This is a genomic window from Cohaesibacter gelatinilyticus, from assembly GCF_900215605.1.
Lineage (GTDB): Bacteria > Pseudomonadota > Alphaproteobacteria > Rhizobiales > Cohaesibacteraceae > Cohaesibacter > Cohaesibacter gelatinilyticus.
Genome location: NZ_OBEL01000004.1, coordinates 1 through 57,671 on the forward strand (window position 1 = coordinate 1; position 57,671 = coordinate 57,671).

General features: G+C 47.3%; 49 protein-coding genes and 2 pseudogenes (1 of these 51 running past the window's edge). 47 read left to right on the forward strand and 4 right to left on the reverse strand.

The window, feature by feature from the left end; translation table 11 throughout:
* From CRO57_RS24805 to CRO57_RS16225, 45 genes and pseudogenes are all read left to right on the forward strand, one after another.
* A pseudogene (locus CRO57_RS24805) lies at nt 1–264 on the forward strand (calcium-binding protein); the annotation flags it as partial.
* A 34-nt stretch (nt 265–298) separates the two neighbouring features.
* Nucleotides 299–1,999 carry a type I secretion system permease/ATPase gene (locus tag CRO57_RS16000; RefSeq protein WP_210200901.1) on the forward strand — a complete coding sequence of 567 codons (1,701 nt, stop codon included), beginning with the start codon at nt 299–301 and terminating at the stop codon, nt 1,997–1,999.
* Nucleotides 1,999–3,321 (forward strand): HlyD family type I secretion periplasmic adaptor subunit, encoded by a 1,323-nt coding sequence (locus CRO57_RS16005; protein WP_097154506.1) that lies wholly within the window; start codon nt 1,999–2,001, stop codon nt 3,319–3,321. Before CRO57_RS16000 ends, CRO57_RS16005 begins: the two co-directional genes overlap by 1 nt.
* 443 nt (nt 3,322–3,764) lie before the next feature.
* Nucleotides 3,765–4,876 (forward strand): annotated as a pseudogene (locus CRO57_RS16010) (IS3 family transposase).
* A 538-nt stretch (nt 4,877–5,414) separates the two neighbouring features.
* A complete protein-coding gene (locus CRO57_RS16020; protein WP_097154507.1) occupies nt 5,415–6,413 on the forward strand; it encodes an NAD-dependent 4,6-dehydratase LegB in 999 nt (332 codons plus the stop codon).
* A 13-nt stretch (nt 6,414–6,426) separates the two neighbouring features.
* On the forward strand, nt 6,427–7,611 hold the full coding sequence (locus CRO57_RS16025) for a LegC family aminotransferase (protein ID WP_097154817.1): 1,185 nt from the start codon (nt 6,427–6,429) through the stop codon (nt 7,609–7,611).
* Complete coding sequence (locus CRO57_RS16030) at nt 7,608–8,258, forward strand: acetyltransferase (RefSeq protein ID WP_210200902.1); 651 nt, start codon at nt 7,608–7,610, stop codon at nt 8,256–8,258. Before CRO57_RS16025 ends, CRO57_RS16030 begins: the two co-directional genes overlap by 4 nt.
* Nucleotides 8,258–9,259, forward strand: coding sequence for an N-acetylneuraminate synthase (gene neuB / locus CRO57_RS16035; RefSeq protein WP_097154508.1), 1,002 nt, complete (start codon nt 8,258–8,260; stop codon nt 9,257–9,259). The genes CRO57_RS16030 and neuB overlap by 1 nt, the downstream gene beginning before the upstream one ends.
* Nucleotides 9,256–10,449 carry a UDP-N-acetylglucosamine 2-epimerase gene (gene neuC, locus CRO57_RS16040; protein ID WP_097154509.1) on the forward strand — a complete coding sequence of 398 codons (1,194 nt, stop codon included), beginning with the start codon at nt 9,256–9,258 and terminating at the stop codon, nt 10,447–10,449. The genes neuB and neuC overlap by 4 nt, the downstream gene beginning before the upstream one ends.
* Nucleotides 10,440–11,330, forward strand: a complete 891-nt coding sequence (locus CRO57_RS16045; protein ID WP_097154510.1) for a formyltransferase family protein — start codon at nt 10,440–10,442, stop codon at nt 11,328–11,330. Before neuC ends, CRO57_RS16045 begins: the two co-directional genes overlap by 10 nt.
* Entirely contained in the window at nt 11,327–12,013 is a 687-nt protein-coding gene (locus CRO57_RS16050; protein WP_210200903.1) for a PIG-L deacetylase family protein, read from the forward strand. The genes CRO57_RS16045 and CRO57_RS16050 overlap by 4 nt, the downstream gene beginning before the upstream one ends.
* Before the next feature lie 31 nt (nt 12,014–12,044).
* Nucleotides 12,045–13,100, forward strand: coding sequence for a nucleotidyltransferase family protein (locus CRO57_RS16055; protein WP_097154511.1), 1,056 nt, complete (start codon nt 12,045–12,047; stop codon nt 13,098–13,100).
* Nucleotides 13,101–13,120: 20 nt separating this feature from the next.
* Nucleotides 13,121–14,236, forward strand: coding sequence for an N-acetyl sugar amidotransferase (locus CRO57_RS16060; protein ID WP_097154512.1), 1,116 nt, complete (start codon nt 13,121–13,123; stop codon nt 14,234–14,236).
* Nucleotides 14,236–14,862 (forward strand): imidazole glycerol phosphate synthase subunit HisH, encoded by a 627-nt coding sequence (hisH, locus tag CRO57_RS16065; protein ID WP_097154513.1) that lies wholly within the window; start codon nt 14,236–14,238, stop codon nt 14,860–14,862. Before CRO57_RS16060 ends, hisH begins: the two co-directional genes overlap by 1 nt.
* A 4-nt stretch (nt 14,863–14,866) precedes the next feature.
* The gene (locus tag CRO57_RS16070) at nt 14,867–15,685 is read left to right on the forward strand and encodes a HisA/HisF-related TIM barrel protein (RefSeq protein ID WP_097154514.1); all 819 of its coding nucleotides are present in this window, start codon (nt 14,867–14,869) and stop codon (nt 15,683–15,685) included.
* A gap of 15 nt (nt 15,686–15,700) precedes the next feature.
* Complete coding sequence (locus CRO57_RS16075; protein ID WP_097154515.1) at nt 15,701–16,723, forward strand: Gfo/Idh/MocA family protein; 1,023 nt, start codon at nt 15,701–15,703, stop codon at nt 16,721–16,723.
* A complete protein-coding gene (locus CRO57_RS16080; RefSeq protein ID WP_097154516.1) occupies nt 16,720–17,412 on the forward strand; it encodes an acylneuraminate cytidylyltransferase family protein in 693 nt (230 codons plus the stop codon). The genes CRO57_RS16075 and CRO57_RS16080 overlap by 4 nt, the downstream gene beginning before the upstream one ends.
* A gap of 91 nt (nt 17,413–17,503) precedes the next feature.
* Entirely contained in the window at nt 17,504–19,300 is a 1,797-nt protein-coding gene (locus CRO57_RS16085; protein ID WP_097154517.1) for a carbamoyltransferase C-terminal domain-containing protein, read from the forward strand.
* 29 nt (nt 19,301–19,329) lie between these two features.
* On the forward strand, nt 19,330–20,277 hold the full coding sequence (locus tag CRO57_RS16090; protein WP_097154518.1) for a methyltransferase domain-containing protein: 948 nt from the start codon (nt 19,330–19,332) through the stop codon (nt 20,275–20,277).
* A 402-nt stretch (nt 20,278–20,679) separates the two neighbouring features.
* Nucleotides 20,680–21,456, forward strand: a complete 777-nt coding sequence (locus tag CRO57_RS16095) for an oxidoreductase (RefSeq protein ID WP_097154519.1) — start codon at nt 20,680–20,682, stop codon at nt 21,454–21,456.
* On the forward strand, nt 21,437–23,233 hold the full coding sequence (locus CRO57_RS16100) for an ABC transporter ATP-binding protein (RefSeq protein WP_210200904.1): 1,797 nt from the start codon (nt 21,437–21,439) through the stop codon (nt 23,231–23,233). The genes CRO57_RS16095 and CRO57_RS16100 overlap by 20 nt, the downstream gene beginning before the upstream one ends.
* Before the next feature lie 73 nt (nt 23,234–23,306).
* Nucleotides 23,307–24,341: an N-acetylneuraminate synthase family protein gene (locus CRO57_RS16105; protein WP_097154520.1), complete on the forward strand. Its 1,035-nt coding sequence runs from the start codon at nt 23,307–23,309 to the stop codon at nt 24,339–24,341.
* A 43-nt stretch (nt 24,342–24,384) separates the two neighbouring features.
* Nucleotides 24,385–25,197: an SDR family oxidoreductase gene (locus tag CRO57_RS16110; RefSeq protein WP_097154521.1), complete on the forward strand. Its 813-nt coding sequence runs from the start codon at nt 24,385–24,387 to the stop codon at nt 25,195–25,197.
* Nucleotides 25,198–25,208: 11 nt separating this feature from the next.
* On the forward strand, nt 25,209–26,672 hold the full coding sequence (locus CRO57_RS16115) for an aldehyde dehydrogenase family protein (RefSeq protein WP_097154522.1): 1,464 nt from the start codon (nt 25,209–25,211) through the stop codon (nt 26,670–26,672).
* Between the two features lie 27 nt (nt 26,673–26,699).
* Entirely contained in the window at nt 26,700–27,446 is a 747-nt protein-coding gene (locus CRO57_RS16120) for an acylneuraminate cytidylyltransferase family protein (protein ID WP_097154523.1), read from the forward strand.
* 76 nt (nt 27,447–27,522) lie between these two features.
* The gene (locus CRO57_RS16125; RefSeq protein WP_097154524.1) at nt 27,523–29,460 is read left to right on the forward strand and encodes a transketolase C-terminal domain-containing protein; all 1,938 of its coding nucleotides are present in this window, start codon (nt 27,523–27,525) and stop codon (nt 29,458–29,460) included.
* Nucleotides 29,461–29,494: 34 nt separating this feature from the next.
* Nucleotides 29,495–30,868, forward strand: coding sequence for a CDP-glycerol glycerophosphotransferase family protein (locus tag CRO57_RS16130; RefSeq protein ID WP_097154525.1), 1,374 nt, complete (start codon nt 29,495–29,497; stop codon nt 30,866–30,868).
* A gap of 112 nt (nt 30,869–30,980) precedes the next feature.
* Nucleotides 30,981–32,177, forward strand: a complete 1,197-nt coding sequence (locus CRO57_RS16135; protein WP_097154526.1) for a radical SAM/SPASM domain-containing protein — start codon at nt 30,981–30,983, stop codon at nt 32,175–32,177.
* 26 nt (nt 32,178–32,203) lie between these two features.
* Nucleotides 32,204–33,196 carry a Gfo/Idh/MocA family protein gene (locus CRO57_RS16140; RefSeq protein ID WP_097154527.1) on the forward strand — a complete coding sequence of 331 codons (993 nt, stop codon included), beginning with the start codon at nt 32,204–32,206 and terminating at the stop codon, nt 33,194–33,196.
* A gap of 46 nt (nt 33,197–33,242) precedes the next feature.
* A complete protein-coding gene (locus CRO57_RS16145) occupies nt 33,243–35,126 on the forward strand; it encodes a hypothetical protein (RefSeq protein ID WP_097154528.1) in 1,884 nt (627 codons plus the stop codon).
* A 69-nt stretch (nt 35,127–35,195) separates the two neighbouring features.
* Nucleotides 35,196–36,002, forward strand: a complete 807-nt coding sequence (locus tag CRO57_RS16150) for a class I SAM-dependent methyltransferase (RefSeq protein WP_097154529.1) — start codon at nt 35,196–35,198, stop codon at nt 36,000–36,002.
* A 66-nt stretch (nt 36,003–36,068) separates the two neighbouring features.
* Nucleotides 36,069–36,677 (forward strand): CatB-related O-acetyltransferase, encoded by a 609-nt coding sequence (locus CRO57_RS25260; protein ID WP_170956142.1) that lies wholly within the window; start codon nt 36,069–36,071, stop codon nt 36,675–36,677.
* A 5-nt stretch (nt 36,678–36,682) separates the two neighbouring features.
* Complete coding sequence (locus tag CRO57_RS25265) at nt 36,683–37,288, forward strand: acyltransferase (protein ID WP_097154531.1); 606 nt, start codon at nt 36,683–36,685, stop codon at nt 37,286–37,288.
* A 19-nt stretch (nt 37,289–37,307) separates the two neighbouring features.
* Entirely contained in the window at nt 37,308–37,547 is a 240-nt protein-coding gene (locus CRO57_RS25010) for a hypothetical protein (protein ID WP_097154532.1), read from the forward strand.
* Between the two features lie 179 nt (nt 37,548–37,726).
* Nucleotides 37,727–38,881 carry an NAD-dependent epimerase/dehydratase family protein gene (locus tag CRO57_RS16175; RefSeq protein WP_097154534.1) on the forward strand — a complete coding sequence of 385 codons (1,155 nt, stop codon included), beginning with the start codon at nt 37,727–37,729 and terminating at the stop codon, nt 38,879–38,881.
* Complete coding sequence (locus CRO57_RS16180; RefSeq protein ID WP_097154535.1) at nt 38,878–39,906, forward strand: glycosyltransferase; 1,029 nt, start codon at nt 38,878–38,880, stop codon at nt 39,904–39,906. The genes CRO57_RS16175 and CRO57_RS16180 overlap by 4 nt, the downstream gene beginning before the upstream one ends.
* Nucleotides 39,903–40,841 (forward strand): UDP-glucuronic acid decarboxylase family protein, encoded by a 939-nt coding sequence (locus CRO57_RS16185; RefSeq protein WP_097154536.1) that lies wholly within the window; start codon nt 39,903–39,905, stop codon nt 40,839–40,841. The genes CRO57_RS16180 and CRO57_RS16185 overlap by 4 nt, the downstream gene beginning before the upstream one ends.
* Nucleotides 40,842–41,768, forward strand: coding sequence for a glycosyltransferase family 2 protein (locus CRO57_RS16190; protein WP_097154537.1), 927 nt, complete (start codon nt 40,842–40,844; stop codon nt 41,766–41,768).
* Nucleotides 41,702–42,700, forward strand: coding sequence for a glycosyltransferase family 2 protein (locus CRO57_RS16195; protein WP_097154538.1), 999 nt, complete (start codon nt 41,702–41,704; stop codon nt 42,698–42,700). The genes CRO57_RS16190 and CRO57_RS16195 overlap by 67 nt, the downstream gene beginning before the upstream one ends.
* 2 nt (nt 42,701–42,702) lie before the next feature.
* Nucleotides 42,703–43,839 (forward strand): glycosyltransferase family 4 protein, encoded by a 1,137-nt coding sequence (locus CRO57_RS16200; protein ID WP_097154539.1) that lies wholly within the window; start codon nt 42,703–42,705, stop codon nt 43,837–43,839.
* Between the two features lie 30 nt (nt 43,840–43,869).
* Nucleotides 43,870–44,934, forward strand: a complete 1,065-nt coding sequence (gene rfbB, locus CRO57_RS16205; RefSeq protein ID WP_097154540.1) for a dTDP-glucose 4,6-dehydratase — start codon at nt 43,870–43,872, stop codon at nt 44,932–44,934.
* Nucleotides 44,931–45,818: a dTDP-4-dehydrorhamnose reductase gene (gene rfbD, locus CRO57_RS16210; protein WP_097154541.1), complete on the forward strand. Its 888-nt coding sequence runs from the start codon at nt 44,931–44,933 to the stop codon at nt 45,816–45,818. Before rfbB ends, rfbD begins: the two co-directional genes overlap by 4 nt.
* A gap of 13 nt (nt 45,819–45,831) precedes the next feature.
* The gene (gene rfbA, locus CRO57_RS16215; RefSeq protein WP_097154542.1) at nt 45,832–46,698 is read left to right on the forward strand and encodes a glucose-1-phosphate thymidylyltransferase RfbA; all 867 of its coding nucleotides are present in this window, start codon (nt 45,832–45,834) and stop codon (nt 46,696–46,698) included.
* A gap of 7 nt (nt 46,699–46,705) precedes the next feature.
* On the forward strand, nt 46,706–47,263 hold the full coding sequence (rfbC, locus tag CRO57_RS16220) for a dTDP-4-dehydrorhamnose 3,5-epimerase (protein WP_097154543.1): 558 nt from the start codon (nt 46,706–46,708) through the stop codon (nt 47,261–47,263).
* Nucleotides 47,214–50,174 carry a lipid II flippase MurJ gene (locus CRO57_RS16225; RefSeq protein WP_097154544.1) on the forward strand — a complete coding sequence of 987 codons (2,961 nt, stop codon included), beginning with the start codon at nt 47,214–47,216 and terminating at the stop codon, nt 50,172–50,174. Before rfbC ends, CRO57_RS16225 begins: the two co-directional genes overlap by 50 nt.
* Before the next feature lie 105 nt (nt 50,175–50,279).
* On the opposite strand, the gene CRO57_RS25190 is transcribed toward CRO57_RS16225, so the two are convergent.
* Both CRO57_RS25190 and CRO57_RS16235 read right to left on the reverse strand, forming a co-directional pair.
* Nucleotides 50,280–51,431: a sugar transferase gene (locus tag CRO57_RS25190; RefSeq protein ID WP_244580127.1), complete on the reverse strand. Its 1,152-nt coding sequence runs from the start codon at nt 51,429–51,431 to the stop codon at nt 50,280–50,282.
* A gap of 11 nt (nt 51,432–51,442) precedes the next feature.
* Nucleotides 51,443–53,389, reverse strand: coding sequence for a polysaccharide biosynthesis protein (locus tag CRO57_RS16235; protein ID WP_210200906.1), 1,947 nt, complete (start codon nt 53,387–53,389; stop codon nt 51,443–51,445).
* Between the two features lie 482 nt (nt 53,390–53,871).
* Here CRO57_RS16235 and CRO57_RS16240 point away from each other — a divergent pair, with 482 nt between their 5' ends.
* Nucleotides 53,872–55,092 (forward strand): O-antigen ligase family protein, encoded by a 1,221-nt coding sequence (locus CRO57_RS16240; RefSeq protein ID WP_097154546.1) that lies wholly within the window; start codon nt 53,872–53,874, stop codon nt 55,090–55,092.
* A gap of 22 nt (nt 55,093–55,114) precedes the next feature.
* On the opposite strand, the gene CRO57_RS16245 is transcribed toward CRO57_RS16240, so the two are convergent.
* On the reverse strand, nt 55,115–55,816 hold the full coding sequence (locus CRO57_RS16245; RefSeq protein ID WP_097154547.1) for a histidine utilization transcriptional repressor HutC: 702 nt from the start codon (nt 55,814–55,816) through the stop codon (nt 55,115–55,117).
* Nucleotides 55,817–55,942: 126 nt separating this feature from the next.
* On the opposite strand from CRO57_RS16245, the gene CRO57_RS16250 reads away from it, so the two are divergent.
* Entirely contained in the window at nt 55,943–56,536 is a 594-nt protein-coding gene (locus tag CRO57_RS16250; protein ID WP_097154548.1) for a HutD/Ves family protein, read from the forward strand.
* Here CRO57_RS16250 and CRO57_RS16255 read toward each other — a convergent pair.
* Nucleotides 56,533–57,671 carry the 3' portion of a formimidoylglutamate deiminase gene (locus tag CRO57_RS16255; protein WP_097154549.1) on the reverse strand. Its footprint extends 220 nt past the window's final position, so 1,139 of the gene's 1,359 nt are visible here — the last part of the coding sequence; its start codon lies beyond the right edge, outside the window; the stop codon is at nt 56,533–56,535. The two genes, CRO57_RS16250 and CRO57_RS16255, sit on opposite strands and share 4 nt — an antisense overlap.

Consider the following 57,671-nt stretch of genomic DNA (forward strand, 5'->3'; position numbering starts at 1 on the left):
CTTCTCGGTGAAGCTGGCGACGATATCTTCATCTTCGCTACTGGCGATGGCGATGACACTGTTATGGATTTTGTAGCTGGTGCAGGCAGTGATGACGTGATTGAGCTTTCGGGTATTGCTGGTTTTAGTTCATTTGCCGAAGTGCTGGCTGTTGCCTCAGACCAGGGTTCGGATACCTTGATCACGCTGGATGCTGATAACAGTATCTTGCTGAAAGATGTGTCAGTCTCTGATCTTCATCAGGACGATTTCCGTTTCGCGTAAGGCATTTGGGGATTGATCTTCGATGAATAACAACATGAACCGACGGTCTGCGACCGTCGGCTTATTCTCTGGTTTGGGCAAGGTCTGGCTTGGCATTGGATTGATCAGCATGCTGATCAATATTCTGATGTTGACCGGCCCTGTCTTCATGCTTCAGGTTTATGACCGGGTTCTGGCCAGCGGCTCTGTCCCCACGCTTGTTGTTCTGGGTGGGTTGGCGCTCGGTCTTTATGCCTTTTATGGTCTGCTGGATGGCCTGCGCAGTCGCATTCTGGTGCGTGTCGGGCAATATGTTGATGCGCACTATTCCGGTTTGGCCTATCAGGTCTCAACCATGGCACCGGTGCTGATTGGTAACAAAGCCCAGCAGCTACGCCCGGTGCAGGATCTGGATGCCGTTCGGCAGTTTCTGTCCGGGCAGGGGCCTGCTGCAATCTTCGACAGCCCCTGGATGCCTTTCTATCTGATTATCGTCTACGTTTTTCATCCAATACTGGGCTTGGTCGGCTTGGTCGGCGCAATCATCATCTGTCTTTTGATCGGGTTGAATGAATGGCTGACACGCAAACCGACACAGGAAGCCAATAGAGAAACCGGTCTGCGCGGCCAGTTGGTGGAAACAGGCCGACAGAATGCGGAAGCCATTCATGCCATGGGGATGATTGGAGCCTTGCGAGGGCGTTGGGAGGGATTGAACCAGACTTATCTGCAAAGCCAAAGAGTATCGTCAGATCGCGGACTTCTCTTTTCAACGCTTACCAAAACATTCCGCTTCATCCTGCAATCCAGCATTCTCGGCTTTGGTGCCTGGTTGGCCATCCAACAGGAAATCACGCCTGGTATCATGATCGCTGCTTCCATCATGATTTCCCGTGCCTTGTCGCCAATTGAGGTGGCTGTCGGGCAATGGAGAGCTTTTGTCGGAGCTCGCCAAGCATATGCACGTTTGAAGTCTATCTTCGGTCAGATGTCAGAGGAACAGGAAGATGGTATGGAGCTACCTCTTCCTCAAAAAGCTTTGACGGTGGATGCTCTGAGCTCCGGTCCGGTTGGTCTCAAGAAGCCTGTTCTTCAGGGCGTAAGCTTCTCGCTGAATGCAGGGCAAGGGTTGGGCATCATTGGGCCGTCAGGGTCTGGCAAATCCACCCTGGCTCGTAGTCTTGTAGGGTTGCTTCCAGCTCTTTCTGGCTCTGTAAGATTGGATGGAGCGGAGTTGACACAATGGGCTCAGGATCGGAGGGGTGAGTTCATTGGCTATCTCCCGCAAGATGTTCAGATTTTTGACGGCACCATATCCGAGAATATCTCTAGATTTGCGCCTGATGCATCATCCGACAGCATTTTGGAAGCTGCACGTCTTGCCGATCTGCATGAGATGATTACCGCATTACCCGATGGCTATGAAACCAGAATTGGCTCTTCTGGCTTTGCGCTTTCAGGTGGTCAGCGTCAGAGAGTTGCCTTGGCAAGGGCCATCTATGGCAATCCCTTCCTTATTGTGCTCGATGAACCCAACTCCAATCTGGATAGTCAAGGCGAAGCAGCACTGGCAGGCGCTATTAGTGCGATGAAGGAAAGGGGCTCCGTCATAGTGATCATAGCTCATCGTCCCAGCGCACTGGCGAGCGTCGATCATGTTCTTTGTTTGAAAGAAGGCAAGATGCAAGCTTGTGGTCCCAAGGATGAAGTCTTGCCCAAGGTTCTCTCTCCTGTCCCAAATCAGGGAGCAGCCTGATGTCACCAATTGATACGTCTTCTCCTCAAAATGAGTTACAGCAAAGCTTGTCCCGTCATATGAAATGGGCGCTCCTTATCGTTTGCTTGTTGATCGGTGGTGTTGGCCTGTGGCTGGGCTTGTTGCAAATCTCCAGCGCTGTGGTAGCAACGGGTTCGATTGTTGTTGAAGGCAATATAAAACGTGTCCAACATCAGGAAGGCGGGATCGTCAAAGAGATCCACGCCAAGGATGGTGATGGCGTTCAATCAGGGGATCTGCTGATCCGTTTGGACGACACTGTGCCAAGAGCTAATCTCTTTATCGCTGACAAGCAGTTGGTGGATCTGCGTCTTCAACTTGCTCGATTGATTGCCGAGCAACAGGACAAGGAAGATATCACCTTCCCAAAGTTGAGCTCATCTGCCTTCTCACATGATGAGGTCGCCGAGTTGCGAATTGGCCAACAAAAACTGTTTGAAGCGCGTCGTAAATCTTACCATGGCCGTAAGCAGCAGCTTAAAAAGCAGATAGGCCAGCTTTCTCAGCAAGTAGATGGGTTGATTGCTCAGCAGCGGGCAAAACAGGAAGAAATTGACCTGCTGAAAAGCGAACTGGAAGCTAATGGCAAGCTCTGGGAGCGCAAGCTTGTCACACTAACCAAGTTCAATTCGCTAAAGCGAGAAAAAGCAAAAAAGAAGGGTGAGCACGGAGAGGTGACGGCCAATATTGCTCAGGCACGCAACGCGATCAGTGAGAAAGAGCTGCAAATCCTTCAGATCGAAGAAGATACCCAGACAGAAATTCTGCAACAGATACAGGATATCAAAGCCAAGGTTGCACAATTGGAAGAGCAGGAAATCGCTGCTCTGGATCAGCTCAAGCGTATTGATATCCTGGCTCCTCAAGCTGGGATTGTGCATCAGTCCAACGCCCACACCGTGGGAGGTGTTATACCGGCCGCAGAAGTGTTGATGCTGATCGTGCCGCAGGAAGATCGCCTGATCATCGAAGCACAAGTCGATCCGACACAGATTGATCGTCTGTCTCCCAATCAGATTGCCCGAGTGCGCTTCCCTGCCTTTGACCAGCGCACTACGCCAGAGATTCAGGCCAAGCTCGATACGATCTCAGCCGATCTCATTCAGGATCAGGCGACAGGTCTCTCATTCTACAAGGTCCGGTTGATCATCGAGGAAGCAGAATTGCAAAAACTCAATGGCAAGAAGCTCGTCCCGGGAATGCCGTCCGAGGTCTATCTTCAAACAGGATATAGAACCATCGCCTCATACCTCACCAAACCCATTACAGATCAAATCCAGCATGCAATGAAAGAGCGGTAAGAGAAGAGGTAAAAAAGGTAATTTTCTATCAACTTCTAAAGTAATTGCTCAAGGTCGAGTTTAAGCCACCTCTTTTGCGAGGCGTAAAATTCTAACTCCCGTCGGTCCAAACAAGGGGCTCACTGCAACGAATTCTCCCGAAAACTGGTAGAGAATTGGGGCGCAGGTCACTGGTACTTCACGCTGAAATCTACGGATCGATGTCTGAATGATCAAACGGCTTCAAACTGACGACCCTTGAAATCGTCCTTGGATTGCAATTCCAGCTTTTTGGCAAGCCCCGATCTATTCCAAACAGGCTCTTGTGGTTGTCCAAAGTAATTTGCGGTGATTTTCCCTAAGCGGTTTCAACAGTTTTTTGCAAACGCTGTTGAAGTCATGACGTGCTCCCCTGAAATGTCCCCGTTTTATGGTTAGTCTGTTTCCCAATAAGGAGATAGACGATGAAGAGAAGCCGTTTCAGCGAAGAACAGATTATCGGCATATTGAAAGAGCATCAGGCGGGCATGAGTGCAGCGGAGCTGAGCCGCAAGCATGGTGTCAGTGACGGAACCTTTTACAAATGGCGTTCGAAGTATAGCGGCATGGAAGTGTCTGAGGCCAAGCGGCTGAAAGTTCTTGAAGAAGAGAACAAGAAACTCAAGAAGCTATTGGCTGAACAGATGCTGGATGTGTCTACTCTGAAAGAGATGCTCGGAAAAAACTTCTGAAGCCCGGTTCCCGACGACGCGCGGTGGACTGGGCGATGGCACAGAAGGACTATTCTCAACGCAAGGCGTGCGAGCTGGTGGGTATTGCTCCACGGGTTTATCGCTATTAATCCAGACGTGATGCTGATGCAGGTCTTCGTAAGAGGCTTGTTGAGTTGTCATCGGAGCGTCGGCGCTTTGGCTACCGGCGGCTGCATATTCTTCTCAAGCGAGAGGGCTGGCGTGTGAACTGGAAGAAGCTGTATCGGCTCTATAAAGAGGAAAAGCTGACAGTGCGCAAGCGTGGCGGCCGGAAACGGGCTCTGGGTACCAGGGCACCAATGGCCATTCCGCAAGATGCCAATCAGAGATGGAGCCTCGATTTTGTCTCTGATAGCCTTGTCGAAGGTCGACGGTTCCGCATTCTCTGTGTCATTGATGACTTCAGTAGGGAATGCCTGGCAACCGTGGTTGATACGTCCCTCTCCGGTGCTCGGGTAGCCCGAGAGCTAGACATCATAGCGGAACGGCGTGGCTATCCCTGTATGATCGTCAGCGACAATGGAACCGAGCTAACCAGTAACGCCATCCTCAAATGGCAGGAGGATCGAAAGGTTGAGTGGCACTACATCGCTCCCGGCAAACCAATGCAAAACGGCTTTGTCGAGAGCTTCAATGGTCGCCTCAGAGATGAGTGCCTCAATGAGCATCTCTTCTCGAGCCTACCTGCTGCCAGAGAACTGATTGAAGAATGGAGAATTGACTACAACACCAAAAGACCCCATACCGCCCACAACGGGCTAACCCCAATCGAATTTGTTACCCAATCCAGACAAGATCAAAACTGGAACAGAACTAACTTATAAACGGGCACATTCAGGGGAGCACGTCATCGGCGACAAGGAATATTCGAGCAAGGCAAATTGACAATATGCACGACAATGCGGAGCTGTTCCTGTCATTCCGCGCAAGTCCAATGAGAGACACCAGCCCAAGCATTTTGCCAGAAAACTCTATAAAGCAAGAGCCTGTATCGAACAGGCTTTCGGCAAACTACAGCGCTTTAAACGGGTCGCACGCAGGTGCGAGAAGACACAACAGAATTACCGATCGGTCATCTCACTTGCCGCTGTATTCATATTGATCAAATCTCTCCACACTGCCTAACGAGAATAGTGCTTGTGTTGAATACTTGAATGCGTTACTGGGATTTTGTGCCGTGGGTTGTAGAATAGCCTGCTGCGCAGTAATCAGCTTGCGCTGCTTTTCCTATTGGTAGCCAATAAGAATTGCGTGTACTGGCTACCTCAGTTATGTTCGTACTACAGGCTTGAAAGCGGACAACACGGTGTCTGATGCATGATTGAATTCCAAAGACACATCAAAATCCCATAGGCAGATAAAGTGAAAAAAATACTGGTTACCGGCGCAGACGGTTTCATTGGCTCTCACCTGACGGAACATCTAGTGCTGCAAGGCTATGATGTGCGGGCTTTTGTTTTGTATAATTCCTTCAGTAGCTGGGGCTGGCTTGACCAGTGCGCGCCGGATACCAAAGATAATTTTGATGTCTTTGCCGGGGATATTCGAGATCCCAACGGTGTGCGCAAAGCCACGGAAGGCTGTGATATAGTACTGCATTTGGCGTCCTTGATTGCCATTCCCTATTCCTACCATTCGCCGGATACGTATGTGGACACTAACGTCAGGGGCACACTGAACGTGGTACAGGCGGCTAAAGATCTTGGTGTGGAAAAAGTGGTACACACCTCGACCAGTGAGGTCTATGGTACTGCTTGCTATGTGCCGATTGACGAGGCACACCCGCTACAAGGCCAGTCGCCCTACTCGGCCACCAAGATCGGTGCCGATCAGATCGCCATTTCGTTCTACAACGCGTTTGATACGCCGGTCAGCATCATACGACCATTCAACACTTATGGCCCGCGTCAATCGGCCCGTGCGGTGATCCCGACCATCATCACCCAAATTGCCAACGGCGCGTGCAAGTTGAAGCTGGGCGCTTTGCATCCAACCCGTGACTTTAACTTTGTCAAAGATACGGTGCGTGGTTTCGAAGCCATCATGAAGGCGGAAAAATCTATTGGCGAAGTGATCAACATCGGCAGCAATTTCGAAGTGTCCATTGGCGATACAGTGCAGTTGATCGCTGATGCTATGGGGACCGAGGTTGAAATCGAAACGGACGAAGTGCGTCTGCGTCCGGAAAAAAGTGAGGTAGATCGCTTGTGGGCCTGTAATGCTAAAGCCAAGGAATTGACAGGTTGGGAGCCGGAATATGGAGGTGACGAAGGCATGAAGCGTGGTCTGGCGGAAACCGCCGAATGGTTCACCAATCCTGAGAATCTCAGTATGTACAAAGCTGATCGATACAATATCTAAGATGTTGAATTCTATGTCACACTCTGTGGATACAGCGGCCGTTGTTGCGGCCATTACCGAGACTCTTGGTCGTCCACAAGCCTTCATTCCCCTGCATGAACCGCAGTTTGTCGGTAACGAGTGGAACTATGTGAAGGACTGTTTGGATACGGGCTGGGTGTCGTCGGTCGGTAAATATGTGGATCGGTTTGAAGCTGATGTTGCGGAGTTTTGCGGGGTCAAACATGCGGTGGCGGTGGTTAATGGTACTGCAGCTTTACATGTTTCCTTGTTGCTGTGTGATGTCCAGCCGGGTGACGAGGTTCTCGCGCCAGCTCTGACCTTTATCGCCACAGCCAACGCCATTCAGTACTGTCACGCTGTGCCGCATCTGGTGGATGTGGAAGAAACCACACTGGGTTTATCTCCGTCGGCGCTGGATGCCTATTTGGCAGAGATTGTTGAGGTTAAGGATGGGTCCTGTTGGAATCGGCAAACCGGACGCCGGATTGCAGCAGTGATTCCCATGCATACCTTTGGCTGTCCGGTGGACATGGATGCTATGTTGGCGGTGGCGGAAAAATATTGTTTCGCAGTGGTGGAAGACGCTGCGGAATCTCTGGGCTCTTATTACAAGGGAACACATACAGGGAATTTCGGTCGGGTCGCGGCTATGAGTTTTAACGGCAACAAAATCATGACCACAGGTGGTGGCGGTATGGTGTTGACCAACGATTCCGCCTTGGCCAAACGGGCCAAACATATGACCACCACGGCCAAAGTACCGCACCGTTGGGAGTTTGCCCATGACATGGTGGGCTTTAATTATCGTATGCCCAATATCAATGCAGCATTGGGCTGTGCGCAGTTGGAGCGTGTGTCCCAATCGGTGACAGAAAAGCGTGCTTTGTTTGCGGTGTATCAGGTCGCTTTTGCCAAGATTGACGGTGTATCCTTGTTTGCTGAACCGGAAAATTGCAAGAGCAATTACTGGCTCAATGCCTTGCTGTTGGATGCACCGGATCTGACGGTGCGGGATGCCATTTTGGCGGCGACCAATGATGCGGGGCTGATGACTCGCCCGGCGTGGAGTTTGATGCACCACATGGCACCGTATCAGGATTGCCCGCGTATGGACTTGTCTGTTTCAGAAAACTTGCTGCAACGTCTGATCAATATTCCCAGCAGTCCGCAGTTGCTAGACGGGAGTCATGCATGATGGTTGAGCAAAAGTGTCCAACCATTGTTCTTTTGGGTGCTGGTGGCCACGCCCGTGTTTGCATTGATGTGATCGAGCAGCATGGTGGTTACGAGATCCTTGGTCTAGTGGATTTGCCGTCCGAGGTGGGAAAAACCCTACTTGGTTATCCCATTTTAGGTAGTGATGACGATTTGCCGGCTATTTTGGCCAAGGTTGATTTCGGTGTTGTCACGATCGGACAAATCAAAAACGCTGAGCCGCGTCAACGTTTGTACGCACAATTGTGCGCCTATGGTACGGCGGCACCGGCCATTGTTTCACCAAAGGCTTTTGTTTCTCCACATGCCTCTATTGGCATGGGAACAATGGTTGTGCATGGAGCTGTCGTCAATGCGGGGGCGACTGTCGGGGAAAACTGTATCGTGAATACTCTGTCCTTGGTTGAACATGATGTATCTGTCGGCAACAATTGCCATGTTTCCACCGGTTGCCGGATCAACAGCGGGGTTTTAGTTGGGGACGGCACATTTGTCGGCAGCGGCAGTGTGGTACGTCAAGGGCTGAGCATTGGCAAAAACTGTGTCATCGGTATGGCCACAGCTGTGCTCAAGGATTGTCCAGATGGAACAGTCTCGCCACATAAGGCGAAAAAGGAAAACTTGTGATGCACACGCTGATCATTGCCGAAGCCGGGGTCAACCATAATGGTGATATGAATATGGCTCGCCAGTTGATCGAAGCTGCGGCGGATGCCGGGGCCGATATGGTTAAATTTCAGACCTTTAAGGCGGATCGTTTGGTTACGCCAGATGCGCAAAAGGCCGACTATCAAAAAGTCACGACAGCGGGGGAAGGCACTCAGTATCAGATGCTGAGAAAGCTGGAGCTGAGCGACACTATGCATGCGGATCTGATAGCACACTGTCAAAAAGTTGGGATCGAATTTTGTTCCACCGGCTTTGATATTCAAAGCCTGCACGATCTGGTGGCCATGGGTGTGAATGTCATGAAAATTCCATCCGGTGAGATTACCAATTTGCCGTATTTGCGGGCCGTGGCTGGCTTTGGTCTGCCGGTGATTTTGTCTACCGGGATGGCAACCTTAGGTGATGTGGAACTCGCCCTAGATGTGCTGGAACAGGCCGGAACTGCGCGGGAACAAATCACCGTGCTGCACTGCACTACCGAATATCCAGCCCCTATGCAAGATGTGAATTTGCATGCCATGCAGTCGATGGGATTGGCATTGGGTGTGGACGTGGGTTATTCAGATCATACCGTGGGAATCGAAGTGCCGACGGCCGCGATTGCTTTAGGCGCGACGGTAATTGAAAAGCACTTTACGCTGGATAAAACATTGCCGGGGCCTGATCATCAGGCCAGCTTGGCGCCGGATGAATTGAAAGCCATGGTGAGCGCCATTCGGAATATCGAGCATGCACTGGGCGATGGTATTAAACGCCCGACGGAGATAGAACGCAAGAATATGCAGGTTGCACGAAAATCTGTAGTGGCGGCGCGGGATATTGCAGCCGGAGAAGTGTTTACTGAGGAAAACCTGACGGTTAAACGACCGGGTACTGGTATCTCGCCCATGTTCTGGGATGAGGTTATCGGCCAAATGGCCAAACGTGATTTTGCCCAAAATGAATTGGTAGAGCTATGAGTCGGAAAATCTGCGTCATAACAGGAACCCGTGCCGAATACGGTTTACTGCGTTGGGTAATGGATGGCATCCACCAAGATCCGGATTTGACTTTGCAAATCATTGCCACGGGCATGCACCTGTCTCCGGAATTTGGTCTGTCGTATCAGGAAATTGAACAGGATGGCTATACCATTGACCGCAAGGTTGAGATGCTGGTGAGCTCCGATACCTCGGTTGGTATTGCCAAGGCAATGGGGCTTGGCATGATTGGAATGGCTGACGCTCTGAATGATTTGCAACCGGATATCATTGTTGTTCTGGGTGATCGCTTCGAGATTTTTTCTGCAATTTCTGCGGCCATGGTTGCACGCATTCCTGTTGCACATTTGCACGGTGGCGAGGCAACGGAGGGTTTGATCGATGAAGCTATTCGACATTCCATTACCAAAATGTCGCATTTGCATTTTGTTGCAGCCGAAGAGTACAAAAACCGGGTGATCCAGCTTGGGGAACAACCGAATCGGGTGCATTTGGTTGGTGGCATGGGGATTGATGGTATCAAGCGCTTGGCGCTGATGGACCGCGCTGCACTTGAAGAATCCATGGATTTCAGATTTGGTCCGAAAAACCTGATCGTAACGTTCCATCCTGTGACGCTGGAAACGGCAACAGCCGCAGAGCAGATGCAGGCCATGTTTGATGCTCTGGATACGCTAGAAGATATACACGTGATTTTTACAATGCCGAATGCAGATACGGATGGTCGTATTGTGATGCAAATGGTTGATGACTATGTGTCTTGCCGCCCGCACACCAAATCATTCACGTCATTGGGGCAGCTTCGGTATTTGTCGTGTTTGGCTCAGGTGGACGGTATGGTTGGCAATTCCTCCAGCGGTTTGATTGAAATGCCGAGCTTCTGCAAGGGTACGGTGAATATTGGCGATAGGCAAAAAGGCCGGATTATGGCCGATAGCGTTATCGGGTGTATGCCAGAAAGCAAAAGCATTCAGTCCGCACTACAACGTCTCTACAGCACAGATTTTCAGAATATGTTGAATGATGTGCAAAATCCCTATGGGGACGGCGGAGCTAGCGAACGGGTCGTTGCAGTCTTAAAATCGGCCAATCTGGATGGTTTGCTGAAAAAACAGTTCTTTGATGTTCCGACTTCAATTTTGCCATCAGGGGATAGTTCATGCGCATAGTTTTGATTGGAGCAGTTGAATTTTCCAAACGTGCTTTGGATACGGTGCTGGCTTTGGAGACTTGTGACGCCACTGTGAGCGGTGTTTGTACACTGGCAGCATCGACATTCAATGCGGACCATGTGGATTTAAAGCCAACTTGTGATGTTCATGGTGTTCCGTGTCTGTATGTGGACGACATCAATTCTGAAGAGTCTTTGGCTTGGATCCGGGACAAGAAACCGGATGTGATATTCTGTTTTGGCTGGCCCCGTTTGCTAAAGGATGACTTGCTACGATTGGCACCCATGGGGGTCGTTGGTTATCATCCGACGGCACTGCCGGCAAACCGAGGACGTCACCCGCTGATCTGGGCCTTGGTTTTGGGGCTCAAAGAAACAGCATCTACTTTTTTCTTTATGGATGCTGGAGCAGACAGTGGAGATATTTTATCCCAGCAGCCGATTGTCATTACTGAAACTGATGCTGCCAGATCTTTGTATGACAAAGCCATGGATACAGCGATGCAGCAAATTGTGGGTTTTGTACCGCAATTGGTCTGCGGAAACTATCAACGTTTGCCGCAAGATCATACAAAAGCAAACACATGGCGCAAGCGCGGGGTCGCAGATAGTAAAATTGATTGGCGCATGTCTGCTCAGTCTGTTTATAACTTGGTCCGAGGCCTTAGCCATCCGTACGTAGGTGCAGAATTTATATTGAATGACCAACCTATTAAAGTTTGGAAAGCGCGAATTGTACAAGATGTTCCAGACAATATAGAGCCGGGTCAGGTTGTTGCCATGCAGACTGATGGGCCTGTAGTGAAATGTGGAATTGGCGCAATTTGTCTGCTGGATATCAATCCACAGGTATCCTTGGCGGAGGGAACCTATCTATGATCCTGACTACTGATTTGAAAAAAACTATCATTGTTGCTCCGCATCCGGATGATGAGGTTTTGGGTGCTGGTGGGACTTTGTTGCGGCGCAAGCGTGACCAAGGTGCACAAATTGCGTGGCTGATTATCACGGGAATTTCTGAGACTGCAGGATGGCCCGCCGAACGAGTTGCCGAGCGGAATGCGGAAATTGAACAGGTTGCCCAGTTTTTTGATTTTGATGCTGTGTATCGCCTTGATTTGCCGCCAGCCCAGTTGGAAACTCTGCCGATGTCAGAAATTGTCGGTGGTGTTTCCAAAGCTTTTCAGGAATTTCAGCCAGAAGAAGTCTTGGTCCCACATCCCGCAGATGTGCATACGGATCATCGTATTGTTTTTGATGCTGTAGCCAGCTGTTCCAAGTGGTTCCGCTATCCGTCAGTCAAGCAGGTGATGGCTTATGAAACACTGTCAGAGACAGACTTTGGTTTGATTGGGCTTGAGCCATTTCGCCCAAACGTCTTTGTTGATATTAGCCAATATTTGGACGAAAAGATGAAGGCAATGGAGATATACACTTCAGAAGTTGGTGACTTTCCATTCCCACGCAGCTATGAAGCTATGCGGGCATTGGCAATGATGCGTGGTGCCGCTTCTGGATATTTGGCAGCAGAGGCTTTCCAGCTTTTGCGGTCACGTGATTAATGTCGGAAGATAATGTTGTAAAGAATGCGAAATGACACCCTTAACGACGAATAAGGACTGGCAAAAAGCGTTGTTGCCCATGAACGCAACTTTACAGCAGGCAATTCATTGTCTGAACGACTCTGCGTTTCAGATCGCCATTGTCATACATGCTGACGGCAAACTGCGTGGCACATTGACAGATGGTGACATTCGGCGTGGTTTGCTGCGTGGTATGACTCTAGAGAGTTCTATTGAGTCTTTGGTGAAACTGGATCCCTTTGTTGTGCCAACCAGTTTCGGGCGAGATGCTGTTCTGATGCTAATGCAGTCCAACGGTGTTCAGCAGTTACCTATCGTTGACGAAAATCGCATGGTTGTCGGTTTGCATGCTCTGGATGAGCTATTGACGCCTCAAACCCGTGAAAACCTGATGGTCGTTATGGCCGGTGGTCAAGGGAGGCGTTTGCGACCACACACTGAGAATTGTCCTAAGCCTTTAATCCCGGTTGCTGGTAAGCCCATGCTGGAGCATATAATCGAGCGTGCTCGTAGCGAAGGTTTTGGTAAGTTTATTCTGGCAATTCACTATCTTGGCCATATGATCGAAGAGTATTTCGGTAACGGCGCAAAATGGGGTGTGGAGATATCCTATTTGCGGGAAGATCGTCCATTGGGGACGGCAGGTGCTATAGGGCTGATGGCAGATTTGCCAGAACAGCCGTTTGTTGTTTCCAATGGTGATGTATTGACAGATATTCGCTACGGAGAACTCTTGGATTTCCACAATCGTCATGGCGCCATGGCGACGATGGCAGTTCGTTTACATGAATGGCAGCACCCATTTGGCGTAGTCCGCACCAAAGGTGTTGATATTGTCGGCTTTGAAGAAAAGCCTATTTCACGCAGCCATATCAACGCTGGCGTCTACGTCCTTGATCCACTTTCTTTACAGCACATGCAAAAAGGAGAACATAGTGACATGCCGTCTCTATTTGCTCGTTTGCAGGGTGCATCTCAACGAACAATTGTATACCCGATGCATGAACCTTGGCTTGATGTTGGTCGCCCGGATGATTTGCAGACGGCAAATAGTCAAAAATCCTAATACGGAGTCTGAGCACTATCATGACTGGTACATCTCCAACTTGGTGTTCGAACTGTTTGGCAATGTCGACACGGCCTCGGATTTCTTTTGATGAGCGTGGCTGGTGTAATGCTTGTCGTTGGACAGAAACCAAAAAAATATTGGACTGGGCAAGTCGCGAACAAGAATTACTGAAGCTTTTGGACAAGCACCGTGGTCAAGGAGATTTTGACTGTTTGGTTCCCGTAAGCGGTGGCAAAGATGGTTCTTACGTAGCATATAATTTAAAACACAAATACGGTATGAACCCACTGTGTGTTACGATTACACCAGCTTTGCCGACGGCACTGGGTGAAAAGAATCTGCGGAATTTTGTTGAAAGTGGTTACAACCATATCACAGTAAATCCGTCTCATGTTGCGTTGCACCGGCTGAACAAAACAGGCTTTGTTGAAATGGGCCTTCCTTACTATGGCTGGTTGGTTTCCATTATGTCTGCAGTAATCCGCGTTGCCGTACAGTTCAATGTGGGTCTGATTTTTTACGGAGAAGATGGTGAAGTTGAATATGGTGGGACTACAGAGACTCACTGTGATCCTATCTTTGATGTTCCATATCAAAAGCGTGTTTACTTAGAGGGCGGCTATAACAAGGTTCTGGAAGCCTCAGGCCTGTCGAAAGAAGACCTGTACTTCTTCCAGTTCCCCAACGATGAACAGCTCGCAAAAAGCAATATTGCGCTGACACACTGGTCCTATTTTGAGAATTGGGACCCCTATCGCAATTACTTGGTGGCTAAAGAGCACTGTGGTTTGCAGGAAGCTGAAGATGCGAACTCTGGCACCTTTACCAACTTTGCTCAGAATGATCAGTCTTTATATGCGCTGCATACCTATCTTATGTATCTGAAATTTGGTTTTGGTCGCGCTAATCAAGATGCCAGTATTGAGGTTCGCCGAGGCGCCATGGATCGCCAGCAGGCTGTCAACCTGGTGCGCTTGTATGACGGTCAATATCCAGAGGAACTGATTCCGCTGTATCTGGATTATTACAAAATGACCAAAGATGAATTCGATGCTGTTCTGGACCGTTATGCGAACAACGATCTGTTTGTCAAAGAAGACGGTATTTGGACACCTACTTATGAGATCGTTTAATGACATCACGTCATCTCACCATCGTTGACTATGGCATGGGAAATCTGTGGTCTGTTCGCAACGCCTTGATGTTCTTAGGGTGTGAAGTGGAAATTTGCAGTAATCCCAATCGGATAGAAGAAGCATCATGTCTCATTTTGCCCGGTGTAGGCTCATTTCGCAGAGCGATGGAACGGTTGCGGGCAGCAGATCTGGATCAGGCCATTTTGAATTCTGTGCGGACTCGGTCCAGCAAAATTCTGGGGATTTGTTTGGGCATGCACTTGCTGGGGACAACAGGCAGTGAAGATGGATCCACAAAAGGTCTGGGCCTGATTGATGCGACTGTGGACGGGTTTGTTCTCCCCGAAAATAGGCAACATAAAATTCCGCATACAGGATTTAACGTTGTGCATAGCACTGAGTCGTCCAGATTATTTTCTGCTTTGCCGCGACAGGCAGATTTCTATTTTGTGCATTCCTATCGCATGTTGGCGGATGGGCTTCCTGGTGAGGCTGGTATCTGTCATCACGGCGAAAGCTTTATGGCAACTTACGAAGAAGGCAATGTCTTTGCAGCTCAGTTCCACCCGGAAAAAAGCCAAACCAATGGTTTGTTGCTTTTGAAAAGTTTTTTGGAAAGTTAAGAGCATGGTGAAACAGCGTCTAATTTTTACGTTGCTCTATAACAATGGTAACTTTGTTCTGAGCCGGAATTTCCGACTGCAAAGGGTTGGGAATCTGCGCTGGCTGCAAAAGAACTATGATTTTTCCAAAATTTCCTTCTCCATTGACGAGCTTGTGGTTCTGGATGTTACACGTAGCGAGCGCAATATCGAGGCATTTTGTCAAGCTCTGCAAAAACTGACGGAAGGATGCTTTGTCCCGATTGCAGCTGGTGGTGGCATTACCACAATGGAGCACGCACAGGCACTGTTCCGCTCTGGCGCAGATAAGATTGTTGTCAATACACACGTACATGAAGACAGCGGGCTAATTTCTGAAATTGCCAAGGATTATGGTCAGCAGTCACTGATTGCATCCATGGACGTCAAAAAGGCATCGGATGGCCAATACGCCGTTCACGTGGAGTCCGGTGAGCGTCCTTTGGACGGGGCGGTTACAACTTGGATTGACAAGGCGTTGCAGGCTCCAGTGGGGGAATTGTATCTGAACTCTATGGTGCAGGATGGTACCGGGCAGGGATACGACTTGGCTATGCTGGATCATTTGCCGGAAAAAGTTGAAAAACCGATTATTCTGGCCGGAGGGGCAGGAAACTCTTCTCATCTTGCTGAAGGATTGGCAGACCCACGTGTGGATGCAGTGGCAACAGCCCACTTGTTCAATTTTGTAGGGGATGGCCTGAAAAAAGCCCGACTTTCTTTGATTGATGGTGGTGTAGATATCCCCACTTGGGATGTTGGCCTGTTGGAAAATCGTGCAACCATTTCTGTGGCAGACGCCTAAGGGGATTCATCTGGTATGCGTGTGTTGATTGTCGGACAAGGCAGTATTGGAAAGCGCCATTTGGCGGTTGCTCGCGATTTGCTGCCGGATGCAGAGATTCGGATCCTGCGTCATCAGCCGACAGATGATGTTCCAGATTTGGCAGATGGATGTCTCAGTGCAATGGCAGATGCAGTGGCTTATGCGCCGGATCTGTCAGTGATTGCTTGGCCAGCAACGCACCACATCGCGGTGGCTCAATGTTTGGCAGAAGCTGGGTCGCACTTACTGATGGAAAAGCCTTTGTCCTCAAATCTTGAAGGTACGACAAAGTTGATGGCAACCTGCCGAGCTCAAGATCGTGTTTGTATGGTGGGCTATAATCTACGTTATGTGGACTCTCTGCAGACCTACCGTCAGATGATTTCAAATGGGCAGGTTGGTCGCATTTTGTCTGTGCGGTCTGAAATTGGCCAGTATTTGCCCGACTGGCGTCCAGATAGCGACTACCGTACAGGGGTTTCTGCCCGACAGGAGCTTGGCGGCGGCGCCTTGTTAGAGTTAAGCCACGAAATTGACTACCTGCGCTGGATTTTTGGCGATGTAAACTGGGTTCAGGCAGTTATGTGTCGTCACAGTGATCTAGAGATCAATGTTGAGGATACGGTTTATTTGATGCTTGGCCTTGAGCCTACATCTGTTGCTGCTCAACCTGTGGCGAATGTGGCGTTGGATTTTGTGCGCCGTGATCCTGTTCGGACCTGCACAGCAATTGGATCAGAAGGTACGTTGCGGTGGACAGCATCTGAAGGTTTGGTTGAATTCTATGACCCGGAAAAATCTGTGTGGCAGGTTGTGTTCAGAGGCGGCACAGTACGTGACAGCTATTATGCCGAGTGGCATAACCTCTTGAAATGTATTGAAGGCACAGCCACACCATTGGTTTCTGTCGAAGATGGGATCCGGGTTCTGGATATTATATCGGCTGCACGAGCAGCAGCGGATACGGGTACACGGGTCAATGTTCAAAACACTCTGGAAGATAAGGCAGGTGCATGACCTATGAAGCAATGATCTTTGCGCGTGGTGGGTCCAAGGGACTTCCACGGAAGAACATCAGGCCGCTGATGGGGAAACCTTTGCTAGTTTGGTCTATTGAACATGCTTTGGCAGTTCCGGGTATTGACCGAGTTCTGGTATCCACGGATTGTGAAGATATTGCAGCCGTTGCCCGTGAATGTGGTGCGTGGGTCCCGTTTTTGCGTCCTGCAGAATTGGCCGCAGATGAGAGTCCAGAGTGGCTAGCATGGCGTCATGCGCTGCAGTTTCTGTTAGAAACAGAGGGAGTTATGCCACATGCCATGCTCAGCGTTCCTGCAACGGCCCCTTTGAGGCTGCCGAAAGATCTACAGTCGTGTCTGATGGAATATGAGAAAGGCGATTGCGATGTTGTGCTGACTATGACCGATGCGCACCGCAGCCCGTACTTTAATATGGTGAAGTCCAATGATGATGGTACGGTAAGCCGCGTTATTGAACCTGATGGCAATATTGCACGCAGACAAGATACGCCGGTGGTTTATGACCTCGCGACTGTTGGCTATGTTCTGAATACAGAATTTGTCATGAACAACAATGCGATTTTCGATGGCCGGGTTCATTCTGTCTATATTCCGATTGAGCGGTCTGTGGATATTGATACCTTGCTTGATTTCCAAATTGCGGAGCTTTTGCTCCAGTCACGATAAACAAACAGCGGTTTTAAACGACGCGCGCAACATTCCTGATCGGCCTTCATCTATGATGTCTTGATAGTCGATACCTCCGAGGAAAAAGTCTATGAACTCTCCGGTTTACTACCTTGGTCTAAGTATTTCACACAACTCTTCAGCGGCAATTATGCGTGACGGTGAAGTAGTTGCAGCAGCCTGTGAAGAACGCTTCTTTCGGAAGAAGAATTATGTGGGCTTCCCACGGGAATCCATTAAATATTGTTTGAAAAAAGCTGGGATTTCCGGGTCTGATATTGTGCGCGCTGCCTATACAACGGTCGAGAATTCCGGTTTGATGATGAAAGTCAAAAACAACACTGAATTTTCCTTGCTGGATTATTGGGACTACTATGGCGAAAAATATTATGCCCGAGCTGCCCGTGGTGAAGACACGTCTGATTATCTGAAGTGGTTGCGCGATGATCCGCAGTTTAATCGCCAAGAAGAATACTTTGATTTTTCTTGGCTAACTGATGATGTACTGGATAACACCAAACTTGATGCGGAACTGTTCCGTAAGGAATGCGTACGTATTTTGAGTGCGGAATTTGATGTTGCGACGGATAAGATCGACTTTATCGATCATCACGAATGTCACGCATACTATGCCTATTTTGGGTCTCCGTTCCGTCAGGATGATTGTATTGCATTGACCTTGGACGGTTGGGGCGATGGTCGCAACCAAACGGTTTGGAAAGTCAGTGATGATAAATTTGAATTCCTAGCTGAGTCCGCGCAGAACGATTTGGGGCGCGTCTACAAAATGGCGACGCTGCTGTTGGGAATGCGCCCTGATGAACACGAATTCAAGGTCATGGGCTTGGCTCCATATGCCAAAGAATCTTACGTGCGTAAGGCCATGGAGCCGTTGATGAATCTCAGCCGTGTGGAAAATATGCGTCTGGTTTCTCATGATCGTCCGGCAGATTTATTCAGCTATTTGCAGGAAGTTTGGCGGGATCATCGTTTTGATAATATTGCCGGTGCCGTACAGCTTTATACGGAAATCATGGCGTGTGCATTGTTCAAAGACATTGTTGAAAAAACGGGCATCAAACGTTTTGTGGTCAGCGGCGGCATCGCCATGAACATCAAAATGAACAAAATCATTGCTGAAATGCCGGAAGTCGAAAAAATGTTCGTTTGTGGCTCCGGAGGCGATGAAAGCCTCTCCATAGGTGGCTGCTATGTTATGAACAAGGATGCAAGCACCAATGCGCCGCTCAACCATCTCTATCTGGGTTATGACGTTACCGAAGAAATGGATGATTTTGATCCTTCCATTTATGCGGACAAGTTCACTGTCACCGAAGATATTGGTCTGGATCAGGTTGCCAAGTTGATTGCAGATGGCGATATCGTCGCCGTTATTCGCGGCGGTGCGGAATTTGGTGCGCGGGCGTTGGGTAATCGTAGTATTTTGGCTAATCCGGGTGTACGGGAATCTGTCAAACAAATCAATGAAGCCATTAAGAACCGTGATTTTTGGATGCCTTTTGCCCTTTCTATTTTGGAAGAAAAGCACAAAGATTATTTGCATAACCCCAAAGACCTAAGCTCCCCATTCATGGCGATCGGTCTGGATACCAAGGATGAGACATACCAACGGATTATTGCCGGAACACATCCGTATGATCGCAGTGTTCGCCCACAGTTTGTCTCCAAAGATCATGCGCCACAGTATCATGCTTTGATTTCCGAGTTTGAAAAACTGACGGGCACACCGGCCATGCTCAATACAAGTTTCAACTTGCATGGCGAACCCATTGTTAACACTATCGCTGATGCTGTGCGGACATTTGAATTGTCTGGCTTGGACCATTTGCTGATTAACGATCAAGTACTTCTTAGCAAAAAACAATAATATCCAAGCTTGGATCTAGGAGAAATCTCATGACCTTGAGAAAAGAATATCTAAAAGAATTCCTGAATTGGTTTTGGTTGCGGCCAGAAAACGCAATTTTGCTTGCGATCAGAGCAGAAAAATATGCATCAACATTTAATTTCTTTGATGAGGCATCACTAGATGTATCGTGCGGCGATGGTGCATTCAGTTTTATTGCGGCAGGTGGCAAGTTTGGGATCGACACAGATATGTTTCAGGCAATTGATATCAGTCAGAAGCGTGTCGGAAATCATGATGCATTTGATGCATATGATAACACCTATCATGTTGATATCGTTAAAAAACCAGATGTGTTCTACAGCCATGGTTCGGATTGGAAGCAAAACCTTCTGAACAAATCGAACGCTCTAGGCTGCTATCAAAATCTTGTTTTGCATGACAACAACAAGAAGTTTGCTTTTGATGACGAAAGCTTCGGTTACATCTATTCCAATAGCACATATTGGGTAGATTCATTTGAAGATCATATCAATGATTTATGCCGTGTTCTGAAGCCTGGAGGGCGGCTTGTCCTAGAAATCAAGTCAAAGGATATTCTGCGGTTCTCATTAGACCAGTATGCCCTAAAGCTGTTTGGTAAAAAGAGCTGTGCGTTAATTGATGCCGGACGTCGCTCCACCTGGATGGGGTTAAAGGAAGTTGATGAGTATAAAAATATCTTCAGTAAACTGCCAAATATGAAAGTAGTAAGAGAAGAGCCTGTCTACGGTGATCTAATGTCACAAATATGGGATATTGGCCTGCGCCCTGTTTTTAATCCGTTGGCAAAACTTGCAAATGGCGTGAACCGTGAAACACGGCGAGAAGTGAAAACAGAATGGTGCGAAACATTCTATGATCTTATGGAACACTTCATAGTCAATTATGAATCTGAAAAAGAAACAGCTATTGAGTGGCTTTTTGTCCTAGAGAAAGAAAAATATGTTAATCCTTGATGATCAGGCATGCCATGCTTTTTGAAAGAGATGGGACAGAGCACTCATGGCATATTCTCTGCTAAGAGCTCGAATGACAGTACGGAATATTCCTGACGTCCTGATGCCACTTTTAGAATTAGGCTGAAGTTTGGCGATATCGTGTATTGCGTCACCAGTCTTTCTCTTTGCACATTGTTTATTGACGATAGAAGTGTCTCATAAGATCTGGAACAATATTCAAGATCTGATTTCTATAACCGTCATATTGTTTCCGGTGTTCTTATACTGTCTACCAAATTAGAATTTCTGTATTTCAATTTCTAGGAATACATCATGAAGGCGAAGTTGTAACTGATAATGGAAACCAAAGGGATTGATTATGCTTCACATGAGTCGGCTCTTAATTGTTGAATATCACCTATGATAGATAAATCTGATGTTGAGACTAATGTCGTCGTGATCACTGGGGCTGCGGGCCTGATTGGTAAAGCTTTTGTCCGGGCTGTGGCTCAAACCGGGGCAATCGTGATTGCTGCAGACATTGATCTGTCTGCAGCCGAGGTCGTTGCGAATGATTTACAGGATCTAGGCAAGGTAGAGACTGCGTATCTGGATATCACGTGCCCAAAATCGGTTGATATTCTGATTGCTGATTTGATGGACAAACATGGGCGGATTGATGCTGTTGTGAACAATGCTTATCCGCGGAATGCTAATTATGGTCGTAAACTGGAAGAGGTGACCTATGCAGATTTTAGTGAAAATATGAATCTACATTTGGGGGGGTGTTTTCTCATTGCGCAAAAATTTTGTGCAGCGTTTAAGGCGCAAGGCTTTGGCAATGTGGTGAATATGTCCTCGATTTATGGTGTTATTGCACCACGTTTCGAAGTTTATGATGGAACGGCAATGACGATGCCTGTGGAATATGCAGCGATTAAGTCTGCAGTTTTACATTTAACAAAATATTTTGCACAATATTTCAAAGGAACAGGTATTCGGGTGAATGCGATTAGTCCAGGTGGTATCTTTGCTGATCAACCCAAATCTTTCTTGGATGCATATGGCTCAAGATGCGCAGGTAAGGGTATGCTGGATCCGCAAGATATTGCAAACACATTAGTTTTTCTGTTGTCTGACCAGTCTCGATACATTACTGGGCAAAATCTGATAGTTGATGACGGATATGCCCTCTAAGAAACCTGTTTATAAAAAGTTATGGGCAATGCTGTCTGGCTCTCAACGCTGGGCTGCTGTGATTCTGGGTGTTCTGATGCTGTTAGGAATGGCATTTGAGACCTTGGGCATTGGTCTGGTCATTCCTGCCTTGGCGCTGATGACAGATCCGGAAATCATGAGCCCAGATTCCAAATTTGCACCTTACATTGCGCAATTAGGCACGCCATCACGTGAAACATTGGTGAAGTATGGCATGTTGGTGCTCTTGGGCGTCTATGCGGTTAAGACGATTTTTTTAATATTCCTTGCTTGGTGCCAGTCGAAATTTGTCTATGCCTTAGAGGCAAGTGTTTCCACGCGCTTATTTGATGGTTATCTACGGCAACCATATCTATATCACGTTGCTCGGAACTCGGCGCATCTACTGCGGAACCCAACGGCTTTGGTGGCAGAGTTTGTACAAGTCGTACAACAAGGCCTTTTGCTGATTGCCGAGTTTTTTGTGTTGCTGGGTGTTTCCGTCTTGCTTGTCACGGTTGAACCATTTGGTGCAATTATTGTTGTTGGTATTTTGGGTATTTCAGGCTGGCTGATCAATAAAAGTATTCGGAACCGAGTTCTTGTTTGGGGGGAGCGTCGCCAGCACCATGAAAACTACCGCATGCAGCATTTACAGCAGGGGCTGAATGGTATCAAGGATGTGAAGCTATCAGGTCTTGAGCGACACTTCCTGAATGAATTTGCTCAGCATTCTATAGAAAGTGCATCAGCTTCACAATTGCGCACAGCCTTTAAGGCCATACCAAGACTGGTTCTAGAATTACTGGCCGTTGTGGGGTTAGTTGTGCTGGTGATTGTTATGCTGGATACCGGGAAAACGGTTGCATTGCTTTTACCGACATTAGGTCTGTTTGCTGCAGCAGCTTTTCGTTTGATGCCGTCAGTTAACCGGATTATTGCGGGTTTCCAGGCTTTGCGATTTGCGGAACCTGTGATCAATACGCTGCATACAGAAATTGAAGATATCGAAAACTGCGCAGACATTAATGATCAGCCTGCCATGGCATTTGATAAGACCATTGTTTGTCGGGATGTGATGTTCCAATATCCTGAAAGCCAAAGCCATTCTTTGCAGGGGGTCTCTTTTGAAATCCACAAAGGGGAGTCTGTTGGCCTTGTTGGCGGCAGTGGTGCAGGCAAAAGCACTTTGGTGGACTTGCTAACAGGATTATTGCAGCCCGAGGCAGGGTTCGTCTGTGTAGATGGTAATGATATCACGCAGAATATCCGAGGTTGGCAAAAGCAGATTGGTTATGTTCCACAGTTTATCTATCTGACTGATGATTCTTTACGCAGGAACGTGGCTTTCGGTGTACCTGACCATTTGATTGATGATGATGCAGTGCATAGGGCTTTGCGTGCTGCACAACTGGAAGACTACGTCAGCAGTCTCTCAGATGGTTTTGATAGTCAGGTCGGTGATCGTGGTGTTCGCTTGTCTGGAGGGCAGCGCCAGCGTATTGGTATAGCGCGCGCCTTGTATAATGATCCGCCTGTTCTGGTGCTGGATGAAGCAACTAGTGCTTTGGACAGTGCAACGGAGAAGGGCATCATTGAGGCTGTTGTTGCGCTACATGGGGAAAAAACCATTATTATTGTAGCGCATCGTTTGACGACCATTCAACACTGTGATCGTGTACTACGTCTTGAAAAGGGTAAGTTGGTTCAAGAGGGTGACGTTGCAACTGTTTTGACAGCAATGGCAACACATCACGATGGCATTCAGAAATCTTAATAAATCTTTAGGGATTCAAGCACAGCGGCGTTTGCAAGAGTAATGCAAAGATATATGGATTAGGGACATCAAAATGCTCAAAAAGGACGAACTTGAACACAGCAGCTTTGTGATTGCCGAAGTGGGAAACAACCATCAGGGCAAACTCGAAACGGCCCGTGAATATATTCGCGTCTTCGCAACGTTGGGTGCAGATGCTATCAAGTTTCAGACCCGCAATAATAAGTATCTATTCTCAGAGTCTGGATACGCAGCACCATATAATGGTGATAACTCCTTTGCTAGTACCTACGGCGAGCACCGCGAGCTTCTGGAACTAAAACCGGAATGGTTGCCAATTCTGAAAGAAGACTGTGAGAAATTTGGTGCGAAATTTATGTCCACACCGTTTGATGAACCTAGTTTAGATCTGGTAAATAAAGCTGGTGTGGATCTGATCAAGATTGCATCGTTTGATCTGGGTAACCTTCCATTCCTGAAGAAAATTGCAGCAACTGGTTTGCCGATTGTGATGAGTTGCGGCGGTGGGAAAGCTGAGCACATTCGTGCTAGTTTCGAGCAACTACGTGCAGGCACAGATCAGATTGCAATTCTGCATTGTGTTTCTGAGTATCCTTGTGATCATAACCGTTTGGGTCTGAATAATCTTGATATCCTGAAAGCGGCTTTCCCTGAGTGTGTTATTGGTTTGTCTGATCACTTTACGGGTATCTTGTCTGGTCCTGTCGCTTATATGAAGGGCGCCCGCGTTTTTGAGAAGCACGTGACCCTGAACCGGGCCTGGAAAGGAACGGATCATGGTTTCTCTTTGGAACCTGAAGGCTTTCGTAAATTTATTCGCGATATCAAACGCGTGCCGGAAATGATGCCGCCCAAGCCCGAAGAGGAACTGGGAGATGAATTTGTCTTCAAAAAGCTGGGCAAATCTCTGGTGGCTTTGCGTGATATTAAAGAAGGTGAAAAAATCACTGTTGATGATCTGACTGGTCGTATTTACAGCAATGAGGGTATTCCGGTTCGTCAGTCTCTGAATATTATTGGTCGTATTGCAACGCGTCACATTGTTGCTGGCGAACTTATCGCTTACGAAGCAGTGGAAGATCGGTAGAGCTACGCCCAAAAAAATTTTATAGGAACTGGGGAACTAAAGTATGCAGATAGATCCGCTTTTTGATATATCTCAACAAACGGTGATTGTGACCGGTGTTGCTGGGCAGTTGGGTGAGCAGTATGCGCAGGTGTTCTTATCCCGTGGGGCGCGGGTCAGCGGGGTTGATCTGAAGGCTTCTGCTGTTACAGAAAAACTGCAAAAGGATTTTCCTGAGACTTTTGCCCTGTATGAAGCAGACATTGCGCAGAAGCAGAAACTGGAAACCGTGCAGCAGCAAATGTTGGCAGATGGCCGCATTCCGACGGTATTGATCAATAATGCAGCGCTGGATTCTCCGCCGTCTGCACTACCCGAAGAAAATGGCCCGTTCGAGACCTACCCGGAGACCTCCTGGGACAAGGTTTTGGATGTAAACCTTAAGGGCACCTACTTGTGCTGTCAGGTTTTTGGTGGCTGGATGGCGCAGGAAGAATGCGGCTCCATCGTCAATGTTGCCTCCATCTATGGTGTGGTGTCCCCGGATCAGAATATTTATCAATATCGCCGGGATCGGGGTGAGGATTTCTATAAACCCGTAGCTTATTCCGTATCCAAGTCCGGGCTGTTGAATCTGACACGCTATTTGGCTACCTATTGGGCGCGTCAGAATGTTCGGGTCAATACGTTGACCATTGCCGGGGTGTTTAACCATCAGGATGATGATTTCCTCAGCAATTATTGTGGACGTATTCCGATCGGGCGCATGGCAGACCCGGATGAATACAATGGTGCAATGATTTTCTTGGCCAGTGAAGCATCCAAATATATGACCGGATCCAACCTTGTGGTTGATGGCGGTTGGACAGCAATTTAGGTGTTTGAAACATGCAAGACGTGACAAAAATCCCCAACTGGATCCAAGGTCAGGAAGTAGCCGCACATACAGGTAACTGGGTTGCTAAAGTCAATCCGCACAACGGACAGGTGATAAGCCGATTTGCGGACTCCGATGCTGCAGATGTGGATGCAGCTGTTTCTGCGGCAAAGGCTGCAGCTCGGGCATGGGCTGATCTGACTCCGGTACGCCGTGGGCAAATTTTGGCTGCAATTGTCGCAGAAATGAAAATCCGCGCGCAGGATCTGGCTGACTGTATTGCTGAGGAGACAGGCAAGCCGCCGCAAGATGCTGCTGGTGAAACCAGTGGTGCCATCATGCAAGGCGAGTTTTTTGCCGGTGAAGGTATGCGTTTGTATGCACACTCCCTGACCTCAGGCACGCCGGGCAAATACAGTCATTTGGTCCGCATGCCCTTGGGCGTTGCCGGTTTGATCGTGCCGGCCAACACACCCATTGCCAATATCGCATGGAAAGCTTTCCCGGCGTTGATCTGTGGTAATACGGTGGTGATGAAGGCTTCTGATGACTCCCCGCGCGTCGCATTGCAGTTTGCTGAAATCACCAAAGCTGCCGGATTGCCGGACGGTGTATTGAACGTGATTCAGGGTACAGGCCTGTCGGCGGGTGTGCCTTTGGTCAATGATGCCCGGATTGATGTGATCAGCTTTACCGGTTCTACAGCCGTAGGGCGTCAGATTGCCGCAGAGGCAGGCCGTCGATTGGCCCGGGTATCTTTGGAATTGGGCGGTAAAAATCCGTTTGTGGTCTGTGCCGACGCAGATCTGGAGCGAGCTGTACATTGGGCATCTTTGTCAGCTTTTAGTAATGCTGGTCAACGTTGTGCGGCTGCCAGCCGTTTTCTGGTTGCCGAAGAGGTTTATGATGCCTTCCGTGACGCCTTGGTTGCCAAGGCAAAAAGCCTGACTCTGGGGGTCAGCACCGGCTGTGATTTGGGCCCTGTGACTACCCAGCATCAACACAGCACTATTCTGGCGGCATTAAAAGATGCGCAGGAGCAAGGCGGGAAGATTGTGTGCGGTGGTAAAGCACCGACAACTTCTGAGCTGGCGAACGGTTTTTATATCGAGCCGACTGTGGTGGAGGCCCTGTCCCCGTCTGCAGACTTGTCGCAAAAAGAACTGTTTGGCCCAGTGGCTTGTTTGCATAAAGTTAAAGATCTGCAGGAGGCTCTGGATGTGGCCAATGGTACGGACTACGGTTTGACCGCTGCGATTCATACCCGGAATGTGGATCAGGCCCATTGGTTTGCCCAACGGGTGCGTGCTGGTGTGGTGAATATCAACATCGGCAGCTATGGCAGTGAACCACATATGCCGTTTGGTGGTTTTGGCGCTTCTGGTAATGGTACACGGGAGCCGGGGGTCGAGGCATTGGATGTGTATTCGGAGCTGAAAAACATCTCGGTTCTGGTTCGCACCGGCCTGATCTAATCACCAAAGCATATAGGGGTTATAATAATGCGCAGTGTTGCTTTTATTCCGGCACGATCTGGCTCGAAACGCGTACCACACAAAAACATTATGGAAGTCGCAGGCCATCCGATGATGGCCTATTCCATCCGTGCGGCTTTAGACAGTGGTGTTTTTGATACGGTGATTTGTGCGACGGATAGTCAGGAATATGCGGATATCGCAGTTCACTACGGGGCAGAGGTGCCTTTCCTGCGCTCGGCGGAAATATCTGGTGACAAATCGCCGGATATTCAGTGGGTCAAATGGATGTTACAGCAACTGGCAGAAACGGGGCGTGACTTTGATGCCTTCAGCATCTTGCGTCCGACGAGCCCGTTCCGTTTGTCGCAAACAATCCAACGGGCGTGGGCGGTATTTAGTAACGCGCCCCACGCAGATTCTCTTCGCGCCGTAGAAAAATGCAAACAGCACCCTGGCAAAATGTGGATGGTTCAGGGAGACCGCATGTTACCGCTTCTGCCCTACAGCAATAGTGATACGCCATGGCACAGCAGCCAGTATGCAGCTCTGCCGGAAATATATGTACAGAACGCTAGTCTGGAAATAGCATGGACCCGCGTGCCTAGGGAGGGCAGCAGCATTGCCGGGCAGGCCATTTTGCCATTCATCAGCCAAGGGATGGAGGGATTTGATATCAACGATCCTGAAGATATCTATCTGGCGGAGCGGATGATTGCTGAAGGACAGGGGAATTTGCCTGAAATTACGATTCCGGCCTATCAAAAATCTTAAATCAGCTTTAGACAGTTTGTCATCGGGACAGACGTAAGACTGTACAATCTGTACGGCATAGGAACGGAGAGTTATCGTGGGTGATCAAATCGGACAGGCCGTAGACGGTAAACTGGTCTATATTCCCTTTGCAGAATTTGAAAAAGTGCGGAAGGCTCCTTGGTCTCGTGAACAACGGGTTGCTGTGTTTGCGGATATGTGCCGTCTGAATGCCCTTTACATGATCGCCCGTGCTGGTTCCGGCCATATTGGTAGTAGCTTTAGCTCCATGGAAATTTTCAGCTGGATGATGCTGGAAGAATTGGAGTTGGGCACGATACCGACCGAAGGCAATGACTTGTTCTTCAGTTCCAAAGGCCACGATGCGCCGGGCTATTATGCCGTTCTTATGGGTATGGGGCGCCTTGAATTTGATCTGGTGCACAAGCTGCGCAAAATTGATGGCCTGCCAGGCCATCCGGATGTGCATACGCCGAATATCATTACCAATACTGGCTCCTTGGGAATGGGCATCTCCAAGGCCAAAGGTATGATTCACGCCAACCGTTTGGCGGAACGTGATGCTCGTGTTGTGGTACTGACCGGCGATGGCGAGTTGCAGGAAGGTCAATTCTGGGAGTCTTTGGTTTCTGCAACCAATCATAAGCTGCATGAACTGATCGTGGTGATCGATCACAACAAACTGCAGTCTGATACCTTCGTAAAGAATGTTTCTGATCTGGGGGACCTGGATGCGAAACTGGCAGCATTTGGTTGGCGTGTGGAACGCTGTGATGGTAATGATGTTGCTGTTCTCGCGCAGACATTGGCCGACATGAAAGATGATCCGTATCCGAAGGTCATCATTGCTGACACAGTCAAAGGTAAGGGCGTTTCTTTCATGGAGCATACCTCGCTGGATTCCGATGTGGATATGTATCGTTTCCACAGTGGTGCACCGGATGCCAATTCCTATCAGAAAGCGGTCGGTGAAATCACCGACCGTATCTCTGCTGCGATTGCTGACCTAGGTGGTGATGACATTGCTTATGACTTTATTGTGCGCGAACCCGCCCCAGCCTTGCCGGAAACGGCGCAAAAGCTGATCCCGGCTTATACAGAAGCCTTGTTGCAGCAGGCCGGAAAACACCCCAATCTGGTGGCGTTGGATGCTGACCTGATTCTCGATACCGGTTTGATTCCGTTCCGTGAGACTTTCCCTGAACGCTTTATTGAATGTGGTATTGCCGAGCAAGACATGGTGTCCATGGCTGGTGGTTTGGCTTTGGGTGGCGCTCTGCCAATTGCCCATTCATTCTCTTGCTTCCTGACTTCCCGCCCGAACGAACAGATCTATAACAACGCAACGGAAAAAACCAAGGTTATTTATGTAGGCTCTTTGGCAGGTGTTGTACCGGGTGGTCCGGGGCACTCACACCAAGCGGTGCGTGATATTGCATCCTTGAGCGGCATCCCGGACATGGTTATGGTCGAGCCGTGCTGTGCGGCTGAAGTTGCCCCGTTGTTGGATTGGTGTGTTAATGAAGCCAAGGGAAGCAGCTATATACGACTGACCTCCATTCCGTGCGACATACCATTTGCTCTGCCAGAAGATTACGAGGCAGTTCAAGGTCAAGGTACCGTACTGGTTGATGGCGATACTGTGGCAATTGTTACCCATGGCCCGATACTGACTGGCAATGCGGTACGTGCAGCCGAGCAATTGACTGAGGCAGGAATTTCCACCAAAGTCATCAACATGCCGTGGCTCAATACGGTGGATGGCTCATGGCTTGCTCAGGCTTTGGCCGGTTGTACCGCTCTGTTGACTCTGGATAACCACTATATGGACGGCGGTCTATCAGATGCTGTTGGTCGGGCGCTGGAATGCGACCCAGTTGTTGGATTGAAAGTTTCCCGTTTAGGTGTATCGGATGTGCCGCCGTCTGGCACAAACTCGGAAGTTCTGGACGCTGTTGGCCTGTCCGTCGAACATATCGCAGCGCGTGCGACGGCTCTAGCAGAAGTCAGATAATCGTTAAGGAGTACTTGTCGTTTGGAGATGCATTGTGGGTAAGAAGCTGTCGATACTGGTTCTGATTTCCAATGAGCAATATTTGCGGAACTGGATTAAAGCAGGAGCTTTTTCTCAGCTAGAACAGGACCATAACGTTCATTATTTGGTTGCCAGAGATTACTGGGATCCTGCAAAAATGAGGGACGTTAATGTTGAGAAATATACGGTTCTGGATCAACCATCGTATCGGAAGTTTTTTTTCCGCAGATTGTTAACGGTGACCATGTACAAGTACATCAAACGGTCTCGTGCTTTTGAAATCAAATTGCGTGGTGTTCGTCCAGCGTTGCGAAATTTATATAAATTCTTGGCTTGTCCGGGGATTTTCCAAGCTTTCTTGTCAGCAATGAATGTGGTTTTGCCCAAATGGGGTGCCTTGGCGGATGTCATCAAAGATCGGAAGCCAGATATTTTACTGGCTCCGTCAATTGCAGCCGATAGCTTCACAATTGATATGACGTACACAGCGAAATGTTTGGATGTGAAGTCGATTTTGCTAATTAACAGCTGGGATAACCTTGTGAGTAAAGGCGTACTGCCAATCCTTCCAAACAAAGTTGTGGTCTGGGGTGAACAGGGTGCAAAGCAGGCTGAAGTGGTACAAGATACGCCACGCGAAAAGATTGAGATTTTAGGATTACCGCGTTTTGAGTCCTATTTTAATCAGCAAAATCTTGATGATAAATTGTCTGCATTCCGGAAACTTAATGAAATCCCTGAAGGCAAGAAAATTATTTTTTATGCGACAACTTCGTTGCCTTATGACGATGTGACTGCCCTTGAGTTTTTAGACAAGCAAATTTCAGAGAATTCAAAGTTTAGGGATTATATCGTGTTGTTCCGCCCACATCCTGAGATGATGCAAAGGGCTGGTGAGAAAAATGTTTTTGAATGCGATTTCAAAAATGTTGTTTTGGATAGGCAGGTATCCGACTTTTATGCTTCTCGTTTTAAGGCAGAGGACCATGACTATCCGTCATTTATCAATGACACGGAATTAGAATATTATCCGGTTCTGATGAATGCAGTTTCTCTTATGGTCTGTCCGCCGACGACAATGGCACTTGAAGCAGCTCTTAATGGTATTCCTGCGTTGGTTTTGTGTTACCCAGATGGGAAAAACCAAGGGTTAACGGCTGACAAGACCGCCCACTATGGATACTTTGATGAATTGTTTGAAGCGCCGGGAATTCTACCTTGTTGGGAGCAAAAAGATTATCCGGAGCTGTTTGAAAAGCTTATTGCTCTGGGCGCAGATAAAGAAATAGCTGAGGCACTACGATATGCTAGCGAATACATTGTGTATAAGGATGAACAACCTTATTCACAACGTTTGTCAAAAATTGTTGAGGAAACTTGCGCATAAGCTGTGTGGGCTCTAAAGACGTCAAATTTGTGCTGTAGGCGTAAGCGGAAATATGTATCAGGAGGCTGTAAGCTAACCTTGGTACGGGAAGCCGCTATCGAGGAAGAAAAGAATGAGCGATACCACTGCGAACGTTTCAAAGGTTAAGCCTGATACACGTCGAAAAGGCTATCGGCAATTCAGCTCTCAGGCCAAGTCACAACTGAACCCGAAAGAATTTGTTGAGCGGCTTGCCGCACTCCGTGGTGCGGATTCATTTGTACAACTCAGCGTACGCAATAAAGAACTATTTGGCAAAATCCAAGCGTCCTATCAAAAAATCGTTGATGGGCAGGAGCTCTGCAAAGAAGACTATTTACTGAGCGGGCATGAACTGGATGAAGTGCGTAGCATTCCAGATGATAAAATCCCGCGCTATGTTGCGTATCGCTACAAGTACAATAAGTATCCTGAGTTGAAGATTGCGAACGAATATCCGCCATGTGTTCAGATTGAACCCGCTTCCATCTGCAATTACCGTTGTGTCATGTGTTACCAAATTGATAAGAGCTTTTCTTCGAAATCAAAAGGTCACATGGGGTTGATGGAGCTGGAAGTTTTCAAGCATGCGGTTGATGAGCTACAAGGCAATGTGGAAGCCGTGACGCTGGCGTCACGGGGCGAGCCGTTTTTGAATTCCAAGCTGCTGGAAATGTTAGAATACGCGAAGGGCAAGTTTCTCGCGCTGAAACTGAATACCAATGCTTCATTGTTGACAGAGAAGGCTGTTCATGCACTTTTAAGCTCTGATATTCAGACTTTAGTTTTTTCTGTCGATTCAGCTGATCCGGAAACCTATGAACGTATTCGGGTGAACGGTAATTATGACCGTGTGCGGAAAAATATTGAGATGTTTCAGAAAATCCGTACTCAAGATTATGCACAATCTAAGATCATAACCAAAATCAGCGGTGTAAAACTGAACGATGATCAAGACATCGATACCTTGGTGGATTCTTGGCAGGAGCTTGTAGATCAGGTTGCCTTTGTCCACTACAACCCGTGGGAATCAGCTTACGAGAACCCAGAGAACACGATTCAGGAACCCTGCTCTGAACTTTGGCGTCGTATGTTCTTGTGGTGGGATGGGCGTGTCAATCCTTGCGATTTTGATTACAAAAGTACATTGACAGAAAATACGGATATCCATTTCCCGGAAAAAACACTTCAGGAAATCTGGATGTCTGATCTTTACCTGAATATGCGACAAAAACATCTGGCCGCGCAGAGAGACCAGCTGTTCCCTTGTAATCGCTGTGTTTCTGTTTAGACTTCATTTGGTAAGGTGTATCTTCAGTGTTTAGTGCCGCTGTCATCGGATATAAAAATCATGCCAAGAGAGTGATTGATTGCCTTGTCAATCAACTAGGCATTCAGCAGGTAACGGTATATCATCCGAATAATGATAAAGTTAGCCAATTGCAAAATCAGGTCACTGAGGCAATTAGATATTCTTCGAATTGGGATGATGTTCTTGACTGTGATGCGATTTTTATTTGTTCCCCTTCCGGCACACATGTTTCCTATATTCAGAAGATACTAAAAACCTCGCAAGGTGGTGGAGAGTTACCTTACATCTATTGTGAAAAGCCACCTGGTGTAACAAAGACAGAACTGTTTTGGTTGGAAGATAGTAAACCTGTTCTGTGTGATCGACTGTATTTTGGGTTCAATTACAGATTCTCTCCATTATTGCAGCAATTGAAGAAAATCGTTCAGTCCGGTGAGCTTGGTTCGCCAATTTGTGCGAACTTCAATATCTCTCATGGACTGGCGTTTAAGCCCGGAATGGGAAGCAATTGGCGTTTCTGTGATCCGTCCGTCTTTTCTAAGGTTTCCGGCAATTTAGGTATCCACTATGTAGACATGTGTCTGGAGTGTTTTGGACCACTGGAAAAACATACGCTGTATGAACGGAATATTGCTGGTAATACACAGGCAGATACAGCTGTTATACAGCTTGTGTTCAAAAGCGGTATGGTCTGTAATATCATGCTGACATATGCCAGTGTCTTTACCAAAGATGTGGATGTGTTTTTTTCTGACGGGATTTTCCAGGCTGAGAATTCTGAAATTTCCATTTACTCCCCGCGCGATACATTTAACAGTCGAAATGAATTCTGTAAGCCAAAAGCACACACAGTTAACATGCATTCCGGCGGACTTTATCAAGCGTCAGGACTCTATGATTCACTGGATCATTTTGTGCAAGTGGTTCAGAACAAAGCGACGTTTGATCTCGTACAGTATGAGCAGTCTTTAACTGTTACACGCGTATTCTTGGCGTAGTGTACAGTGATTTTCTGAGGCATTTGTCATCCTGAAAGGAAAAGTCATGCAAGCGCCAAGGCATTTGGAAAGTGGACACGTATACCGCCATGTTTATTTAGTGGATTCACGTGCTCGCTGGTCTGAAGCTTCGGCACAATACGATGCGACGCAAGATTTAGTCCTGACCTATGATCTAGGACTTTATAAAGAAATTGGCCAGCAGGAAGGTGTTGTTCATTTTATTGACTACATGTGCCATCGGAGCGTAATGGAAGAAAATAACTTCCGTATGTATAATTTTTTTTATGACTGGCATTATGACGCTAGTAATGAAGATATTTTTACCTATAAAGGTATCGGTTTTGGTTTTGCTTTTCGTATTGAGGTATGGAATGATTACACGACATATGTGCGTACGTGGCTATGTTTGTCTTGCTTAAAGAGCATTTCATTTGACCAAATTTATCTGGGTTCTGGGCTGGAGCTTGTTGCAGATGTTCTGAATGACATTGGTCTGCAATATACCCGACTGACTGAAGTCCCTGAGGGAAAACAGTCTTCTTATTATTTTCCCTCACATCGCTGGATGGATGAAAAATTACGCAGTGCAACATGGCGTAAAACAGTAAAACAGCTCCTGTTTATGACAGTTGGGACATTGACTCAATTGTATGATAGTTTTTGCAGACTTTTTTACACCCCTAAGCGGATTTTTGTTCACGAATATCACCCTACACGCGCGTTAATGGCCAAGCTCCAAGACCAGCCGGGGAAGCAAGTTGTTCAGGCTCATTTTACGGGTGGCTGGAAATTTAAGAACTTATGGAGGGACCGTCCAATCCCGGTTTACGGATCCGTAGACGTGTTTGATGCAGAGGCTGATAAATTATGTGCAAAGTTTTTAAAACATAAATCAGCACGTCTCGATCTGACGACAGGTAATAATATTGCGGAAGGGGCTTCACGTGTTCTGTTGCAGAGGGTACGACAGATCTTGCCGCGCACTTTGATGGCTTTGGACTGTGTGATGCGTTATATGGATAAAAATCCATTGGACCTAGTTGTCCTAATTGCGAACATAGGTGTTATACCAAGTTTGGTACATGCTGTGGCTGAGGCCCGTGGTACGCCCAGTTACATGATAATTAATGGTTTATTGATTAATCCTTGTATGGATGAGGCTAAATATGCCACGCTGATTAATAGTTATGGGCCAAGCATTCGGGATCATTATTTTCGTGGCATGGATAATGTTATCCCTATCGGTGATCCACGGATGGATAGTTATGCTGAGTCAGAGACGAAGGCGATTGATCGTCAGAGCCCAACGATAACTATCGGTGCATCGGGTTTTAACAGTAATGATTTGAACTCCTATCAAGCAGTTGAGTTTGCGTTTCTGCACGATATTTTGCAGGCTGTTCAAATGTTGGTTGAGGCAGGTACTCCTAAGCCCAAGATCATTGTGAAAGTTCGGCCAAACGGTTATCAAGAAATATACGAGCAGCTTGTGGCTGAGTATTTCCCGGGGATTGTGGATGTAATTCTAGATACAGTGTCCATCAGGGAGCTTTTGGATAGTACTGATCTGTACATCTCGATTTATTCCCAGACCTTGATGGAAGCCTCCTGCCTAGGGATCCCAGCAATTTTTCACAAACGCGATCACGAATTTATGTATCCACCATTCGATGGACAATCTGAAGTAGTTACAACGCATTCTGCTAAAGACGTGTTACGGGCTATTCAAGATTTTATGTCTAGTTCGGATCGTTTTGATGCTTTCTTGCAGCGAGAAACCCTTGAAAAATATATCGGCCCGCTGGACGGAAAAAGCCTTGAGCGTAATTTGAAGTGTGTGGATCGAATGTTGGAAGAGTATCCCAAAAATGGAATTTCTGGGATCGTATCGGACTATTCCGTGACAGTGATCAATGCGGATGGTTAATGTATCTCATTGGGGTGGGAGCTAGTTACTAGTCCCGGCCCACAATTTCTCAGCGTTTAGGATAATAGATTGCCTTCAAATAAAAACTGGATTTCTGATCAGACACTGCAAGGTTTGGCGCAATTTGATGAGGCTATGAAAACCGCGTGCGATGATTCCAACAACTACTTGCAAAATGGAGAAGCCTACCTCAAACGCATTGGTGAAGAGTGTAATTACATTCGTGCGCTGGAGGATTTGAACTGGGCTGGGTATTTGCCGCAGGATGCACATGTTCTGGATTTGGGCTGTGGAGGTGGTTGGCTGACGGCCATTCTATCCAAACTGGAAGAAGTCAGCAAACTGCATGCTCTGGATTCTAGCTACTATTTCCTGCAAACCCTGCTGCCACAGGTGTTTGCACAAATGGAGGGTCATTTGAATAAGGTTGAGGTGGTCGAGGGCCTTTTTCAACCGTTGTTGTTTGATGATGCTACTTTTGATGCGGTGGTCGCTTCATCAGCGGTGCATCATGCTGATAATTTAGAAAGTCTGCTGAAAGAAATGCGTCGTGTGACAAAGCCCGGTGGCTATATGTTCATAGTAAATGAAACGCCGTGGTCTGGTTGGAGACATACCGTATCAGTCGCAGCATGTGCAGTACGAATATTGCGTGATCTTCTGTTGCAAAAATATTACGCAAAATCACCAGCGATTTCGGCTTCTGGCTATTTGTATGACCCTGTGCTGGGAGATCGTGACTACCCGATTTGGTACTGGGTCGAGTCCATCAAAGCTGCAGGTTTCGCAGTTGAAGAAATTATTGACAGCGAATTGCCAACTGTTGCAGATAGCAAAGGGCGCTCCTTGAAGCACTTTATCTGCCGCGCTGTTTAAATTTGTTCCGGGGGTATTATGAGGGGATGCTTTAGAAATGTTCGTCTTTGGCTGTATGGCAGGCGTTTGCGTAAGCGTTTTGTAAATAGTGTTATTCATCCCGGGGCAACGGCTGATCCGCAGTCTACCTTGGACAATCATTCGGTTCTGTTTCCGAAGGTACGCTTGATGCAAACGGATTTTGGTGCTTATAGCTATGCCCAAGAGAACACTGTTATTGTAAATGCTGAAATAGGCCCTTACTGTTCTATCGCGTCAAATGTTTCGATTGGTTTGATTAACCATCCAATACATATGATCAGCACCAATCCAGTATTTTATGATAATAGTCAGCTATTACCTAAATTTTTTGTTTCAGATATCAAATACCCCGTTGGAGCACCTCGCACAGTAATTGGGGCTGATGTTTGGATAGGTGACGGCGCAAAAATTATGAGCGGTGTCACTGTTGGGGTTGGGGCGATTATCGGGTCTGGTGCTATTGTCACCAAAGATGTGCCGCCATATGGAATTGTGGTTGGGGTCCCGGGTCAAGTAGTGCGTAGACGTTTTGATGATGCATTGTGTGTCAGGCTTGTCGCTTCGCGGTGGTGGGATGAAAGTGAAGTACGTTTGCAGCAACTCTCGCAGTATTTTTCAGAACCAGAAAAATTTCTGGAAACTCTGGGTGCATAATCAGAATGCTTTTTTCCAAGCTCTATAATTCTTATCACCGTGTTCGCAGTAAATATATGCGCACAGTTTTCAGGCTATGCCATGCGCCAACAATGCATACGTGCGGTTCTGGAGCGCATCTGTACAGTCCTTTCCGACTGGAGGGGGCTGAAAACATTTCATTGGGAAAGAACTGTGTCATACAAGCCAACAGTTGGTTGTATTGCCAACCTGAGGTGGAGGATGACGGTTGCCTGGAAATTGGTGAAGGCTGTGTGCTTGGGTACAACAACCACATAACAGCCGTGCGTAAGGTTGTATTTGAGGAATATGTCCTGACCGCAAACAATATTTTTGTTTCGGACAATCTGCATGCCTATGAGGATATCGAAACACCGATTTTACAACAGCCTATCAAGCTCAAAGCGCCAGTTGTTATTGGTCGTGGAAGTTGGCTTGGAGAAAATGTTTGTGTTATTGGTGCCAGCATAGGGAAAAATTGCGTTATTGGTGCAAATTCTGTGGTGACACAGGATATTCCAGATTATTCCATCGCTGTTGGTTCACCAGCCGTTGTCATAAAGCAATATGAGCACACTACTCGATCTTGGGTGCCATGCGCTCAAGAATAAAGACGAGATACATTATCGCATGAATTATAAATCTGATATCGATGGCTTGTGTGCCGTAGCTGTTATGTCGGCTGTTCTTTTGGGGCATTGGGTAAAACACAAGCGGGATAACAATGTTTCTGTTTCTATCGATATTCTGAAGAATGTTGCTTTTTGGGAAGCTGCAAGTGTGAAGGGCGTTGTTGCCCTTGGTCCATTACCGCTATGCGTCCGAACCTACCGAGAGCCTTTTGTATGCGTGATTTACAGGGAGGCATGACGTATGGTGAGTCGCGCTTGGATCAACAGAATTTTATGATCGATCAGCAGTTCAAAAATACGTTAACAAATCAGTATGCCACCTATTTATCAATTCTCGCTTCAGACAGTATTCATGCAGCTCCTTTGGTTGCAAAATTTATAGCAGATAAGGCTCTTAGTAGGCGTACGGTGAATTAAATGATTAGCCTTGAAAACAAACAAAATATCCTAATCACAGGGGGGGCTGGGTTTATCGGTTCGCGCCTGTCGTTGGCTTTGGTCGAGGCCGGTCATGCGGTGATTGTGCTGGACAATCTGTCGCCTCAAATTCATGGTGATGAGCCCGAGGCCTCACCGTTATATCATGCCATCCGGGACAAAGTGACCTTCGTACGTGGTGATGTGACCAAGGCGGAAGACTTGCACAAAGTATTACCCGGAACGGATACGGTTGTGCATCTGGCGGCAGAGACCGGCACTGGCCAATCCATGTATGCTATCGAGCATTATTCCCGTGTGAATGTGGGCGGCACATCATTGTTGCTCGACTTGATTGCCAACGCTCCTTATCCGGTGAAACGTCTGGTGGTTGCATCGTCCCGAGCTGTTTATGGGGAAGGAAAATATAGCAGTCCAGAGCTTGGAGCCGTTTATCCCGGTGCGCGTAAAGATGAGGATATGGCTCAAGGACAGTTTGAACATCTTTGCCCTGTAACAGGCAAAATCCTGACCCTGGAAGCTACGGATGAAGATTCGGCGCTGCATCCCTCTTCCGTATATGGTGTAACGAAGCTAACTCAGGAACAACTGATCATGTCTGTTGGTCAGGCGTTGGGTATTTCGGCTGTGGCGTTCCGTTATCAGAATGTCTATGGCCCGGGTCAATCCTTGTCCAATCCGTACACTGGCATTTTGTCGATTTTCTCAACTCGTATGCGCCAAGATGCCAGCATCAATATCTTTGAAGACGGTAAGGAAAGCCGCGATTTTGTCTATATTGATGATGTGGTCACTGCGACCAAGGCGGCCATTGAGCACCCGGATATGCAATTGCAGCAAGTCTTTAACGTGGGCTCTGGCGTTGGTACAGATGTTTTGACCATTGCCAATACACTGCGTCAGCACTTTGATGCTAAATCCGAGATTACGGTCTCTGGTCAATACCGTGTCGGTGATATCCGCCATAATGTGGCAGACCTGAGCAAGGCACAGGATGTACTGGGTTTCCAACCGACTGTGGATATCAACCAAGGTTTGCAGAAGTTTGTCGCGTGGGTGAAAGGCGAAGCTGTCGGCAAAGACCGTTACGAAGAAAGCTTGAACGAGATGAAGGCGAAGGGTCTGTTCAAATGAGCGAGGCCTCAATGGACAAAACAGATAAAATAATCGTGCCGGGCCGCGTTTCATTGGTGGTGGCCAGCTATAACCATGCGGGCTTTTTGAACCGTCGTATGGATAGTTTGATCGCGCAAACCTATGAAGATATTGAAATTGTTGTGATCGATGACTGCTCACCGGACAACAGCGTTGATATCCTGCGTGACTATGAAGACCATCCCAAGGTCAATCTGATTATCCGTAAAGAAAATGGTGGCTGGGTTACGGTCAGCAATCAGGGTATTGATGTTTCTACGGGCGAATATGTGCTGTTTGCCAACTGTGACGACAGCTGTGGTCCGACCATGGTGGAGCGCTTGGTTGCTGCCATGCAAAGCAGTGAAAAGACCGGGATTGCGTTTTGTCGCAGCTACATGGTGGATGAAAATGATGCGGTGTTGGGGGATGACTTTACCGTCCGTTCCGCCGATTTTCGCGCCTATTGTGCCGCAGATGTTGTGATTCCAAAAGATCAGGCCAACCGTTTTTTATTGCACTCTTGTGTGATCCCAAATCTCAGTGCTTGCCTGTTCCGTCGCCAGTGCTTTGAAGACCATGGCAACTTGTCCGCAGAATATCGGGTGTGTTGTGATTGGGATCTGTTTTTCCGTATTGCCCAAACCTATGACATTTCCTATGTCGCAACGGCGCTGAATAATTTCCGCCAACACCGAAAAACCATCCGTAGTGTTACCAAGGACAAAGTGGTTTATGAAGAGTATTTCCGTTTATTGCTGGGACAGGTTAATTCATTAAATCTGTCGGCTAGAGAACGCATGTCCGCGCGCACCCATGTGATGTATCTGTGGGCCGTGCATGTATTAGTTCCATCTCGCAACAGCTGGGTGAATATACCCTACCACTTGCGATGTGTCTTAATCTATGACCCAGCATCTATAGTTTTTCTTATACCTGGTTTTCTGAAACGGGTATTAGAAATCGGTTGTAAGGCAACGGGAAAAATGCTCAGAATTCTAAAACGCGAGGCAACACAACAATGAAAAAAATTCTCGTCACTGGAGGAGCAGGATTTCTTGGTTCTCACTTGTGTGAACGCTTATTGTCTGAGGGGCATGACGTTTTATGCGTTGACAATTACTTTACGGGAACGAAACAAAACATTTTGCACTTGATAAACCGGCCCATGTTTGAGGTGTTGCGTCATGATGTAACTTTTCCGTTATATGTTGAAGTTGACCAGATATATAATTTGGCTTGTCCTGCATCACCCATCCATTATCAATATGATCCTGTGCAAACTACTAAGACTAGTGTGCATGGGGCAATAAATATGCTGGGGCTAGCCAAACGGCTGAATGCACGAATTTTGCAAGCTTCAACCAGTGAAGTTTATGGTGATCCAGAAGTCCATCCTCAACCCGAAAAGTATTGGGGACGAGTTAACCCTGTTGGCGTTCGCAGTTGCTATGATGAAGGTAAACGTTGTGCTGAAACATTGTTCTTTGATTATTGGCGTCAACATCAACTTGAAATCAAAGTTGTTCGTATTTTCAATACCTTTGGTCCGCGCATGCATCCTAACGACGGCAGGGTGGTTAGCAATTTCATCGTACAGGCTTTGAAGGGAGATGATATTACCATTTATGGTGATGGTTTGCAGACACGTAGCTTTTGCTATGTAGATGATCTTATAAATGCAATGGTAGCCATGATGAATACGAGAAAGGATTTTACAGGTCCGGTCAATATCGGCAACCCAGGTGAATTTACGATGCTTGAATTGGCTGAAACTATTCTTAGTTTAACCGGATCAAAGAGCAAATTGATCTATAAAGATTTGCCTTCTGATGACCCCAAACAACGGCGTCCAGATATTTCGCTTGCGCAAAAAGAACTGGATTGGAAGCCACAAGTGTGTTTGGAAGACGGTTTGAAAGAAACTATAAATTATTTCTCCAGGATTGTGGGTGCATAGATGATGTCGGAAGCGGCAAAGCAACTTAACAGTTCGCCGACGGTGTCTGTTGTCATTCCCTGTTACAACCAGCCTAAAGACTTGCATCGATGTTTGGATAGTCTCGTGGATCAGAGCTACAAAAACTTTGAGGTTCTTGTTTGTGATGACGGCTCTGAGGAAGATATGGCTGCAGTCACAGATTGTTTTGCTGACCGTCTAGCTATTTATTTTCTAACTGATACCAACTTTGGAGGACCCGCACGTCCACGTAATCGTGGGATAGCAGCCTCAAGAGGGCAATATATTGCCTTTCTTGATGCTGATGATTGGTGGGCGGCAGATAAATTGAAGCAAAGCGTTGCTGCTTTGGAGAATGGTGCAGATATAGTATATCATGATCTATTTGTAGTCCGCAGTGCTGATCAGTGTAGTTTTAATGATAAGATATCTTCTACTCCAGTGCCTAACCCTGCATTTGAGTCATTGCTATGTTTAGGAGTTTCTATTCCCAATTCTAGTGCAGTTGTTCGTAAAGAAAGTTTGATCAAAATTGGATCAATAACTGAGGACCGTGATTTGGTTTCAGTAGAGGATTACGATACTTGGATACGGTTGTCCCGGGTCACAGAGCGCTTCACCCGGTTATCAGACTGCCTCGGATTTTATTGGGTAGGTGGCGGGAACATTTCTGCGCCATCCTCGAAGCAGATGGAACGTATAAAAAAACTCTATGCACAATACCTGGATGATCTGGAGCCAATATTGCAAGAGCGCGCATTAGGAATTTTATCCTACAGGATTGGCCGTATTGGCGTCTCGTGTGGCGAATTTAAGCAAGCTCGATCACAATTGGCCAAAGCGCTGATTTCCCCAATTCCATGGTCCTATCGCGCGAAAGCTATCATTTTTTTGTCTCTGAGCTTGATAAAGAGTATTCGTTTTTGATCAGTGTGTCTGTCATCATACCTTGCTATATGGATGCGGATACTCTTGCTGCCGCGTTAGATTCTGTGTTATTTCAATCTCGACCGGTGGATGAGATTATTGTGGTCAATGATTGTTCGCCACAAAGCCGCGAAATCGATGCAATCATGGCCCTCTATTCGTCGGTACGCTATATCACCAATTCCGAAAATGTGGGTCTGGCTGCTACGCGTAACATCGGTCTAAAGTCGGCAACGACAGATATAGTGTCATTTTTGGACGCGGATGATCAGCTCCACCCCCAGAAAATTGAGTTTCAACTATTAGCTTATGAACCGGGCGGAGCGGTGTCTTGTCAGGTTCAAAGGATGGTTGATAGTTGCGATCTGAGCGCTTTGCAAAGTTACGAAGCGGATTTTGAAACTGAGCGCTTTACCAGTAGCACATCCATGCAGTTTCGAAACCATTTGGTCGGTGCTTCAATGATGATTGGACGTCAAACGCTGCTGGATCATGGCGGTTATGATGACAGCTTGCGATCTTGCGAGGATTATGACCTCTGGCTGAGATTGATGTATTCCGGGATTCAACCCGTTGAAATCAAGCTGCCATTGTATCTCTATCGGATCAACCCACAGGGTCTGTCTCGTAATCGTGAAAAGATATCATACTGGGAGCTCAAAGCTGTAGAGGCGCATTTGCGCAGAAGCAGTTCACAATTTTTATCCAGCGTCCATGATGGTAAAATCTGGGCAGTTTGGCAGCTTCGTCATCTGTACCGCTATGAGTTGAAACCGGATCCAGAATACCGGCAGTTTATACGCAATAATATTGCTCGACTGGATAAACAACCTTTGCTGCGGTTGATCTTGACCATCATTGATCATGGTCGCTTGATGAAGGTAATAATCTGGTTTCTGCTATTGTTCGGGCGTGGAAAATATCTGGAGTAGGGATGAAAAAGCTATGTTTTGTTGCAACATCCCCTTTCGGGGTCAATCCTTTTCTTCTGGGGCATTTGGCAGTTCTGGCCGAGAACTATGAAGTGGCTTTATGTGTCAATCTTGATGTTTATCCGTTGTCAGAGAATATTGATCCTAGGGTCAAGGTCATTCATATACCCATTGCTCGTAAGGTTACACCATTTCAGGATCTGAACGTATTGTGGTGTTTGATAAAGATCTTTCATCGAGAGAAATTTGATTCTGTACATAGCCTGATGCCAAAGGCTGGCCTTCTCGGTATGATGGCAAGTATGATGTGCCGAGTGCCTCATCGTATCCATACCTTTACAGGTCAGGTTTGGGCGAGCAAAGTAGGTTGGATGCGATCTGTATTGAAATTGTTTGATTTGATGATCGTTGTATTTGCGACGCGCGTTTTCTCGGATAGTGCATCCCAAAGTGCCTTTTTGGAAAAAGAGCTGGGGTTGAGCCATCCGGTAGGAATTATGGGTAAAGGCTCCATTTCCGGCGTGGATATGGATCGTTTCAAGCCTGACCCACAGGGCCGATTGCGTAAACGCAAAGAATTAGGCGTAACAGGGTCACAATTCGTGTTTTTGTATGTTGGCCGGATCGCCAGAGACAAGGGTGTCTTTGATCTTATGGATGCCTTTGCGAAGGTTTATACCAAGCGCCAGGACGTGGTTTTATGGATGGTGGGGCCAGATGAAGAAGGCCTGTCTGACAGTCTCAAGCATGTAGCCTCAGAGGCAAACTGCGCAATAAGTTGGATTGGGCGCACATCTACACCAGAGCATTATATGGCAGCGGCGGATGTCTATGTTCTTCCCAGCTATCGTGAGGGTTTTGGCTTGGCCGTCATTGAGGCTGCTGCCTGTGAAACACCTGCTTTGGCCTATCGCATTGACGGTGTGATCGATTCTGTTGATGAAGGTAAAACAGGTCTTTTGGTGCCTTTGAAAGACATTGAAGCCTTGGCGCAAGGCATGAGCAATCTTGCGGCAAGCCCTGATCAGATTGAGGCAATGGGACAGGAAGCGCGGCAACGCGTGGAAAAAGACTTTACGGCGCAAGCAATTTCGGGGGCGTGGTTGGAGTATTATGATACCCATGTCAAGACATACTAGAACATCGGTTTATTGAGTGAGGGCAAAGATATGATACTGGTAACCGGTGGTGCTGGCTTTATTGGCAGCAATTTTGTTTTGGACTGGTTGAAAGCCAATGATGAGCCCGTGTTGAATCTGGACGCGCTGACCTACGCTGGCAATTTGCAAAATCTGGCTGCATTGCGGGATGATGCACGGCATATCTTTGTTCATGGAAATATAGCAGATAGCGTTCTGGTGACTCAGCTGTTGGCTGAGCACAAGCCACGCGCGGTGATTAATTTTGCAGCCGAGTCCCATGTCGATCGATCAATCAAAGGGCCAGAGGATTTTATTCAAACTAATATTGTTGGCTGTTTCCGTTTGCTGGAAGCGGTGAGAAACTATTGGCTTGAACAATCAGCAGATGAAAAGGCGACCTTTCGTTTTCTTCATGTCTCAACAGATGAAGTGTACGGCACATTGACGGCCGATGAACCTGCATTTGCTGAAGATCATCAATATGAGCCCAATAGCCCTTATTCAGCTAGCAAGGCGGCTAGTGATCATCTGGTGCGGGCTTATTTCCATACCTATGATCTGCCTACCTTGACCACTAATTGCTCCAACAATTATGGCCCGTATCACTTTCCGGAAAAGCTGATTCCGCTGGTTATTTGTAATGCTCTTGATGGTAAATCTTTGCCAATATATGGGGACGGTCAACAGGTGCGTGACTGGCTATATGTTTCTGATCACTGCAGTGCTATTCGGCAAGTTCTGGATATTGGGCGTCCTGGAGAAACCTATAATGTTGGCGGCAATAGCGAAAAGACCAATCTTGATGTGGTTCAGGCACTGTGTGCAATGCTTGATGAATTGCGGCCACAATCTGCTGGAACGCCATACGCTAATCAAATTACATATGTTAAGGATCGACCTGGCCATGATCGACGCTATGCAATAGACAGTTCTAAAATCCAGAAAGAATTAGACTGGGTTCCCAAAGAGAGTTTTGAAAGTGGCATTCGGAAAACTGTACAGTGGTATCTGAACAATCAAGATTGGGTCGAGGCAGTCACCAGAGGGACATATCGCAACTGGGTGGCCAAGCAATATGGAGGCACCCCTTGAGAATCCTGCTCATAGGGAAAAACGGTCAGGTTGGTTTTGAGCTTCAACGAGCTCTTGTACCTTTGGGGGATGTGACGGCTCTGGATCGTACTGGTTGCGATCTTCGTGATGCAAACAGTATGCGTATGGCGATCCAGGCGTATTGTCCTGATGTGATTGTCAACGCTGCCGCCTACACAGCGGTTGACATGGCAGAAAGTGAACCGGAATTGGCCCAAGCGATCAATGGGCATGCTCTTGGGGTTCTGGGAGCAGAAGCAGTTAAAATTGGTGCGGTCGTGGTGCATTATTCCACCGATTATGTTTTTGATGGTTCCAAAAAAACGCCCTATACCGAACAAGATGCTGAATATCCGATCAATATATACGGGCTTAGCAAGCTAGCCGGCGAACAGGCTTTGCAACACAGTGGTGCCGATTATCTGATTTTTAGAACCACATGGGTCTATGGTGCCTACGGCAACAATTTTGTCAAAACCATGCTGCATTTGGCCGCAGATCGGGAAATATTGAAGGTGGTGTCTGATCAAGTTGGTGCGCCAACTTCGGCAGCCTTGATTGCTGATGTGACAGCACAAATTTTGAGACAAATGCAGACACAGGGGCGGAACGGTTTTCCGTTTGGCCTGTATAATCTAACCGCTTCGGGTGCTGTTTCATGGTGTGACTATGCCCGCAAGGTGATTGCTGCTGGGCATGCGGCAGGTCTTGACCTAAGGGCAAATCTAGATGCAGTTACACCCATTGCTACCAGAGATTATCCGACACCGGCAGTCAGACCTCTGAATTCTCGGCTTGATACCCGAAACATACAGAACACATTCAATGTGAGTCTGTCTGATTGGCGTGATGGTCTTGCTCATGTTCTTAGGTACATATTGTAAAGGAATACAAGACATGCGCAAAGGAATAATCTTGGCCGGTGGTTCGGGAACTCGTTTGTATCCGGTAACACAGACGGTATCGAAGCAATTGATGCCAGTGTATGATAAGCCGATGGTTTTTTATCCTTTGACCACGCTAATGTTGGCTGGCATTCGCGATATTTTGCTTATATCCACACCGCATGATACACCACGCTTTGAAGAATTGTTAGGGGATGGTGCCCGCTGGGGTATTAATATTTCCTACGCAGTTCAGTCGTCACCCGACGGCCTTGCTCAAGCTTTTATTATTGGTAAGGATTACGTGAGCGGCAAGCCTAGCGCCCTAATTCTAGGGGACAACATTTTTTATGGCCACGATCTTGTCAAGAAGTTGCAAAGTGCGAATGCACAAGATCGTGGCGCCAGTGTGTTTGCCTACCATGTCCATGATCCCGAACGCTATGGCGTCGTTGAGTTTGACAAGAAGCAATGTGCTATCAGCATTGAAGAAAAACCAGCACAGCCGAAAAGCAATTTTGCGGTGACGGGCTTGTATTTTTACGACGAACAGGTCTGTGATATTGCAGCCGATATCAAGCCGTCGGCGCGCGGCGAATTGGAAATTACCGATGTTAACCGCCGCTACTTGCAGCAATCTGAGTTGAAGGTGGAAATCATGGGACGTGGTTATGCATGGCTTGATACAGGCACTCATGACAGTTTGCTGGAAGCGAGCAGCTTCATTTCAACGCTCCAAAAACGCCAAGGACTGATGGTCGCATGTCCCGAAGAAATTGCGTTTGATCAGGGTTGGATTACCGCAGAGGATGTACAAAAATTGGCGCATCCTTTGGCCAAGAATAGCTATGGTAAATATCTGTTGAATTTGATCAAGTGAGTGCAAAATGCCTTATACCGTGTTGCCCACAGCATTGCCTGAAGTTCTTATTTTGGAACCAAAGATCTTTGGTGATGATCGTGGTTTTTTCTTTGAGAGCTTCAATCAGAGGGAATTTTCCAAGGCGACCGGATCGGATTGCATTTTTGTTCAAGACAATCATAGTGCATCCACTCGGGACGTTTTGCGCGGCATGCATTATCAGATCCAAAACCCACAAGGGAAATTGGTACGTGTAACAAAAGGTGCGGTCTTTGATGTTGCTGTCGATATGCGTAAAAACTCACAAAATTTTGGCAAATGGGCTGGCGTAACCTTATCATGTGAGAATAAGCGGCAGCTTTGGGTGCCACCAGGGTTTGCACACGGCTTTTGTGTCACCAGTGATGAGGCAGAGTTTCTATATAAAACCACGGACTATTGGTATCCCGAGCATGAGCGCAGTCTGTTGTGGAATGATGCGGATGTAGGCATTGAATGGCCCTTGAGAGACGCACCGAAATTGGCGTTGAAGGATGCAGAAGGAACCCCTTTTTCTGCTTGTGAAAGCTACGATATTGTTTAGAGATCTTCTGGATCGTATGATGCAAAAACCTGCCATCTCCATTGATAAAAATGGAGAAATTCTGGGTTATTTCCAATTTTGGATTCTTGCCTTCCTATATGCCTGCTGCATGGCAATTGTGCTGCAAAAGCTTGTTTTGCCTTTGCTGCCGGATTTGCATGCTGGCCATGGCCTCATGAAAAATGATGCCATCACATTTCATAAAGCTGCGATTGTTAAATCTGTGCAAATTCTTGAATATGGTTGGTCACGCTGGGAATTGTTCCCGCAAGGTTTTCCTGCGAATGTTGGCTTGCTATCTATTCTGTATACATTCTTTGGCCCCGATCCTGTTTTGTTTGTTCCCATTAATGCAGGTGCCCATGCTTTGGGCGCCACAGTGATTTATCGGCTAGGTAACGTTATACTGCCCGGTCGACGCGGGCAGTTGGGCGGTTTGATCGCTGGAATTTTGTATCTGGTTTTTCCTACCGCGCTACATTGGTATGGGCAAAATCATAAAGATGCTTTTGCTTGTGCGGGGTTGCTTCTACTTTTACTGTCCTGGTTGGAGTTGTCTGTCCGTGAAACAATTTCCAAACGAGAAGTATTCTCGTCATTGATCTGCGCATTTGCCGGTACTTTATTGCTTGGATTGGTGCGTCCTCATTATCCCTATATTCTTATTCTGGCGCTGGTTATGGCCACGGCCGCGTCAGCGATATTATTCTGGGGACGTGATCGTAGATTGCCCTCCCTTGCAACAATGAAAGGATATGCTGGAGTTTTAATGGTGCTTTTGGCCGTTGGCCTGTTTGTGTCGCAGTTTAATACCAGAACCAATGTGATGAGCATGGATTTGACAGCGAGGCTTAATTTTCATGAATCAACGAAAAATTGGGAGTGGCAATCAACCAATGGGGTTCCTTCTGTTGTTGATGAGGCTTTCATGCGAATATCAGCGCTCCGCTCCTATTTCGTGGGTTTTGGGCGAAAGGCCGGTGCACAATCCGAAATAGATGGTGACCGTCAACCAGAAAATATTTTTCAGGCTATTGCTTATGGTCCAAGGGCCGTTTTAGTGGGGTTGTTAGCACCATTTCCATCGTTCTGGGCGGAGAAAACGACGTTGCCGCGTTTGATGGCTGCGATGGAAACAGCCCTCTGGTATTTGATAGCGGCGGGGGTTCTGCCTTTATTATTGCGCAGATCGACCCCCCACCTCATGACGGGTATTGTTTTCTGCCTCATTTTGATCGGGCTGTTAGCCTATATTAATCCTAACATCGGTACGATATACCGCCAGCGCTACGCTTTCTGGATGTTCATTTTGATGTGTGGAGCCGTGGGATGGACTGATGTGTTGTCCAGCACTGTCCTGAGATTTTCTAAGCTTCGAAGAGTGCCCTCTCAGTTGGATAGTGTGGTTGGTGAGCCGATCATCAGGGAGCAAAAGCTAGAAGAAAATCTACAAAAAACTAATAAGGTTGCAGCATCTGGTGCCATAGCTGTTGTGTTGACATTTGTTTGTTTCCTCGGTTTTTTCGTACGCGATCTGATTTTGATAAATCGGCTTGGTATCTCAATACAGCTTGATGCCTTTTTCACAGGAACAATGGTTCCCATGTTTATCGTTACCTTTATAGCGATGCCGATGGCTGATAGCTTGATGCGGCCGTTTGTTGGCTTTACTTACGAGCAATCAGAACAACGTAGCGCATTCATTCAGCATTTACTGGTTCTCGCCGTGGGCGTTCTGGGTGTGATTGCAATTTTGTCTGTTTTGCTGGCACCCTGGTTCGCACAGATCGTTCTAGGGGCGGGGAAGCAAACTGATCGTGTTGCTGAAACAGTTGTGATGTTACGTTGGTACGCGCCGATAATTGTCCTCTCCGCATGGACCGTGATTGGTAACGCGGTTCTGAATGCGTTTCATAAATCAAAATATGTTGCAAGTGCACAACTGATCGTTCCGATCCTAACAATTGTCGTCATTATCAGTGTTCCCGTACAATATGTGACGAAAGCTGCTGTGTTTGGCATGTTGACGGGGACATTCTGTAATGGACTAATTGTGTGTTATTTTGCATGGCGCGAAGGCGTGCTTGTTGTGCCCAGATGGTCAAGCCTATGGCAGAATGACCTCAAACAAGTCTTCAAACACTACGCAAGATTGGTGTTAGCAGCTTTGTTGACTGCAGCATTGATTCCGTTGAATTATACCTTTGCAGGCATGCAAGGCGAAGGTGCGGTATCCACGTGGGCATTTGCCAGCAAAATAGTTGTGTTCTTTACAGGGCTGGCAACATTTGGCGTTTCAGCCGTCGTCTTGCCACACTTTGCGCGATTGGTGAATCAGGGTTGGCATGTGCAGTTCCGGAATCAAATTTTCTTTATGTTGTTGTTGGGCGGCTGGATGGGTGCTGCCTTGGCTTTAGTTATTTTCCTCTTTGCGGAGCCGATGGTTGGTGCTGTATTGTCAAACAAACAATTTGCTACCAATGAGATTGAGCATTTAGCAACTTTGGTTCGTATTGGTGCTCTGCAACTGCCTTTTGTTATTCCCGGGGTTTTGTTGGTTAAAGCAGCAGCTGTTACCGGTGGTTCATTGCGGATGATGATTGCTGCCGGATTAGGTTTCTTTAGCAATTTGGTCGCGAACTATTTATTGGTACCCTATTTGGGTATGATTGGGGTTGCTGTTGGCGCACTGTCTGCCGCTTCTCTTTCTGCATTCTGTTTGCTTTTGCTGACGCACCGCCGTGCCAATCTGAATATGCTTGAGATGCTGACAATTGTGGTTAGCTGGGTGGTTTGGTGCGTTGTGTGCGTTGCCATTGGCTCAGGCGCGTTCACCATCATTCTATTTGGTGGCGCAGGGATTGCTTTATTGTTGTGGATTCAATTGCAAACTTGGCGAGTTGTTGGCTAAATGACTGCTTTGTTTCAATGGTCAATGCTTCAACAATTGTGTATCGCATTCAGATTGCAAGCTATTGGAATAGCGATGCTTTTATCGATCATTCCGAGACCTGGGTTAGCCAAATACAGTTTTGAGAGCAATTTTCAGATCCAAGAATAATGAGCGGCGGTTGATATAATCATTATCTGCTCTTGCCAGCAATTTCGGATTGCTCATGTCGATCTTGTTGGCTTGGGCATAGCCGGTGAGACCTGGCAGAACATCAAGCACTCCAAGTGCTTTGCGGCACGATAGCAGTTCTTCCTGCGTCGGCAGGCAGGGGCGTGGACCAATTAGCGTCATTTCACCGCGCAGAATGTTCCAGATTTGGGGCAACTCGTCCAGTTTGGTTTTTCTGAAAAAATTTCCCATTTTTGTTACTGTAAGTGGCGGTAATTCATGGGTAGGTACGTCTTGGGTTCCTACTTGCATGGACCGGAATTTATGGCACATGAAAAGTTTGCCGTCTTTCCCGACTCTCTGTTGAGAGAAAATGACAGGACCGGGACTATCCAGTTTGACCAGAATATACAAAATGGGGAACAGCCAGCCAAGGCATAGAATGCTAAGCACAAAAGCATGATCGACCAACCATCGGGTCAGAATATAGAAATGGTTATCAATTTGCCGATCGGTTAATGTGATGAAGGTCTCATTTTCTGAAACCGGGGTGACCAATACCTGATCGATGGTCTCCATAACAAGCTCACGAGAGACAGCAGGCTTGAATGCCGCCTGCATCATGGCTGGCAACGAGTATTTCCCGCCATTACCTGTTGTTCGGGTCTGCCCAATGTGAAGGAAAGTCAAGTGCCAGTCGGGAAGCTTTTGATCAAATGTCTGCAAGATCGATTCGAGTCGATGTTCGCTCTCAATGCCGTCGGACAATGCAGTCGCCGTGGTGGAAACCGAAGATATACAAATCTGCCTATTGATACCTGCTTGGTAAAGCTGACTGTAAAAATCAGACAATAATGCGTGTTTATGATCGTTGAAAGTGGATTGCTGGCCATTCGGTTTATGCGTTGCCAAATGGATACAGGCATCAAAGCTTTGCAAATTTTGCGCAGAAATCGAACAAAAATCAGCAATTGGCTGAGTAGGAAACAAGGCTTTAAGCTGTGCAGGATTTGTACCCACAAGCAGAAGCTGATGCCCTCGCAGTACAAGATGCTGAACCAAATAAGAGCCTACTGGTTCGGTAGCTTCTGTTACAATAATTCTCATTGCAGTCTTACCTAGTATTCTTGCGCAGTGTCCAACGCTTCGTGTTCTTGATTATTCAGGCAATCAACGATGTCGGATTTGCGCGTATAGCCGATCATTGGGTCAGACAGTAACTCTATGGCCTTTTTTATATCAAACGAAGTTATTGCCTGATCAAGTGCTGCAAGTTGAGACTGTAGTTTTTTACTTGATGGTACGTGTTCACGGGCGGTTAGAATATGGGGGTGCACTGTATCTGAAATGTTGTCCCCTATCACCAATTCTTCCGTCATCTTCTCACCGGGCCGTAATCCTGTGAAAGCAATTTCAATTTCCCCATGAGGATTTTCCGTGTTTTTGACAGTCCTGCCTGATAATTCGATCATTCTGTGAGCAAGATCCGAGATCTTTACCTTATCGCCCATTTCCAAAACAAAAACGTCGCCGCCTGTAGCAAGACTGCCAGCTTGAATGACCAACAAGGCTGCTTCTGGAATGGTCATAAAATAGCGAGTGACATCCGGATGGGTGATGGTTACAGGGCCACCATTGTTGATCTGTTCCAAGAATAAAGGCACAACGGAGCCTGAAGATCCCAAAACATTCCCAAAACGCACCATGGTTAAGATGGTATTGTCTGATCGTTTGGCAATATCTTGAACGATCAATTCTGCAAAACGCTTGGTAGCCCCCATGATGTTTGTGGTGCGCACAGCTTTGTCCGTCGAGATCAGAATGAAACGCTCAACACCCAGTTTGATTGCGCATTCACAAACAGTTTTGGTACCAAAAACATTATTCCGGATACCGATCAGAATATTCTGCTCAACCAAAGGCACATGTTTGTAAGCGGCAGCATGGTAGATGGTTTGGATATTGAAAGTCGAAATGATTTTCTGAACGTGTGCCTGATCACAGACATTGCCCAAAATGGGTATGATTTCACATTCCAGATTCTTATTTCTCAAGTGATCATTAAGTTCACGTTCGATGCTATAGAGATTGAATTCGCTGGCCTCGAAGAGAACAAGCTTTCGGGGATTGTTATGAATGATCTGCCGACAAATCTCAGACCCGATGGAGCCACCAGCTCCGGTCACCATGACGGATTTGTTCAATAGGCTCGCAGTTATAAGTGTTTGGTCGGGCACAACTGCTTTGCGCCCCAACAAGTCCTTTATTTCCACTTTGCGCAAAGAGTCAATCCGGGCGCGGCCGGTAACAATTTCCGACATAGCCGGAACGGTTAATGCCTCGATATTGGCGTCAGCAAGCTTCTCGACAATGCGGTTTCTATCTTCAGGAGAAGCAGAGGGAAGCGCCAACAAAACATGTTTGATATCGAGGCTTTCAACGAGCCCTGTCAGGTCATCACTACTGAAAACCCGCAGTCCGTGGACAATGGAACCTTGCAGATTTTCGCTATCATCAATGTAAGCTACAGCCTTGTATTCTTCGCTGTCAGCCAGTGCAATTGCGAGCTGAACACCTGCTCCACCCGCTCCATAGATTGCGACACTTTGTTTGTTGAGCAAGTGTGTCAAAACCCAGCGATAATAATATCGGTAAAAATAGCGAGTGCTGGCGACAAAAGCCGTGCAAACAAAAGCGAACAGGATGGGCACGGAGCGGGGCATGATTGGGTCCACAACAAAGAAGCCGAGAACCATAATGCACAAGCTCAAAAGCGCGATGGACTTGAGAATGAGAACCAGCGTATGCGACCCGATATAGCGCAGCACAGAGCGGTAAATATGAAAATGGGTGAATATTGCAACACCGGCAAGAGACGCAAAGGGAAACACCCACCAATGTGTAACCATACGTTCCCAAGGCCACCATTCCGCCAGACGTAGAACATAGGCACACCATAAACACACTGGAATAAAAATAGCATCAATCACCATCATGATGACGCGTTTCCATGTCCTTGGAATGCCAGTCAGAATGGCATGTAATTCTCGATGTTTGATAGACATTGATCCTTTAGAACACCATACCTTCGCCATTGTAGGCTTACGCCAATTGGTTCTATATCCTGCTTGTAATTTATCAAAATGGGGGCCGAATTCATTTCTCTTAATACAATATGATTTTGAAATATACTCTTTAAATGGACGCTTTGTATCTGGCAGTGATTTTTACAAGCTTGCAGAGCATCAAGGTTCCATTTTTGAGACCTGCTGTAGAGTTAATTGAGTTTATAGGCTTTCGAGATTTAGAGGATGAAGTTCTGCTTGCTTTCGATAAATCACTTCCGGTTGGTGAATTATGACTGCATGCTAACAAGGATCTCGAAAAATGATTTCGATTTTGGTCAAAATGATCGAATGGTGAATCCAAAACTAGATTTGACACTAGCTCCTCTTGTTGTGTAGGTACATTCAATGAATAATCATAAACTGATCGTCGTCTCGAATTTGGCTTCTATCAGTCTACTATCTCAGAAAATATTATTAAGATGACCTTGTCTGCTAGTAAGCCTATATACATAAAATATTTTATATATATGTGGATTTTTTCGGTTAGTGTCTTTACGTTGCTGGGTAATGCTGCTTCTGACATTTGGCTTAGCATGACTATCGTTATTTTTTTGCTTTATTGTTATGTAGAAAAAGAATGGTTTTGGCTTAGAAAAACTTGGTTTCAAGTTTCTTTTGTTTTTTGGATATGGTTGATTGTTACATCTCTTATATCTCAGTGGCCAGGAAGTTCTCTAGAAGATTCCGCAGCATGGATCCGTTTTCCACTTTTTGCTATTGCACTTCCTATTTTATTATCGCGGCACCCCAAAGCTCGAAACTTTTTTTTAGCAGGATTGATCGTCAGTCTTGCTGTTCTTTTGATTGTTTTGGTTCAGGAAAGGATAAATAACCCTGATGCGGAAAGACTCTATGGAACTTGGGGGCAAAGCACGAAATCAGGTTGGCTAGTGTTGGGGTTTGGTTTGCCAGTTTCGATCTGGGCTTTGAGTGAGGTGCGTAAAAAACCACGTACCGTGCTGTGGGCAGTTCCCATGGTCGCCTTAATTTATGCAACTGCTATCCTGACTGGTGAGATTTACATTACGTTGGCGCTCACACTTGGTGTGTCGCTCTTTCTAATTTTCAGTCAATCTAGTTTTAAGCTACTTCTTTCTGTTGGCACTTTGGGGATTGTGGGTATATTCACTATCTTTCAATTGGTTCCCCAAGTTGCTCAGCGTTTTCAATATTCTCTTACCCATCGTTTGCCATGGTTAGAAGGTAGTGACTATTATGTTCCTTGGTCTCGTGGTTTGGAGATATTTCAGCGTAATCCTATTATAGGAATAGGCCCAAAAAACCACGAAAGTTACTGTAACTTCATATCCGAAATTGCTAGCATGAGTACAACGGCATGCTATCCTCATCCTCATCAACTGTATATCCAAACAGCGTCTGAAACAGGGCTTATTGGCCTGACTATATTTCTTTTGATGATTTTTGCTCTTTTCTCGGAGCTTTTGAGGGGAAAAAATTGGCGCGCTCTTTCACTATCCACCACGAGTGCCCTTTGCCTTCTAATAACAGTTTTGTGGCCAATCTCTACCTATTCTCATGCATTTGGGCAGCATAAGAACTTTTTCACTTGGCTCGCGATTGCTTGGGCATTGTCGCTTGTCGCATCTGACTCTAATAGAGTTAATGTTGGAAAGTCGTGATTGATGCATACATTTTGAGCAATCAATACCGCGTCGTCATGCGATAGCCGCGACCGTAAGACATTTGGGCGAAGGTGATTGGCATACCCTTCAGCCAGGTTACGCGTTCGGAGAGGAAGTGCGGCTCGCCTTTATACATCGAGAGAAACCTTGCAAGGCGCTCGTCAACGGCGCTGGCAGAAAAGCTGATCTCTGCGTCTGAGAATGGAAGTTCTGAGACAAGCCACTCATTGGGGCTGATGGTCGAGAAATCAACGTCCAGAATTTGTGGGGCGGCGGCCACATTGATCCAGCGGTCTTCGAACTGGAAGGGGGCATTGTTGGCGTAATGCATGCATTCGATATGCAGCACCTTGTCCTCATCACCCAATCCAATCTGTGCGCGGAGCCAGTCAGGAGCAACCTCGACAGATCGGCTGATGAAAGCATAGCGATAGGTTGCGCCAAGCGCCTCGATTTCGGAACGAACCAGTGGGATTTCAAACTTTGCATGACGAACTGGAGCGATATTGACCCGTGTTCCAGCCTTGCGTTTGCGATCAATGATGCCTTCTTCGGCCAGCTCGCGCATGGCGCGGTTGACCGTGGCGCGGGCACAGCCAAACTCTTCGGCCAGCTCAATCTCACCAGGCATCAGGGAGCCTGGTGCCCAGATCCGGTTATGAATCCTGTTGAGGATTTCGTTCTTCACATCGCGGTAGCTGATTTTCTCGCCTGACAGCATGGGTCCTCAAATTTTGTTGCATCCTTGAGGATTGACCTCTGATGGTGCTGTTCGTTTGCTCCATTATATGGTTTCTTTGCGCCAATTGAACAGACATATTCCTGATTAAGTTGAGATCATCATCCCATGGACTGCATCCGGCCAGAACAATTCACAACCACGCCTTGGAAGAATGGTGGCGGAATTACCCATGAAATCGCCAAATATGAGTTGGATGGAGCCATGCTGTGGCGGCTCAGTCTTGCCGAGGTTACTCGCTCTGGGCCTTTCTCCATTTTTCCCGGTCTGGATCGCGTACTCTATAGTGTTGGGGATACGGGAATGAAGCTTTATTTTCAGGAAGGTAGCCCGAGAGAACCATTGATAACCGGCAGGCTTTATCCCACCTGTTTTGCAGGGGATGTAGTCATTGATGGGCAAATGGAGAAGGGTGCGAAGCTGGTTGAGAATTTCAATCTGATCTATGATCGCGCGAGACTTTGCATCAAAGCAAGCGGATCGAAAGAGGGATCAGATTGGTTTTCCATGCTTGCAGATGTGCCAGAGGAAGCAGTTATTCGGACAGGTCAACCGGTCAGACATATTCTTTATTGTCTGAAGGGCTCCATTGGCCCGCTTGCTGCGCGAGAGGTAGGGCTCTTCACTCATCTGGCTAAAACTCCCGAGATCAGCCAAGGCGCAGAAGCCATACTCCTGCGCCTTGAAGTGACTGGATCTTAAGCCAACAGATCTGTTACGGCTTTGCGATAGTTGCTCATGATTGCTTCGCGAGCAATATGCTGGCCGCATCTGACCATATGGCGACCGGCGGACCAGACGTCCCTGATTACATTGTCACCTGCAGCAAAAGTCAGACCATCAAGCAATTGATCAGGGGTGAGGGCGCAGAGAGCCATATCCTGACTATCAATGGCGACCAGATCAGCAAGCATTCCAACGTCAATGATGCCTGCTTTGCGACCCAGAGCTTGTGCACCGCCAATGGCGGCTTTTCTATAGAGGTCTTCGCCAACTGAACCTTCACCATCAATCAGAACATTGCGCGAGAAATCCCGCAGGCGCTGGGAATATTCCAGCGTGCGCAATTCTTCGGTCAAAGAGATGCGGACGTTGGAATCTGATCCGACACCAAAGGCGCCTTTTTCTAGCCAATAAAGCGGTCCGTTGAAAGGACCATCGCCCAGATTGGCTTCCGTGATTGGGCAAAGGCCTGCCACAGCACCGGAGCGGGCAAGGTCAATGGTTTCCTGATCTGTCATATGAGTGGCATGGATCAAGCACCAGCGTTCATCAACGTCAATATTGGCAAGGAGCCATTCAATCGGGCGGTGACCAAGCCAAGCCTTCACATCTTCCACTTCCTTTGGTTGTTCAGAAATATGGATGTGGACCGGTCCGCTTGCATGATTTGCCAGCACTTGTCTCAAATCTTCCGGGCAGGAGGCACGCAGGCTATGGGGGGCTATGCCGATGCGGGCATCCTGATCCAGCGATGCGAGGCCAGCTTTTGCTTCCTCGACCAGACGTATGAAGCGCTCCACATCATTGCCAAAGCGCATTTGTCCACCGGCAAGATCCTGCTTTCCTGCGCCACCATAGCTATAGAGCACTGGTAGATGAGTGAGGCCAATGCCGCTTTGCTCGGCTGCGGCCATAACGCTCAAAGACATCTGTGCCAGATTGTCGTAAGGGCTGCCGTCTGGTTGGTGGTGGACATAATGGAATTCGCCGACGCTGGCATAACCAGCTTCAAGCATTTCCATATAGACAAGGGATGCGATTGCTTCCACATGGTCGGGCGATAGCTTGCCCAAAAAGCGATACATCAGCTGTCGCCAGGTCCAAAAAGAGTCGC

Coding starts and splice junctions, on each gene's coding strand:
- CRO57_RS16060 (WP_097154512.1), top strand. CDS start 13,121: ATGACTGGTACATCTCCAACTTGGTGTTCGAACTGTTTGGCAATGTCG.
- CRO57_RS25010 (WP_097154532.1), top strand. CDS start 37,308: ATGAATTATAAATCTGATATCGATGGCTTGTGTGCCGTAGCTGTTATG.
- CRO57_RS16100 (WP_210200904.1), top strand. CDS start 21,437: ATGACGGATATGCCCTCTAAGAAACCTGTTTATAAAAAGTTATGGGCA.
- CRO57_RS16190 (WP_097154537.1), top strand. CDS start 40,842: ATGATGTCGGAAGCGGCAAAGCAACTTAACAGTTCGCCGACGGTGTCT.
- CRO57_RS16235 (WP_210200906.1), bottom strand. CDS start 53,389: ATGTCTATCAAACATCGAGAATTACATGCCATTCTGACTGGCATTCCA.
- CRO57_RS16045 (WP_097154510.1), top strand. CDS start 10,440: ATGCGCATAGTTTTGATTGGAGCAGTTGAATTTTCCAAACGTGCTTTG.
- CRO57_RS16080 (WP_097154516.1), top strand. CDS start 16,720: ATGACCTATGAAGCAATGATCTTTGCGCGTGGTGGGTCCAAGGGACTT.
- CRO57_RS16180 (WP_097154535.1), top strand. CDS start 38,878: ATGAGCGAGGCCTCAATGGACAAAACAGATAAAATAATCGTGCCGGGC.
- CRO57_RS16245 (WP_097154547.1), bottom strand. CDS start 55,816: ATGCTGTCAGGCGAGAAAATCAGCTACCGCGATGTGAAGAACGAAATC.
- CRO57_RS16025 (WP_097154817.1), top strand. CDS start 6,427: ATGTCACACTCTGTGGATACAGCGGCCGTTGTTGCGGCCATTACCGAG.
- CRO57_RS16055 (WP_097154511.1), top strand. CDS start 12,045: ATGACACCCTTAACGACGAATAAGGACTGGCAAAAAGCGTTGTTGCCC.
- CRO57_RS16195 (WP_097154538.1), top strand. CDS start 41,702: ATGGTCCTATCGCGCGAAAGCTATCATTTTTTTGTCTCTGAGCTTGAT.
- rfbA (WP_097154542.1), top strand. CDS start 45,832: ATGCGCAAAGGAATAATCTTGGCCGGTGGTTCGGGAACTCGTTTGTAT.
- CRO57_RS16185 (WP_097154536.1), top strand. CDS start 39,903: ATGAAAAAAATTCTCGTCACTGGAGGAGCAGGATTTCTTGGTTCTCAC.
- rfbB (WP_097154540.1), top strand. CDS start 43,870: ATGATACTGGTAACCGGTGGTGCTGGCTTTATTGGCAGCAATTTTGTT.
- CRO57_RS16050 (WP_210200903.1), top strand. CDS start 11,327: ATGATCCTGACTACTGATTTGAAAAAAACTATCATTGTTGCTCCGCAT.
- CRO57_RS16030 (WP_210200902.1), top strand. CDS start 7,608: ATGATGGTTGAGCAAAAGTGTCCAACCATTGTTCTTTTGGGTGCTGGT.
- neuB (WP_097154508.1), top strand. CDS start 8,258: ATGCACACGCTGATCATTGCCGAAGCCGGGGTCAACCATAATGGTGAT.
- CRO57_RS16225 (WP_097154544.1), top strand. CDS start 47,214: ATGCAGAAGGAACCCCTTTTTCTGCTTGTGAAAGCTACGATATTGTTT.
- rfbC (WP_097154543.1), top strand. CDS start 46,706: ATGCCTTATACCGTGTTGCCCACAGCATTGCCTGAAGTTCTTATTTTG.
- hisH (WP_097154513.1), top strand. CDS start 14,236: ATGACATCACGTCATCTCACCATCGTTGACTATGGCATGGGAAATCTG.
- CRO57_RS16175 (WP_097154534.1), top strand. CDS start 37,727: ATGATTAGCCTTGAAAACAAACAAAATATCCTAATCACAGGGGGGGCT.
- CRO57_RS25265 (WP_097154531.1), top strand. CDS start 36,683: ATGCTTTTTTCCAAGCTCTATAATTCTTATCACCGTGTTCGCAGTAAA.
- CRO57_RS16000 (WP_210200901.1), top strand. CDS start 299: ATGAACCGACGGTCTGCGACCGTCGGCTTATTCTCTGGTTTGGGCAAG.
- CRO57_RS16070 (WP_097154514.1), top strand. CDS start 14,867: ATGGTGAAACAGCGTCTAATTTTTACGTTGCTCTATAACAATGGTAAC.
- neuC (WP_097154509.1), top strand. CDS start 9,256: ATGAGTCGGAAAATCTGCGTCATAACAGGAACCCGTGCCGAATACGGT.
- CRO57_RS16240 (WP_097154546.1), top strand. CDS start 53,872: ATGACCTTGTCTGCTAGTAAGCCTATATACATAAAATATTTTATATAT.
- CRO57_RS16135 (WP_097154526.1), top strand. CDS start 30,981: ATGAGCGATACCACTGCGAACGTTTCAAAGGTTAAGCCTGATACACGT.
- CRO57_RS16090 (WP_097154518.1), top strand. CDS start 19,330: ATGACCTTGAGAAAAGAATATCTAAAAGAATTCCTGAATTGGTTTTGG.
- CRO57_RS16145 (WP_097154528.1), top strand. CDS start 33,243: ATGCAAGCGCCAAGGCATTTGGAAAGTGGACACGTATACCGCCATGTT.
- CRO57_RS16095 (WP_097154519.1), top strand. CDS start 20,680: ATGATAGATAAATCTGATGTTGAGACTAATGTCGTCGTGATCACTGGG.
- CRO57_RS16120 (WP_097154523.1), top strand. CDS start 26,700: ATGCGCAGTGTTGCTTTTATTCCGGCACGATCTGGCTCGAAACGCGTA.
- CRO57_RS25190 (WP_244580127.1), bottom strand. CDS start 51,431: ATGAGAATTATTGTAACAGAAGCTACCGAACCAGTAGGCTCTTATTTG.
- CRO57_RS16085 (WP_097154517.1), top strand. CDS start 17,504: ATGAACTCTCCGGTTTACTACCTTGGTCTAAGTATTTCACACAACTCT.
- CRO57_RS16200 (WP_097154539.1), top strand. CDS start 42,703: ATGAAAAAGCTATGTTTTGTTGCAACATCCCCTTTCGGGGTCAATCCT.
- CRO57_RS16105 (WP_097154520.1), top strand. CDS start 23,307: ATGCTCAAAAAGGACGAACTTGAACACAGCAGCTTTGTGATTGCCGAA.
- CRO57_RS16115 (WP_097154522.1), top strand. CDS start 25,209: ATGCAAGACGTGACAAAAATCCCCAACTGGATCCAAGGTCAGGAAGTA.
- CRO57_RS16005 (WP_097154506.1), top strand. CDS start 1,999: ATGTCACCAATTGATACGTCTTCTCCTCAAAATGAGTTACAGCAAAGC.
- CRO57_RS16250 (WP_097154548.1), top strand. CDS start 55,943: ATGGACTGCATCCGGCCAGAACAATTCACAACCACGCCTTGGAAGAAT.
- CRO57_RS16110 (WP_097154521.1), top strand. CDS start 24,385: ATGCAGATAGATCCGCTTTTTGATATATCTCAACAAACGGTGATTGTG.
- CRO57_RS16075 (WP_097154515.1), top strand. CDS start 15,701: ATGCGTGTGTTGATTGTCGGACAAGGCAGTATTGGAAAGCGCCATTTG.